At 42.2% G+C, this 43,443-nt stretch carries 43 protein-coding genes, 1 tRNA gene and 1 pseudogene; 36 read left to right on the top strand and 9 right to left on the bottom strand.

The features are described from left to right. Positions 1–100 precede the first annotated feature (100 nt). On the bottom strand, positions 101–2,413 hold the full coding sequence (locus PVE40_RS05375) for a helix-turn-helix domain-containing protein (protein ID WP_274730859.1): 2,313 nt from the start codon (positions 2,411–2,413) through the stop codon (positions 101–103). Between the two features lie 264 nt (positions 2,414–2,677). Between PVE40_RS05375 and PVE40_RS05370 the strand changes: the two genes are divergently transcribed. From PVE40_RS05370 to PVE40_RS05260, 23 genes and pseudogenes are all read left to right on the top strand, one after another. After that, the gene (locus tag PVE40_RS05370; RefSeq protein ID WP_274730862.1) at positions 2,678–4,015 is read left to right on the top strand and encodes a glycoside hydrolase family 28 protein; all 1,338 of its coding nucleotides are present in this window, start codon (positions 2,678–2,680) and stop codon (positions 4,013–4,015) included. Between the two features lie 16 nt (positions 4,016–4,031). Then, a complete protein-coding gene (locus PVE40_RS05365; RefSeq protein WP_274730858.1) occupies positions 4,032–4,946 on the top strand; it encodes a dienelactone hydrolase family protein in 915 nt (304 codons plus the stop codon). After that, positions 4,943–5,899 carry a pectinesterase family protein gene (locus tag PVE40_RS05360; RefSeq protein WP_274730857.1) on the top strand — a complete coding sequence of 319 codons (957 nt, stop codon included), beginning with the start codon at positions 4,943–4,945 and terminating at the stop codon, positions 5,897–5,899. Before PVE40_RS05365 ends, PVE40_RS05360 begins: the two co-directional genes overlap by 4 nt. A gap of 15 nt (positions 5,900–5,914) precedes the next feature. Further along, positions 5,915–7,495, top strand: coding sequence for a glycoside hydrolase family 43 protein (locus tag PVE40_RS05355; RefSeq protein WP_274730856.1), 1,581 nt, complete (start codon positions 5,915–5,917; stop codon positions 7,493–7,495). A 321-nt stretch (positions 7,496–7,816) separates the two neighbouring features. Continuing rightward, positions 7,817–8,503, top strand: a complete 687-nt coding sequence (locus PVE40_RS05350) for a GntR family transcriptional regulator (protein WP_274730855.1) — start codon at positions 7,817–7,819, stop codon at positions 8,501–8,503. A 199-nt stretch (positions 8,504–8,702) separates the two neighbouring features. Further along, on the top strand, positions 8,703–8,879 hold the full coding sequence (locus tag PVE40_RS05345) for a hypothetical protein (protein ID WP_274730854.1): 177 nt from the start codon (positions 8,703–8,705) through the stop codon (positions 8,877–8,879). Between the two features lie 3 nt (positions 8,880–8,882). After that, a complete protein-coding gene (gene tnpB / locus PVE40_RS05340; protein WP_274730853.1) occupies positions 8,883–9,239 on the top strand; it encodes an IS66 family insertion sequence element accessory protein TnpB in 357 nt (118 codons plus the stop codon). 74 nt (positions 9,240–9,313) lie between these two features. After that, positions 9,314–9,616 carry a transposase gene (locus PVE40_RS05335; RefSeq protein WP_274730852.1) on the top strand — a complete coding sequence of 101 codons (303 nt, stop codon included), beginning with the start codon at positions 9,314–9,316 and terminating at the stop codon, positions 9,614–9,616. An 18-nt stretch (positions 9,617–9,634) separates the two neighbouring features. Next, a complete protein-coding gene (gene tnpC, locus PVE40_RS05330) occupies positions 9,635–10,882 on the top strand; it encodes an IS66 family transposase (RefSeq protein ID WP_274730851.1) in 1,248 nt (415 codons plus the stop codon). 88 nt (positions 10,883–10,970) lie between these two features. Beyond that, positions 10,971–11,360, top strand: a pseudogene (locus PVE40_RS05325) (ATP-binding cassette domain-containing protein); the annotation flags it as partial. Next, the gene (locus tag PVE40_RS05320; RefSeq protein ID WP_338033469.1) at positions 11,337–12,380 is read left to right on the top strand and encodes a sugar ABC transporter ATP-binding protein; all 1,044 of its coding nucleotides are present in this window, start codon (positions 11,337–11,339) and stop codon (positions 12,378–12,380) included. The pseudogene PVE40_RS05325 and the gene PVE40_RS05320, both read left to right, overlap by 24 nt. Positions 12,381–12,410: 30 nt before the next feature. Further along, positions 12,411–13,424 (top strand): ABC transporter permease, encoded by a 1,014-nt coding sequence (locus PVE40_RS05315; RefSeq protein WP_274730850.1) that lies wholly within the window; start codon positions 12,411–12,413, stop codon positions 13,422–13,424. Positions 13,425–13,447: 23 nt separating this feature from the next. Next, the gene (locus tag PVE40_RS05310) at positions 13,448–14,485 is read left to right on the top strand and encodes an ABC transporter substrate-binding protein (protein WP_274730849.1); all 1,038 of its coding nucleotides are present in this window, start codon (positions 13,448–13,450) and stop codon (positions 14,483–14,485) included. Between the two features lie 64 nt (positions 14,486–14,549). Next, on the top strand, positions 14,550–14,912 hold the full coding sequence (locus PVE40_RS05305; RefSeq protein WP_274730848.1) for a hypothetical protein: 363 nt from the start codon (positions 14,550–14,552) through the stop codon (positions 14,910–14,912). Positions 14,913–14,938: 26 nt separating this feature from the next. After that, positions 14,939–15,781, top strand: a complete 843-nt coding sequence (locus PVE40_RS05300) for an aldo/keto reductase (RefSeq protein WP_274730847.1) — start codon at positions 14,939–14,941, stop codon at positions 15,779–15,781. A 245-nt stretch (positions 15,782–16,026) separates the two neighbouring features. Further along, positions 16,027–17,526: a tagaturonate epimerase family protein gene (locus tag PVE40_RS05295; protein ID WP_274730846.1), complete on the top strand. Its 1,500-nt coding sequence runs from the start codon at positions 16,027–16,029 to the stop codon at positions 17,524–17,526. An 18-nt stretch (positions 17,527–17,544) separates the two neighbouring features. Further along, a complete protein-coding gene (gene uxaC / locus PVE40_RS05290; protein WP_274730845.1) occupies positions 17,545–18,951 on the top strand; it encodes a glucuronate isomerase in 1,407 nt (468 codons plus the stop codon). A 139-nt stretch (positions 18,952–19,090) separates the two neighbouring features. After that, positions 19,091–20,866 carry a cache domain-containing sensor histidine kinase gene (locus PVE40_RS05285; RefSeq protein ID WP_274730844.1) on the top strand — a complete coding sequence of 592 codons (1,776 nt, stop codon included), beginning with the start codon at positions 19,091–19,093 and terminating at the stop codon, positions 20,864–20,866. After that, entirely contained in the window at positions 20,859–22,346 is a 1,488-nt protein-coding gene (locus tag PVE40_RS05280) for a response regulator transcription factor (protein WP_274730843.1), read from the top strand. Before PVE40_RS05285 ends, PVE40_RS05280 begins: the two co-directional genes overlap by 8 nt. Before the next feature lie 300 nt (positions 22,347–22,646). Beyond that, the gene (locus PVE40_RS05275; RefSeq protein WP_274730842.1) at positions 22,647–23,579 is read left to right on the top strand and encodes a carbohydrate ABC transporter permease; all 933 of its coding nucleotides are present in this window, start codon (positions 22,647–22,649) and stop codon (positions 23,577–23,579) included. Positions 23,580–23,581: 2 nt separating this feature from the next. After that, entirely contained in the window at positions 23,582–24,418 is an 837-nt protein-coding gene (locus PVE40_RS05270) for a carbohydrate ABC transporter permease (protein ID WP_274730841.1), read from the top strand. 23 nt (positions 24,419–24,441) lie between these two features. Then, positions 24,442–25,806, top strand: a complete 1,365-nt coding sequence (locus tag PVE40_RS05265) for an ABC transporter substrate-binding protein (protein WP_274730840.1) — start codon at positions 24,442–24,444, stop codon at positions 25,804–25,806. 70 nt (positions 25,807–25,876) lie between these two features. Further along, positions 25,877–26,983 (top strand): glycoside hydrolase family 88/105 protein, encoded by a 1,107-nt coding sequence (locus PVE40_RS05260; RefSeq protein WP_274730839.1) that lies wholly within the window; start codon positions 25,877–25,879, stop codon positions 26,981–26,983. A 158-nt stretch (positions 26,984–27,141) separates the two neighbouring features. Here the strand turns inward: PVE40_RS05260 and PVE40_RS05255 are convergent, their stop codons facing one another. Together PVE40_RS05255 and PVE40_RS05250 are read right to left on the bottom strand one after the other, a co-directional pair. After that, the gene (locus PVE40_RS05255) at positions 27,142–27,630 is read right to left on the bottom strand and encodes an LURP-one-related/scramblase family protein (RefSeq protein ID WP_274730838.1); all 489 of its coding nucleotides are present in this window, start codon (positions 27,628–27,630) and stop codon (positions 27,142–27,144) included. Between the two features lie 33 nt (positions 27,631–27,663). Further along, the gene (locus PVE40_RS05250) at positions 27,664–28,353 is read right to left on the bottom strand and encodes a YjjG family noncanonical pyrimidine nucleotidase (protein WP_274730837.1); all 690 of its coding nucleotides are present in this window, start codon (positions 28,351–28,353) and stop codon (positions 27,664–27,666) included. A gap of 77 nt (positions 28,354–28,430) precedes the next feature. On the opposite strand from PVE40_RS05250, the gene PVE40_RS05245 reads away from it, so the two are divergent. Together PVE40_RS05245 and PVE40_RS05240 are read left to right on the top strand one after the other, a co-directional pair. Then, positions 28,431–28,889 (top strand): S-ribosylhomocysteine lyase, encoded by a 459-nt coding sequence (locus PVE40_RS05245; RefSeq protein WP_274730836.1) that lies wholly within the window; start codon positions 28,431–28,433, stop codon positions 28,887–28,889. 52 nt (positions 28,890–28,941) lie between these two features. Next, a tRNA-Leu gene (locus PVE40_RS05240) sits at positions 28,942–29,025 on the top strand. A gap of 57 nt (positions 29,026–29,082) precedes the next feature. On the opposite strand, the gene PVE40_RS05235 is transcribed toward PVE40_RS05240, so the two are convergent. Together PVE40_RS05235 and PVE40_RS05230 are read right to left on the bottom strand one after the other, a co-directional pair. After that, on the bottom strand, positions 29,083–29,628 hold the full coding sequence (locus tag PVE40_RS05235; protein ID WP_274730835.1) for a DUF6512 family protein: 546 nt from the start codon (positions 29,626–29,628) through the stop codon (positions 29,083–29,085). A gap of 64 nt (positions 29,629–29,692) precedes the next feature. Continuing rightward, complete coding sequence (locus tag PVE40_RS05230) at positions 29,693–30,136, bottom strand: VanZ family protein (protein ID WP_274730834.1); 444 nt, start codon at positions 30,134–30,136, stop codon at positions 29,693–29,695. Positions 30,137–30,207: 71 nt separating this feature from the next. Here PVE40_RS05230 and PVE40_RS05225 point away from each other — a divergent pair, with 71 nt between their 5' ends. Genes PVE40_RS05225 through PVE40_RS05215 form a run of 3 tightly spaced genes read left to right on the top strand, consistent with a single transcriptional unit; the run spans position 30,208 to position 31,414 of the window. Then, a complete protein-coding gene (locus PVE40_RS05225; protein ID WP_274730833.1) occupies positions 30,208–30,549 on the top strand; it encodes a thioredoxin family protein in 342 nt (113 codons plus the stop codon). Further along, a complete protein-coding gene (locus tag PVE40_RS05220; protein WP_274730832.1) occupies positions 30,546–30,809 on the top strand; it encodes a DUF6718 family protein in 264 nt (87 codons plus the stop codon). Before PVE40_RS05225 ends, PVE40_RS05220 begins: the two co-directional genes overlap by 4 nt. Further along, complete coding sequence (locus PVE40_RS05215) at positions 30,809–31,414, top strand: Maf family protein (protein ID WP_274730831.1); 606 nt, start codon at positions 30,809–30,811, stop codon at positions 31,412–31,414. The genes PVE40_RS05220 and PVE40_RS05215 overlap by 1 nt, the downstream gene beginning before the upstream one ends. A 66-nt stretch (positions 31,415–31,480) precedes the next feature. Here the strand turns inward: PVE40_RS05215 and PVE40_RS05210 are convergent, their stop codons facing one another. Both PVE40_RS05210 and PVE40_RS05205 read right to left on the bottom strand, forming a co-directional pair. After that, complete coding sequence (locus PVE40_RS05210; protein ID WP_274730830.1) at positions 31,481–32,665, bottom strand: MFS transporter; 1,185 nt, start codon at positions 32,663–32,665, stop codon at positions 31,481–31,483. A 102-nt stretch (positions 32,666–32,767) separates the two neighbouring features. Then, positions 32,768–33,388: a histidine phosphatase family protein gene (locus PVE40_RS05205; protein WP_274730829.1), complete on the bottom strand. Its 621-nt coding sequence runs from the start codon at positions 33,386–33,388 to the stop codon at positions 32,768–32,770. 153 nt (positions 33,389–33,541) lie between these two features. Between PVE40_RS05205 and PVE40_RS05200 the strand changes: the two genes are divergently transcribed. From PVE40_RS05200 to PVE40_RS05185, 4 genes are read left to right on the top strand one after another with little or no spacing between them, the layout of a single operon-like run. Next, positions 33,542–34,615 (top strand): DUF871 domain-containing protein, encoded by a 1,074-nt coding sequence (locus PVE40_RS05200; protein ID WP_274730828.1) that lies wholly within the window; start codon positions 33,542–33,544, stop codon positions 34,613–34,615. Next, the gene (gene murQ, locus PVE40_RS05195) at positions 34,616–35,509 is read left to right on the top strand and encodes an N-acetylmuramic acid 6-phosphate etherase (protein ID WP_274730827.1); all 894 of its coding nucleotides are present in this window, start codon (positions 34,616–34,618) and stop codon (positions 35,507–35,509) included. A 17-nt stretch (positions 35,510–35,526) separates the two neighbouring features. Then, the gene (locus PVE40_RS05190; protein ID WP_274730826.1) at positions 35,527–37,020 is read left to right on the top strand and encodes a PTS transporter subunit EIIC; all 1,494 of its coding nucleotides are present in this window, start codon (positions 35,527–35,529) and stop codon (positions 37,018–37,020) included. 30 nt (positions 37,021–37,050) lie between these two features. Beyond that, entirely contained in the window at positions 37,051–37,983 is a 933-nt protein-coding gene (locus tag PVE40_RS05185; RefSeq protein WP_274730825.1) for a MurR/RpiR family transcriptional regulator, read from the top strand. Positions 37,984–38,159: 176 nt separating this feature from the next. Here PVE40_RS05185 and PVE40_RS05180 read toward each other — a convergent pair whose 3' ends face one another. Together PVE40_RS05180 and PVE40_RS05175 are read right to left on the bottom strand one after the other, a co-directional pair. Then, positions 38,160–38,639 carry a LapA family protein gene (locus PVE40_RS05180; RefSeq protein ID WP_274730824.1) on the bottom strand — a complete coding sequence of 160 codons (480 nt, stop codon included), beginning with the start codon at positions 38,637–38,639 and terminating at the stop codon, positions 38,160–38,162. A 28-nt stretch (positions 38,640–38,667) separates the two neighbouring features. After that, positions 38,668–39,012: a YtxH domain-containing protein gene (locus PVE40_RS05175; protein WP_274730823.1), complete on the bottom strand. Its 345-nt coding sequence runs from the start codon at positions 39,010–39,012 to the stop codon at positions 38,668–38,670. Between the two features lie 169 nt (positions 39,013–39,181). On the opposite strand from PVE40_RS05175, the gene PVE40_RS05170 reads away from it, so the two are divergent. The 4 genes from PVE40_RS05170 (at position 39,182) to PVE40_RS05155 (ending at position 43,250) form a co-directional block, all read left to right on the top strand. Next, a complete protein-coding gene (locus PVE40_RS05170) occupies positions 39,182–39,685 on the top strand; it encodes a pyridoxamine 5'-phosphate oxidase family protein (RefSeq protein WP_274730822.1) in 504 nt (167 codons plus the stop codon). 312 nt (positions 39,686–39,997) lie between these two features. After that, complete coding sequence (locus tag PVE40_RS05165; RefSeq protein WP_274730821.1) at positions 39,998–41,362, top strand: ABC transporter substrate-binding protein; 1,365 nt, start codon at positions 39,998–40,000, stop codon at positions 41,360–41,362. Between the two features lie 158 nt (positions 41,363–41,520). Beyond that, the gene (locus PVE40_RS05160) at positions 41,521–42,375 is read left to right on the top strand and encodes a carbohydrate ABC transporter permease (RefSeq protein WP_274730860.1); all 855 of its coding nucleotides are present in this window, start codon (positions 41,521–41,523) and stop codon (positions 42,373–42,375) included. Beyond that, positions 42,375–43,250, top strand: coding sequence for a carbohydrate ABC transporter permease (locus PVE40_RS05155; protein WP_274730820.1), 876 nt, complete (start codon positions 42,375–42,377; stop codon positions 43,248–43,250). The genes PVE40_RS05160 and PVE40_RS05155 overlap by 1 nt, the downstream gene beginning before the upstream one ends. The last annotated feature ends 193 nt before the right edge of the window (positions 43,251–43,443 follow it).

The raw sequence follows: 43,443 nt of genomic DNA, 5'->3' as shown, positions 1-43,443 counted from the left end.
CAATCCCCTCTGGAATACAGAGGATTAGCAGCCTAAGAAGGTGTTTTATGTTTGTCTCAAATCAGTATGTCAGTCTACCTACCTCGTTGTTTTTTTAAATTTATTCTGCTCGGTGCATCTTCCGGTACTCTCCCGGTGTCATGCTTTCCTTTTTCTTGAACGATCGAATGAAATTCTGCGGATTCCGATATTGCAGCCGTTCCGAAATTTCTTTGATTGTAACTTCAGTATCACGTAACCATTCTTTGGCAATCGTGAAACGGTAGCTCGTCAAGTAATCGCTGAAGGTTACTCCTGTTTCCTTTTTGAAAATGTTACTCAAATAGTTCGGATTGTAATGAAGCTCGCTTCCGATTGTTTCTAAGTTAATATCTTCCATGAAGTCCGCTTCAATGATCTGAATAATTTGCTCAGAGAGGCGGTGGAATTGTTGTGCATTCTTCTCGCTCATTTCCTGCGCAAAAGGAAGAATAATCTCTTGTAAGAACTGATACTTCAGCCTGTTGAAGTCTTTCGCTTGTAGAGTTGCCTCGTACAAGTCATTACCTCGTTCTTGAGACAAAACCTGTGAATTCAGTGTCTGCGAGAGCTGAACCAAATTCAAAGCTAGACGTAAGAGAGCCACTTGAACGTTAATGGGTAAGTTACTGGAACTGATAATTGTATCCAATAGTTCGGAGGCAATGGTTTCTACTTTTTCCACTTCACCTAAGCGAATTGCTTGGAAGAGTTCCGCTTCCACACCTTCTGGATACTCAGAAATCTCAGACGTAGACAACGTTTGTTCGATGTCTTCATAAAAAATAATCGCTTGATGATCCAAAATCAAATGATAGGCGAGTGTTTCTTTACCGAAATCAAGATTTTCCTTCGCTGCTAGTAAATCCGTGAAAAATGGTGAGAAAGCAATGCTGACGGATAAATTCATATACATTTGTAATGCTTCCATCATTTGGTTCGCGTAGTCGATCGCTAACCGCTTATTCTCGAAAACATCGTCTGTAGGGAATGCCAGTAAAGTAACTTGAATCTGATCGTTTAAGACAATCGGAGTCAGTCGATGTTCTAGCGGAATGATTTCTTTTACCATTTCGTTAATTCCCACTAGGAAAATATCCTTATTCTGGATTTCCCGTGAGCCAGAATCATCCATCTGAATCAGCATAACCGCGAAGTTGGTTGCATGCTTAGCAGGATAGCGGAATTGGGTTAATCGCTGTTCTAATTCAAGTGGAAGTAAGCGATTACGATAAAGGTTTTGCATAAACTGTTTCTTTAACTCCGGTTCTTCCCGCTGATAGAGATTCTCCAGCGTTTTATTTTTGGTAACAATCGTGTCAATTCGTTGGGAGATGAAGTCCCAATCATCCGTGCTCGTACCTTCACCGTCGGATGCAACTGCCAAGCTCTTCTTCAACGTTTCGATTGGACGGGTTACTCTTCCGGCCACAAGGTAAGCAATGGTGATACTCGCTATAATTAAAACAACAGCTAGTAGGAGGAGTCCATATTTCGTTCCAGACAACGCCTCTTGAATCTCTGAATGATCCAAGTAGGTAATGTACAGCCAATTGTTATAATCTGATTTTGCATAGATTAAGCTGAATCCTTGATCCATTCCGGTAAATTCATCCAACACCCCAACTGGACGATCTGCTGAAATAGCACGAATTTCCGCAATCGTTTCGGGAATAGGTCCCGCTTCCTCTTTGTCTAGGTTTGCCGAGTAGAGTACTTCATCGTTTCGATTCACAATGAAAAAGGGCGTGGTCGCACTAGTGACTTCCAGTAGAGAATGAATGCTCCGATTAGGAATGTTGGCCAGACCAACCGCTAACTTATCTCGAGAGAAGAAGGGGAGCAAGTTGACCGAAACAATACTATTGTTCCCTTTAACCCAGTAAAGATTTTCATTTCGATTGTTGATGTAGAAATCTTCGAATTCCTTCATTTCATCTTCAGTCATTTGCTGTAAACTGCCGTTGTCAAAGCGCCAGTTTTGCGCGACGCTGACGATCGAATAAGAAGTTCCACTCAAACTAAACGTAGAGAAATAGTTAAGCAAGGAGTTGATCTCTCGATACTTTTGGAAATCGCTAATTCCAAATGGCTCTTGGACCACCTCATAGAAATCATTCGTCGTACTGTACGTATTGAAGGACTTTTCAATGGTTTGAATTTCCCGTTCGAACGTATTTTTAATTTGATTCGTCGTCATCAACCTTGTATCTTGGACATTGTTCGTCACAGAGTCACGTGTTGACGTATAAATCGATGTAAGAGAAAGAATAGAAAACAAAATACCAATAAGGGCAAGAAACAAAAAGATACGGTTAAAAGATGTACCATGTTTTTTTAGAAATTGTAATTTCGATTTTCCCTCTTTTTCCTTAGATAAGGAAAGAGCTTTCATAAAAATAGTACCTCCTTTATAAGAACTTAAAATATCAAAATAACCTGCATAAGATTCCTGATAGCGTTTTACTAATTTTCAGTATAACATAGATTTATTCTGTATTTGTCCAATTTTTTGTTAAAGAGGTAATCATTATTTAAGATATTGATACTTCCTGTATAGAACAAAGGACTAGCAACTAAAAGATTATAGACGGAATGCAGAACTTTATCTAAGATGAACAAGACAAGAACCAGAAAAGGAGAAGATACATTCATGACAATCTTTAATGTACTTGATTATGGTGCGGTGGGAGACGGGATTACAGATGATTCCCATAGCTTCGCGCAAGCAGTAGAAGCGGCAGTGACAGCAGGTGGAGGAACCATTTATGTTCCAAGTGGAACGTATCGTACAACCAGTATCCGTCTGGCTAGTAATCTTACTCTAGAAGTCAGCCCAGGTGCAACCCTTTCTTTCGTAACAGAACAAGAAGCGTATCCGGTTGTACACTCACGCTGGGAAGGTTGGACGCAAGATGTGTACCAATCTTGTATTTACGCTGAAGAGGCAGAAAATATTACCATTTGTGGTGGTGGAGTAATTGATGGAAATGGAGCAGCTTGGTGGGATCTATTCCGGAATCGCCGTGAAGAATTAGCTTATCCAAGACCAAAATTAATTAGTTTCGAAAAATGTAACCGCATTACTATTAAGGATGTGGAATTACGCAATTCACCATCGTGGACCGTGAACCCGATTCTGAGCCACAATATTACGGTCGACAATGTATCGATTTTGAATCCAGCCGACTCACCAAACACGGACGGAATTGATCCAGAGTCTTGTTCAAATGTACGCATCTCAAACTGTAACATCGATGTGGGTGACGACTGTATCGCCATCAAAGCAGGGACCGAAGATGCTCGAGAAAAAGTAGCTTGCGAAAACATTACCATTACCAATTGTACAATGATTCATGGACATGGCGGCGTGGTAATCGGGAGTGAAATGAGTGGAGATGTACGAAATGTCACCATCTCGAATTGTATTTTCAAACAAACCGACCGCGGAATTCGCTTGAAATCACGCCGAGGTAGAGGCGGTACGATTGAAGATATTCGCGTGGACAATATTATTATGGACGAAGTGATTTGTCCGTTCATTCTAAACTTGTACTATTTCTGCGGCCCGCGTGGGAAAGAAAAATATGTTTGGGACAAGAATCCATATCCTGTTACAGAAGAAACACCAACATTCAGACGCATTCATTTCAACCATATTACCGCCCGCAATGTTCAAGGCGCTGCTGGATTCATCTATGGCTTGGCAGAGAACTTTGTCAAAGAAATTACCTTCAACAACATTGATATTTCAATGGCGGAAGGAGCAGAGCCAGGTCAAGTAGCCATGATGACAGGATTGGATTACATGAACAACCGCGGCTTTTACTTAGGGAACGCAGAAGACATCCTCTTCCACCGCGTATCCGTAGAAAATCATGAAGGACCAATGATTTATGCCGAAAATTCACGTAACGTTGAAACGGCTCATTGTACGTCTAAGAATACAAAGAAACCAGAAAAAATTCTCGAAGAAAAAGTCGTTCATTTCGCCTAATGAAAGGGGTAACCCAATGACAACTGATTCCTTATGGCAATTACTCGGTGATTTACCTGAAAACCCATCCCTGGAAGCTCGTTTACTGTCCAAAGTGGAGCATCCAGATGGCTACTACTTAGAGAGCTGGAGTTTGGACTTGAACGGAGAAGAGCGGGTGCCTGCCTACATAGCAACCCCGCTTACGCCAAGTGAAACACCACGGCCACTTGTTCTCGTGAATCATTCACACGGGGGGATGTATCATATCGGGAAGACCGAATTTATCACCCCATCCCATTACTTGCAAGGACCTTCTTATGCTAAAACACTGACTGATATGGGTTGCGTAGCAGCCTGCATCGACATGTGGGGATTCGGAGACCGGATGCGCAAGGAAAGTGAAATGGTCAAGGAAATGCTGTGGCGCGGCAAAGTGGTCTGGGGCATGATGGTCTATGACAACATGCGTTTTTTGGATGTATTACTAAAGAGACAAGATGTCGATTCACAAAAAGTAGCAACAATCGGCATGTCGATGGGAGCCCTACAAGCATGGTGGCTGGGAGCCTTGGATGAACGTGTCCACGTAATCGTCGACATGGGCGGACAAGTAGATGCAGAAACCTTGCTTCGACAAGGATACCTAGATAAGCACGGATTCTATTCCTATGTTCCGGGACTCTTGAAGCACTTTACCACGCTTGAGATTCAATCACGTATCGTACCTCGTAAGCGGCTCTGCTTAGTCGGAAGCCATGATCGGAACTGTCCACTCGAAGGGGTGACCATCCTTGATGAAGGCTTGAAGAAGGCATATGAAGCTGCTGGCGTTCCAGAGAATTGGCAAACCATCTTATACGGGTGTGGTCATCAGGAAACAGCTGAAATGCGTGCCGACTGGATTGCATTCTTGCAGAAAGAACTCTTTGAAACGGAGCAACCAGCATGATTCTAGTAGGGAAAGAAACTTTTTGTGATTTTCAAACCATTCAAGGGGCGGTTGATTATGCAGAGAAGGCCTTCTCTCATAAAACTGTTTTGATTACCGTTTTGAGTGGAACGTATGAAGAGCGGGTCACGATAAACCGTTCCGATTTGACTCTAAAAGGAGTAGGCTCAGTTACGATAACGAATCAATTAGGTGCACGAGAAGTCGATGAAACAGGAAAAGAACTGGGAACATTTCGTACCGCTACTCTTTATGTTGGTGGAAGCCGTAACTGGATTGAGAATATAACCGTTGTCAATACAGCAGGGTACGGCGAAGTGGCTGGGCAAGCCTTGGCGGTATATGCAGACACAGACGAAACCAATTTCAAGCGTTGCCGATTCATCGCCTATCAAGACACCCTCTTTACAGGTTTACTTCCGCCTGCACAAAAAGACGGCACCGCTTTTGTAACGCAAGCAAGCGAACCAGAGAAGAAAAAGTACCGACAATATTATGAAGAATGCTTCATCGCTGGATCCATTGATTTTATCTTCGGCGGAGCGACCGCGTGGTTTCACCGCTGTGAAATCAGGAGCCGGAAAGAAGGTGTGCGTCATGGTGGTTATGTGACTGCTGCCAGCACTCCCAAGGATCAAGCAGTTGGCTTTGTCTTTACTGATTGTTGGCTAACAGCGGAACCAGATGTGCAGGAAGTTTACTTAGGCAGACCATGGAGGCCGTATGCAAAAACATGGTTTATCGGTGGTCGCTACGGGGAGCACATCCATCCGGCTGGTTGGCACGACTGGTCCAAGAAAGAAAATCAAACGACTGCAGATTATCGAGTTCAGGCAGAGCAACACGTGATCGATACTCGCTTTCCTGAAAAAGTTTCTTGGGCGAAATGGAAAACCAGCCCGATTGATCCAACGGCTATTTTTCCTGATACTGACTTTTATAAAAAACAATAGAAAGTAGCGAATAAAATGGAATGGACCATTAAGAATCCGATTCTCCCTGGATTTAACCCGGACCCTTGCATGATTCGAGTAGAGGACACCTACTATATTGCTGTTTCCTCTTTTGAATGGATGCCGGGGATTCGGATTTACACTTCAACTGATTTAGTAAACTGGGAGTATCGTACCGATATTTTAACCGATCAAGTAAATCTTCAAGGTAATGGCATCAACTGTAGCATTTGGGCGCCACAACTTAGTTATGCAGATGGGCAGTTCCATTTGTTGTATACCGATGTGAAAAGTTCCGTGCGACCCTTTAAGGACACACACAACTTCTTGATCTCAGCGCCATCCATTAAAGGTCCTTGGTCTGAACCCATTTACCTAAACAGCAGCGGTTTTGATCCGTCCTTGTTCCATGATGAAAATGGCCGTAAATGGCTATCGAACGCCTTATGGGATTACCGCATGGATACGCCAAACAAATCGTCAGGGATTGTGATTCAAGAATACGATTCGGAAAAGAAAGCGTTAATCGGCAATCCAGTGAAAATTTTTGACTGCACCGAATTAGGAAAGACAGAAGCACCGCATCTTTATCAGCGTGGCGGCTACTATTACTTAGTGATGGCAGAAGGGGGAACCAGTTCAGGACATTCGGTTACGATTGCTCGTTCAAGAGAAGTTACTGGTCCTTATGAAGTGGATCCACATTACCCAATGATGACTTCGAGCCAGAACCCTGAAGCAGCTCTACAATGTGCTGGACATGCCAGTTTAGTGGAGACACCAGAAGGAGAATGGTACATTGCTCATCTGATGAGCCGTCCATTGAAAGGGCAGCATGCGATTCTTGGTAGAGAAACTTCCTTGCAAAAAGTAGAGTGGGATGAAGAAGGCTGGCTGCGCCTTGCTCATGGCGGTGTTGTTCCAGCAGTGGAAGTTCCTGCTCCTAAAGGTTTCAAAGGGCCGGTGAAGGAAAGAAACACAGATTTCCGCGATGACTTCGATGGTCCAGAACTGGAAAAGAACTGGAATAGCTTACGAATGATGCCCGATGAATCATGGTGCTCTCTCAAAGAAAAACCAGGCAAGCTGCGTTTATACGGTGGAGAGTCCCTGCACAGTTTCTTCCGCCATCATTTAGTGGGAATCCGTCAAACTGATTTTTCTTTCCGGGCAGAAACCAGTGTTTCTTTCGCGCCAACGAGTTACTTGCAAATGGCAGGACTGCTTCTTTTTCTTAACCCAGAAAATTATCTCTATGCCTATCTGACAGATGAGGATGGACAGACCGTGCTGCGTTTGATGGAAGCAAGAAACGGAGAATTCCAAATTCTCGAACCAAAAGTGATACTGTCTTCGAGTGAACTTGAATTGGCGGTAAGTGGAGAAGCAGAAACAGGTAGTTTCTATTACCGGCTTCCTGGTGAAACAGATTGGAACGTGCTGGCAGAGAATTTTGATTTGACCTTCTTGTCAGGAGGATTCACGGGTAATTTCATTGCGCTAGCATGTCATGACATGAATCAATACAGAGGATGTCATGCTGATTTCGATTTCTTCTCGTACAAAGGAAATGATAATCGCAAAAATTTAGATTGACAAAAAATAAAGCGGTTGATTCTAGCTTTCTAGCTAAATCAACTGCTATTTGTGTGCAAAAAAATGCAAGGTGGGAAGAAATGCAAACGAATTCTTGAACAAATTATGTCGAAGGAATATTAATTTGAAATATCTATTCCAAGATGAAATTGACATACTTGTATACTAGTGTTAAATTTAGTCTTGTTCTTTTACGAACCCTTTTTGAGAGCGGCTACATCCTTGCTATAAAAGGTTTCATAGAGAACAGTAAGGAAATGTATCAAGATGCAAGAATTGTATGCGCTTTTGTATCAAAGGAGAGGGTGAGAACTTTACGCTGTGAATATTATTAAAGAACCAATCGGTGGAAGTGCACGAGAGTTTTCTTTACGTGTGATCAAAGAGAAGCTCATTTCTTTAGAGATTAAACCTAATACCATGATGAGTGAAAAAGAAATAGCAAGTGAACTGAATTTGTCGCGTACACCGATTAGAGAAGCAATGATTGAACTAAGTAAATCGCAAATTATTCAAATTATTCCCCAGAAGGGATGCTACGTTCCAAAAATTGATTATAACTTGGTCAATGAGTCAAGGTTTATCCGGCTCCAGCTCGAAAAAGGAATCATTGAGGAACTGTGTAACAGGAATCAAGAGATTGACTTTAGTGAATTGGAAGAAAACCTAAAACTGCAAGCGTTTTTTGTAGAACAAGAAGACATCGATCGCTTTTTCGAAATGGATAATTTGTTCCATAAACAATTTTTTATCCTAACTGGAAAATTGCAAACGTATCAATTAACCGAAACCATGCAGATTCATTTTGACCGCGTCAGACGAATGAAACTGGAGAATGTAAAAGAAAGTAAAGAACTTCTTCAGGATCATGAAGAGCTATTGGAAGCAATAAAAGAGAAAAATGTAGAGCGTGCTCTATCATTGATCGAACTACATCTTTCTAGGTACCAAATCGATAAACAAAAAATTCAAGAAAAATACGGTTCATACTTTGAGTTGGATAATTAAGAAAGTGGTGAAAGAATGCCAGAAGAATTATTTCGTATGGAAGGAATCTCCAAGTCCTTCCCTGGTGTAAGAGCTTTGGATAATGTTTCATTTTCAGTGAACAAAGGAGAAGTACAGTAAGCGCCAAATAATCAGGTAGATTTTCGGGCGGAGTTTTTCCATTTATACTTCAGTTATCATAGATAACGGAGGTACCCAAATGGAAAAACAGCCGGACATTGTCCCTATTCAGTTAGATAATCAAAATGATTTTGATCCAATGACACACGAGCGACAACTTGCTTTTGAAATAAAGGACACAGATCGAAACCGAACGGTTTCAGTATATCAAGGCATTGAGAAATACATCCTATACGCTTTGTTGAAGGAGCTGTGACGGATGATTGTTGATTATACCAAGGTTAAGCACATTTACCTTGTTTGCGGAAAAACCGATATGCGTAAGTCGATCGATGGTCTGGCTGCTCTTGTTCAGAATCAATTTGATATGGATGTATTCGATGATTGCCTCTTCCTATTCTGTGGAGGTGGCAGGAATAAATACAAAGCACTCCATTGGGATGGGGACGGGTTTATATTACTGTACAAGCGTTTAGAGAACGGCGTCATTCAATGGCCGCGATCAAGCTCAGAGGCGAGAAATATTTCTCAGCAAGAGCTGCGGTGGTTATTGGAGGGATTATCCATAGAACAGCTGAAGGCAATTAAAAAGGTAACCCCTGGATATTTTCATTAAAAACAGCCACAACTGTTGATTAGACAACATTTGTGGCTGTTTTCAGTGTCATTTCTTGGTATAATAAGGAGGCTATGAATCGGAATGGAGGTGTGTTGGGAATGACTGAGATGGAAAAAATGTTACTTGAGCAAAATAAGCAGTTGGTCACGCAAATTGCTCTGTTGACTGAACAAGTCCAAGTACTAACGCAGAAACTGTATGGTCGTTCCAGCGAAAAAAGCACGCCTGCCGATGAAAATCAAATCAATCTATTCAACACTGAAGAACTCAATGTTTTCAATGAGGCGGAAGTTGTAGCCGACAAGTCTGCAGTAGAGCCAAAAAAAACGGAACAATTTGAGCGTAAAAGAAGAACTCCCGGGCATAAAGCGTGATTAATCAAAGATCTGCCTGTGATAGAGGTCGACTGTCTTCTCCCTAAGGATGATTCCAAGTGCGAATGGTGCAATACCGACTTGCGACCAATTGGTCGCGAATACATCCGCGAAGAGGTAGAATTTATCCCGGCACACCTAAAAGTGAGAAAAATCTATCGCCATGCCTACGAATGCCCTTGTTGTAAAAAGGATGGTGCAGACGCCATCGTGAAGGCAGAGTTACCGAGACCAGTCATTCCTAAAAGTTTGGCCTCCGCTAGTTCGGTGGCTTGGCTATTACATCAAAAATATGAAATGTCTTTGCCGTTCCATCGTCAAGAAAAAGAATGGCAAAATTACGGTATTGCCTTGAGCCGAACTACAATGGCCAATTGGGTAATCAAAGCTGCCGAACTTTGGCTGAAGCCACTTTATAACCTGCTTCACCAGAAATTGTTGACAGCCAACTGCCTGTTTGTTGATGAAACAACCACGCAAGTGCTCCGTGAACCGGATAGAAAAGCCACTTCAAATTCGTATATGTGGCTCTATCGGAATAGCACGGATGTCGATCAACAAATCATTCTTTACCAGTATTCGCCTACGCGTGCAGGGGAAAATGCTGAGAAGTTTTTATCAGGGTATACGGGTTATATCCATTGCGATGGCTATGAGGGGTATAACAAGGTAAAGAATGTGACGCGTGTAGGTTGCCTTGCGCATATTCGGCGAAAATTCCACGAAGGAGTTCCTAAAAACAGTAACGGCAAAAAGTCACAATGTGAAATTGGACTGGATTATTGCAATGCTCTTTTTAATATTGAAAAAGAGATTGCACATCTGCCACCTGAGGAACGCTTGAAGAAAAGGAAAAAGAAGGCGATTCCGGTACTTAAGGCATTCTGGGGATGGGTTGAAACGACCAACGCGCTGCCAAGTTCCGTTCTTGGAAAAGCTCTTAGCTATGCCAAGAAACAGAAACCGTACCTGATGAATTACCTTTTGGACGGTGAATGCCAAATTTCGAACAATTTGGCGGAACGCAGCATCAGACCATTCGTGGTCGGCCGTAAAGCCTGGAACTTTTATGCCAGCCCTAAGGGCGCTGAATCAAGCAGCATTGCCTACAGCATCATTGAGACTGCCAAAGCAAATAATCTGAATGTATTCAAATACCTGACGTATTTGTTCAAGGAACTTCCGAACACTCCCTTCAAAGAGGAGCCCGAACTTCTTGAGGATTATTTGCCATGGAATGAAAATGTCCAGGAAAACTGCAAATAACCCTACTACGATATGATATCCATATTGTAGCAGGGTTATTCGTGTTGCAGTATCTACCTGATTATTTGGCGCTTACGAAGTACACGGCCTTGTTGGAGAAAACGGAGCAGGTAAATCAACGTTGATGAAAGTGATGAGTGGGGTTTACCAACCAGAAGAAGGAAGAATCTTCATCGAAGGTGAAGAAGTCCAAATGACAAGCATTAGCAAGGCACATGAATTAGGGGTTGCCATTATTTTCCAAGAGTTAAACCTTCTTCCCCATATGAGTGTAGCAGACAACATTTATGTTGGCAGACAACCGAAAAAAGGATTCTTCATTGACGATGCAAGAATGCACCGCGAAGCGAAGCAAATCTTGACTGAATTAGGAATCAACATCAATACTCATGCAACCGTAGCCAACTTGAGTGTAGCGCAACAACAAATGGTTGAAATTGCGAAAGCAATCTCTATGGATTCTAAAATCTTGGTATTGGATGAACCATCTGCTGCCTTGACTGATAAGGAAATCCAGCAATTATTTGAAATTATCCGTAACCTGCAAAAGAAAGGCGTAGGGATGGTATACATTTCTCACCGGATGGAAGAACTCGAAGAGATTTGTGAAAGAGTTACCGTTCTACGTGACGGAAAATACATTGGAACAAGAAACTATAAAGAAATGACTGTTGACGAGTTAGTAAACATGATCGTTGGTCGTTCTTTAGAAGACAAGTATCCGGTATACGATCGTAAGATTGGTGATGTGAAATTAGAAGTACGCAACTTGAAACGCGGAAATGTTTTGAACGTGGAGCATTTACAAGTCCGAGCTGGTGAGATTTTAGGAATTGCTGGTTTGATGGGTTCAGGTCGTACGGAAATTGCTAGATGTATTTTCGGAGCCGACAAGGCAGACACCATGGAAATGTTTATTGATGGCAAGCCCGTGAAGATTAATTCAGTTCGTCAAGCGATGGCGTACGGAATGGGTTATGCAACCGAAGACCGTAAACATGACGGGTTGGCTTTGAACCTGGATGTAAACTACAACATTAACATGGCACATTTGGAACAACTTTCAAAAGGCGGCGTCTTAAACGACAAAGAAGCTCGTCGTAACTCGCTAGAATACAAAAATCTTCTCCGCATCAAGACACCAAATATCGAACAAACTGTAGGAAACCTAAGTGGTGGGAACCAACAAAAAATCGTTCTCTCAAAATGGTTGTGCAATAATGTTGAAATTTTGATTGTGGATGAACCAACACGAGGAATTGACGTTGGAGCTAAATTTGAAATTTATGAGTTATTTAACCGCTTAAGTGATCAAGGTGTTGCAATCATCATGATTTCTTCTGAGTTACCGGAAGTTCTTGGAATGAGTGACCGTGTCTTGGTCGTTCACGAAGGTGAGATCAATGGAGAACTCGATGCAAAGAAAACAACTCAAGAAGAGATTCTGTATTTAGCTGCTGGCTATAATAAGTTGGAGAAAAAAGTAGGCACTGCCTAGAAAATATATGAATTTTTTGGAGGAACCAACATGTTAGTAGAAGAAGTAAAAGTAAAAGAAGAAAAGAGATCTGGATTCCAGACACTCGATCCAAGTACAAAGAAAGCAATTTATTCCGGTATTGCTTTGATTTTATTGGTTATCGTTTTTTCAATCGCAAGACCAACTTTCTTGACACCTGGTAACTTGATCAATATCGCTCAACAAGTAGTTACTTACGCCATCTTAGGATTTGGGTTAACGTTCTGTTTGGTCTGTGGTGGTACGGACCTGTCTGCTGGTGCTTCAATGGCACTTTCTGGAATCATTGTAACAACGTTATTGATTTCTGGTGTACCACTTTGGATTTCCATTATCGTATCAATGGTATTCGGTATTTTGATGGGAGTGCTGAACGGGTTCACGATTGAAGTACTGGGAGTTGTTCCCTTTATCGCAACGCTCGGTACACAATGGGTGTTCCGTGGACTAGCGAACGTATTGGTAGAAGGGAAACCAATTTATACAAACGTTATTCCTGATACAGGCATTCAAGAAGCCTTCTATGCAATTGGTGGCGGACGTTTGCCAGGCGGCCTACCGTACTCCGTTATTATCGTTGCCGTTTATGGTTTGATTTTAGCTTTCTTATTGGCAAAAACAAGAATTGGTCGTCAAATCTATGCATGCGGAAGTAACTTAGAAGCTGCAAAACTATCGGGTATCAACGCTGTTGGAACAAGAATGTTCGCTTACTGTGTCAGCGAATTCTCTGCTGCAATCGCAGGAATCATCGTAACATCCCGTATTTCTTCTGCTCAACCAATGGCAGGGAACGGATTGGAAATGGAAGCAATTGCTGCAGCTGTTATTGGAGGAGTATCCAATAGTGGTGGACAAGGTGCCATTATTAATACCGTGATCGGTGCGTTAATCATGGGTGTTTTAAGAAACGGTTTGAACTTACTAGGAGTAAGCTCATTCTGGCAACAAGTAATTATCGGGATCATCATCGTTGCCGTAATTGCTCTAGATGTAAAGAGAAATAAAAAAGGTAAAAAATAAGAATAAATAGGAGCTCACAAACAATGAAAAGCAAATTTTTGAAGTCACTTTTATTAGGTACGATGGCATTAGTAACAGTAGCATGTGGATCAGGAGAAGCAGCTGGTGAAGGAACAGAATCTGGCGCAGCAGCAAGTGGCGACCAACAAACGGGTTACTTCCTAACAAAAATTTTAGGAAACCAATACTGGTCTGTTGTTGAAGAAGGAGCTAAAAAAGCTGCTGAAGAATTAGACGTAAACCTAGTTGTTACAGGTCTTGCTAACGAAGCTGAAGTTGAAAAACAAGTACAACAATTGCAAGATGCTGTATCTAGTGGTGCAGATGCAATCGTTATTGGACCAACAGACTCCACAGCGATGGCAAACCCTGTTACAGATGCATACAACTCAGGAATTCCAATTGTTGTTGTTGATACAATGATCAACTCTGAAAACTACAGCGTTGATTTGATGACAGATAACGTTGAAGCTGGCCGTATCGCAGCTGAACAAATGATTAACCGCTTGAAAGAACAAGGCGTAAAAGAAGACGAAGAAGCACAAGTTGCTGTTCAAATTGGTAACTCTGGTTCTCAAACCATCATCGACCGTATGAGCGGATTCAATGAATTCTGGGATGCAAACGCTCCTGAAAAATGGGTAGTATTGAACAATGACATCAAAGTTAATGATGGCGACATTTCTAAAGCGGTTGGATTCGCTCAAGACTTCTTGACTGCTTATCCAAATCTAAAAGGTGTATTTGGTCCTAACAACGGTTCAACAGTTGGTTTCGTAACAGGAATCCAAGAATCAGGTAGAAAAGACGTTGTATTGGTTGGATTCGACTTCTCAACTGAAATGGAACAAATGATCCGTAAAGACGAATATCCAGTAGTAACCATCGTACAAAAACAATACGAAATGGGTTATGAAGGCGTGAAACAAGCAATCGCTATCGCAAACGGTGAAGAACCAGCAGAAAAAATGGTAGATACCGGTACATTGGTAGTAGATATGGAAAACATTGACGACGAAGATATTCAAAGCATCATCAACCCAGCTGCAGCAGCTCAATAGCAAAAGTTATAGGTAGGGGTGGGATTCTTTCCACTCCTTTTCTTATCGGAAAGGACCTTAAAAAATGAATATCGTAAAAAGATTGTTTGATTCTCGTACGAAAGAAGAAAAAGAACGAGATTTTGAAATGTACGCTTCACAAATATTTCCTTATGGAGATGAACAAAAAAACACGGTCAAGAATCTCTTAAAAGAAGCTTTTCCGGGCGTGAAAATTCAATATTTGATGATGCATTATATTTTAATCAAACAAGAATTTTTAGATGGCACGGGTAAAACCGTTGAAGAGGCATGCGCAAGTGTGGAAAAGAAAAAAGTCGTGAAAATCACGCCTGAATTAAAGCAGGCGATTCGTCGCTTATTGTCGATTGACTTGAATATCACAGAAGAACTTTCTTATCCAACTAGTGAGGCACTGAAAAACTAAAACAGATACATAACGGAGGATAAAAAATGACGATTTCAACTGTTTCTTTACATAATGGCTTGTCCGTACCTCAAGTAGGTTTAGGCGTATTTTTGATTACAGATGAACAGGACTTGAGCAAGACAGTGATGAGTGCGATTGAAAGTGGCTATCGCCATTTCGATACCGCTACTGCATACGGAAACGAAGAAGCGCTAGGGGAAGCTCTGAAGCAATCAGGAGTTCCACGCGATGAGTTATTTTTAACAACCAAAGTTTGGAATAACATGCAAGGATATGAAAAAACAAAAGAAGCTCTTGAAATCAGCTTAGAAAAATTGGGCACAGACTACATCGATCTATACTTGATCCACTGGTTTGGTAAAGACGTAACTGGAACATGGAAAGCCATGGAAGAGTTATACAAAGCAGGTAAGATTAAATCCATAGGTGTATGCAACTTTGACATCGACCACTTGAAAGAATTATTGGCTGTTGCCGAAATCAAACCAATGATTAACCAAGTAGAAACTCATCCATACTTCCCGCAAGACGAACTAAGAGCCTTCATGGACGAGCATGACATCAAACATGAAGCGTGGGGTCCATTGAGTCAAGGAAAGAGCGATTTGTTAGTGAACCCTGTTATTGAAGAGCTAGCGGCAAAATACGAAAAAACTTCTGCTCAAATTGTATTGCGTTGGCACTTGGAGAGAGGAACCATTATCATTCCAAAATCCACCAATGCAGGTAGAATTCTGGAAAACATCTCTTTATTCGATTTTTCTCTAACCGAAGAAGACATGGCAGCGATGAAAGGAATCAACACTGAAACCAGATATGGCCGTGAACCAAGAGATTTAGAATTTATTGAAAAAACTTCTATTTAAAATATTGAACAAAAGAACATAAATTTGATGATGGCGTTTACCTGTCTTTCTCGATAACATAGGATTATAAGGCGAGAAAGCGTTTTTTCGCCCTCATAATCTTTATTACAGGGAGTATCATTTCCTTTGTTTTGTCATAAAAGACAAAGTTCAAATCAAAGGTTTATAGATGTTTTCCTCTTTCTTTCTTATTATGAAAGGGGTAACACAAGTGGCGGTTAATAAAAAACAAAGGGGTAGAAAACATGCAAGAGACACAAAGCAATCCATTATTACAAGAAGAGTTTTTCCAAAATAACGATGTGAAAGTATATCCACGTTCTTATACACAAGAAGGGGACACTTCACTTGTTATGTTTAAGCAAGATGGCAAGAAATATCTATACGTAAAAGGTACAGGTTCGTTCTTCGAAGAATTGAGCGGAGAAGCAGCAGGAGAAGACAGCAAGATTGTTCCTTGTGATCACGCAAACCGTCTTATCTTGAACCGTTACTTGGACTACACCAAACCACGTGCATTCGGTAATAAAGTGACCACTATGGGAGTGGGCGATCGTTTAGGTTTGGCATCTCCTGGACACATTGCCATCATGCGCCAATATGAAGTAAAACCAATCTTGGCACAACAAAGTATTCGTGAATTAAGCCTGACCGAACGTGACATCAATGATGTATTGGATTCTGCAAGTTACGCAACGATTCAAGAAGGATACACCGGTGGGTTTGGGGCAGATGGCGACCACTTGAAGTTGGAAGCAGATATTAAATTAGCATTGGATTCAGGAATGTCCATGTTGACACTAGACTGCTCCGACTACATTCGTAATGAAGTTCCAGAAATGACACCAGCAGAACTAGAAAAAGCATACATGGAACTATCAGAAGAAATCCGCAGCCATTACGAAGCAGCTTACCTAGACCGCACATTTGAAGCAGCAGGGATGAGCATTCATTTTGACCGTGAAGAATTAATGTACAATGTGATGTTGTATCATGATGCATTGAACTACATGGTACATATTTATCATGAGTTCATCAAAAAAGCAGACCATGAAATTGACTTTGAAATTTCAATTGATGAAACAGCAACGGTTACAAAACCAGAATCTCACTTCTTTGTAGCACAAGAATTAATCAACGAAGGCGTACAAGTGAACAGCTTGGCACCACGCTTCATTGGTGAGTTCCAAAAAGGTGTAGACTACATGGGTGATTTGGCTGATTTTGAAGTGGACTTGGCGAAGCATGCGAATATCGCAAAATACTTCGATTACAAGTTGAGCATCCACTCCGGAAGTGACAAGTTCTCTGCTTTCCCAATTATTGCCAAGCATACAGAAGGTTTGTTCCACTTGAAGACAGCTGGAACCAACTGGTTGGAAGCAGTACGCGTATTGGCTAAACATAATCCAGAGCTATTCCGTAAAATGCATACCTATGCATTCGAGCACTTCCCAGAAGCGCAAGCATACTATCACATCACTCCAGACTTGACTACCATCAAGCCGTTGGATGAAGTAGCAGACAGCGAATTACCAGAATACATGAATGATCGCAATGCACGTCAAGTATGGCACGTAACCTACGGCGTTTTATTAACAGCTGTTGATGAAGCTGGCGACCGTTTATTCAAGAACGATTTCTTTGCGAACATGGATGAATTCGAAGAAGAGTACCGTGAGTCTTTGGTAAACCATATTGGCAAACACTTAGAAACTTTACAACTTAAAAAAGTAGCAGAATAACAAGGAGGCCACACGTTCATGGCGTTTATTCACGATGATTTTATGTTAACGAATGAAACAGCAAAAAACTTGTATCATACTTATGCGGAGAAGATGCCGATCTTCGACTACCACTGCCATTTGATTCCTGCTTGGATTGCAGAAGATCATGAGTTTTCTGATATCACAGAAGTTTGGTTGGCAGGCGATCACTACAAATGGCGGGCAATGCGCGCAAACGGAATTCCTGAAGAGAAGATTACCGGTAATGCCTCTCCAGAAGAAAAGTTTGCAGCATGGGCAGAAACAGCAGAAGCAACCATTGGTAATCCGTTATTCCACTGGACACAATTAGAATTGAAACGGTACTTTGACATCGATGATTTGTTAACCAAAGATAATTGGAAAGAAATCTACGACAAAGCAAACCGTGTCATTAAAGAAAAGAAATTAACTGGACGTAAGCTGATTGAAATGTCCAATGTAACTTTTGTCGGAACAACGGATAACCCAACCGATTCCTTGGAACACCATGATGTTTTGTTGGCAGATGATTCCTTCAAAACAACTGTTGCACCATCGTTTCGTCCAGATGAAGCATTCCATATCGATGATTCTCGTTTTGTTGGTTTCTTGGACCGAATGGAAGCTATTTTTGGCAGCCGTTTGACTTCTTACCAAGAATTGGTAGAGCAGTTGGAACAACGGGTTGACTTCTTCGACCAACGCGGTACCGTAGCGTCTGACCATGCGTTAGAGCAAATGGTTTACAGCGAAGCAACAGATGAAGAAATCGAAGCTATTTTCCAAAAAGCATTGAATCAAGAAGCAATTTCTGCTGGCGAAAAAGAACAATACTTGACTCGCATCTTGATTGATTTAGGAAAAATGTATGCGGAACGCGGCTGGGCGATGCAAATTCACTTCGGCGCATTACGTAACAACAATGAATACTGGTATGACAAGTTAGGTCCAGACGTTGGTTTTGACTCCATCCATGATTCCGTGAATGACGGACGCAACTTGAACCGTCTGTTGAACGCAATGGAACGCAAACAACAATTACCGAAGATGGTCATTTATAACTTGAACCCAACGCAAAATCATGTGGTTGCAAGTGCTGTTGCCAACTTCCAAGTGAACGACCAAGGAATCAAGAGCAAGGTTCAATTTGGGGCTGGCTGGTGGTTCAATGATACAGAGCAAGGAATGCTACGCCAAATGGAAACGTTAGCGGATCATGGCTTGTTAATGAACTTCGTAGGGATGTTAACCGACTCCCGCAGTTTCGTGTCCTACCCACGTCATGAATACTTCCGCCGTATCCTCTGCAACTATGTTGGGGAACAAGTAGAAGTAGGGAAATTCCCGAATGAAGAAGCGTTGCTGAAACGTTTGATTGAAAATGTCTGCTACAACAATGCGGTTGCATTCTTTAAAAAATAATTTCAAAAGAGACGGAAAGAACACCCTTTAAGGGCTGTTCCTTCCGTCTCTTTTTTTATAATTTCCTCTAAAATATTACAAAAATTGTGGTACAATAAATAAGCATGAGAGCGCACACAACCAAAGAGGAGGAAAAAGGTTGAACTTGCGTAAAAAATTATTTCGTTCCCTAAGTTCCACGATAAACACATTCTATGTCTTGTTTATCACGTCGTTCTTGTTACTTGCCGGATCTATCATTTATCTCGTTGCCAATAATCAAGTCAATCAAAACACAGCAGAAACGATGGACAGCGTCTTGAATCAAAAGATGGAATATTTATCTTTTCTTTATAAGGACATTTTTGAACAGTTCTATCGACTTTCACAAAATCTGACTGTGCAGCGCCTAGCTGATTCGACTAATCCATCGCCGCAACTTTATCTACAGTTGTCAGAAGAAGTGGAATATGTATATCAGCGCAATGCTTCTTTTGTTGATTCCATTTACATTAATATTAACGATACATATGAAATCGCTCATAGCGAGCAACAAGAAATGAGACCATCCTTTGAAGCAGAGGCTTTTTATCCGCCGCCTACAACGTCTAGAGAAGGATATTATTGGAGGAATAATCACATCGATCCTATTTTTAACCGAGATCAACCTGTGCAATCCATCGTACATCTTCTTGAAACCACAAACGGCGAACCAGCGGGTGTGTTTGTCATGAATCTGAAGACCTCCTTTATTGAACGGACGTTAACGGATTTGGCAAGTCAAGGCAGTTATATGATGCTGCTTTCGGAAGAGGGCTACTTTGTTTCGCCAGATGCGCCACACCATCCAGCGCTCGATGCTGTGATCTATGAACAGTATCAAGCTGGGGAACTAACGAGGGAAGCGGAAGAAATAAACTTGAGGAATTTGAGCCCGTATTTGGTTCGATATTCGCAGTTAGGCACGAATAAATGGGGCGTAGTTTTAGTAACGCCGAAGCAGAGCTTATTCGATTTGAATGCTTGGATGCTGTTGCTATTTGTGATTCTTTCCTTTTTATTAGCGTTTCTGATCGCCATCATGATTCGTACCATTCGCCGTTATATCTCGATCCCAATTGAACAATTAGCAGACAGCATGATGACCACAGAAAGTTACCATGAAAAATTGCAGTGGCCGGAAGACATGCCAGAGGAGCTGGCCGTCCTCTATACAACGTATAACTCCCTGACCGATCGAAATGTTTATCTGATCGAGCAGATGACCGCTCAACAAAATGAGAAACTGGAGTTAGAGGTAGCTTTGCTTCATGCGCAGATTAGTCCGCATTTCCTATACAATACTTTATTTTCCATTAAAGGCTTGTGTGATATGGGCATGAATAAAGAAGCCAGCCAGATGATCAGTAAGTTGTCTGATTTTTTCAGAACAAGTTTGAGCCGGGGGAAAGAAATTATTCCAATAAGAGAAGAACTAAAAAACATCGAAAGCTACTTGTACATGATGGAGATGCGTTATGGCGACTTCTTCCAATATGAAATTAATATTCCGGAAGAGTGGCACGATTACCTAGTTGTGAAGTTGACCTTGCAGCCGTTAGTTGAAAACGCTATTTATCATGGGGTAATGAATGACCGCGAACAAGGACTGATTCGAGTTGGTTGCGAAGAAATACCAGAAGGCCTCTTACTTTATGTAGAAGACAACGGCCAAGGAATCGAATCAGAGAAACTAGCTCGTATTCAAGCAGAGATTCATACCCCTTATTTAGGTAGTAATAATGAAGAAACAGGAGTGGGATTGCGTAGCGTGGACATTCGTTTGAAAAACCGTTATGGTAATCAATATGGATTGCGTATGGAAAGTGAAGTAGGGAAGTATACCCGTGTTTCCGTGAAGATTCCGAAGTTAAAAGGAGGAGATTACGTTGTATAGAGTCGTGGTAGTAGAAGATGACCGAATCATCCGTCGCGCAATCGTCCAGTCGGAATGGCATAAAATTGGTGCGGAAGTAGTGGGAGAAGCTGCTGATGGCCAACAAGCCCTTGAAGTGATTAAAGAGACAAGGCCACATTTAGTGGTAACAGATATCAATATGCCGTTTATGGATGGAATCACATTTGCAAAAGAATTGCGTGCCTTTGACAACCATGTCCGTCTTATCTTTTTAACGGGGTATGATGATTTTGAGTACGTCCGGGAAGCGATGTTGCTGAAATCCGATGATTATTTGTTGAAACCTGTTCAACAGGAAGAACTGTTTGAAAAAGCTGAAAAGGCGCTGGCTTTCTGGAGCCAAGAGTTTGAGAAGAACGAGCGCTTGCTTGAATCGATCCCATTGTTGCAGCAACGGTTCGTGACGCAAGTCCTGTTCCATCCACATCCAGAAATGCAGATTGATATTCAACAAGAATTATTTCATTTGAATGTTTTCTTGTCTGGACCGAATTTCCGTGTGGTGCATGTAGCGGTTCCGGATTATCGGGGACAGAAACCTTTGTATACTTATCTATCGAAGTGGCAGCGTTCAAACGAGATAGAAGTGCTAGCCTATCAAAACAATGAAGCCTTTGTGCTGCTGTCTGTCGATCCTATCGATCAAGGGTGGGTTGAGGAGTTAGCCGAAGAGATGCTTACTGAATTGTCTCAAGAACTAACGGATACCGTATATCTCTCCTCTTCTACAGTCTATAGTGAGATGCAGGACTTGGAAACTGCATTCCTAGAGGCAAAAATAAAGATGGAGAAGAAGAAAATTGAAGGCTATCAAAGTGGGGAGACAGAGGAGCCACGTGGATTCGCTGAGTCACAGAGCGACTATGATGTACTGGAGCGAACGAAAGCATTTCTAGGAATGTTGCGCACTCAGCCACTCCTAGTTGCAGAAGCGAAGCGATTATCCTTTAACCTGGTCATGTATCTTTCTTCCGTGCTGAATCGCACGGTCAAAGAAGAGGCTGATCAAGTTAATATATATGAAGTCAGCCAACAAGTTCTGCAAGCCAATCAAACTTCTACCATTTTTTCCGTTATTGAACCATTAGTGGAACGGTGGGAAGAAGAATTAAAGAAACAGCAATGGCACACGCAATCCAATTCCCTGGTTCAACAGGCGATTGCTTATATGAGGGAACATTACCATGAACCCGACCTTTCACTTGTTACATTAGCCAATCAAATTCACATTACCTCTCCTTACTTGAGTAACTTATTTAAGTCTGAAACAGGAAGGAACTTCACCGAGTATCTGCTCGAAATGCGTATGGAAGAAGCAAAAGAACTCTTGCGCACAACCATGTCAAAGACATATGAAATTGCAGAACGGGTAGGGTATTTAAACCCGCATTACTTCAGTAGTTCTTTCAAAAAGTACACAGGCGAAACGCCGATTGAATATCGCAAGAAAAATCAATAATAATGAAGAAACGTGCAAGTGAGCATTAAAAAATCGCTCACTTATACCAAAATCGTCAAAAGCGTGCAAGTGAGCTTCAAAAAAATTTTCACTCATACCAAAATGGCTAGGAACGTGCAAGTGGGGTGGCTTTTTAGCCCCCACTTGCACGTTCTGTCTTTTTTTTGCATCCGCTACCTTTGTTTATCTTGCAATATTGGTACCGATTCCAAACAACTTAAATTTTTAGAGTATAATCGAAAAATAATGAATATCTCAAGGAAACGCTTTCTGGTATCCTTTTCATTAGGAGGGGAAATTATGGAACAAACTATTAATACATCTAAAAAAGTAAATGTAGGAACTCAATCGAAGAAAAAGAAAAAAATGAATTGGGTCCCTTATGCACTTATCGCACCAACGCTTATTATGATTGCTGCTTTTCTATTTTACCCAATGTTAACCGTTTTCTATTACAGCTTCCAACACTATGACATATCAGCACCTTTTTATGATGGCTTTGCTGGGTTGGACAACTATATTCAAATTTTTACAAATGACAAGATGTTCTTGCCAGCTCTAGCAAATAGTGCGAAATGGGTACTTTCCCAAGTTTCCTTGCAATTGATTTTTGGATTAGGGTTTGCTTTGTTACTAAACCAAACGTTTAAGTTAAGAGGACTTGTTCGTGCCGTAGCATTTATCCCGTGGGCAATTTCCGGGGTACTAACATCTGTAATGTGGATGTTGATGTACAACGAACATATGGGTGTCTTCAATGATATTCTGATGCGACTTGGCATTATCGATCGTCCGGTAGCGTTCTTAGCAAGCACAACCAGTGCCTTCATCGCAGTGGTTATTGCGGAATTATGGCGTGGAATTCCGTTCTTTGCGGTAACACTCCTTGCATCATTACAAAGTATTCCAGAAGATTTATATGAAGCTGCTCGTGTTGACGGTGCTTCTCGTAGTCAACAGTTATTCTATATTACACTTCCTCAATTGAAACGTACGATTGTTCTAACAACTTTGTTACGTTCCGTATGGGAATTCAACAACGTAGACTTGCTGTATAACTTGACTGGGGGCGGCCCAGCAGACTCCACCATGACATACGCGATGTATATTGCCAATACAGCCGTTCACGGAACGAACTTTGGTTATGGATCTGCATTGACCATCGTGGCATTTGTCATCCTAACGGTGATCGCAGCGATTTACTTGAAGATTTCGAAATTTGAGGAGGCATAAGAATGTTTACAGCAAATAAAAAACTCGATCGTTTTCTAACATTCCAACTTCCAATGGCCTTGATGCTTTTATGGACGGTCTTCCCGATTTACTGGACCTTAAATACAGCGTTGAAACCGGAAGGGGATATTATTAAAACTCCGGTCCAATATTTCCCTGGTAACTTTACCTTAGACAACTTCGTAAGTGCTTGGTCAGATGTTGGTTTTGAATCGTATTTTGGAAACAGTATCAATGTTGGTTTCTGGACAGTGGTTGTAACGGTAACCCTATCCATCTTATCTGGATATGCACTTGGACGTTATGAATTCAAAGGAAAACGTGTCTTCATGCTTGTTCTTTTGATGACACAATTCATTCCTCGTTCTATGTTGGTTATTCCATTGTTCATTATTTTCAGTAACTTAGGTTTGATTAGTAACCCACTATCACTTGTTTTGATTTATTCAGCTGCACAAGTGCCGTTTAACGCAATCTTGATGAGTGGTTTTATCGCGAATATCCCACGCGAGTTAGAAGAAGCGGCTTCGATCGATGGAGCGACCCGCTTCCAAACATTGGTAAAAGTTATTTTCCCATTGCTATTACCAGGGATTGTCGCAACGAGTGTGAATATCTTCGTATACTCTTGGAATGAGTTCTTGCTAGCTTTGATGCTAACTAACAATCAAGCGAAATTCACATTACCAGTTGGATTAAGCTTCATGATGGGCGAATTTAACGTCAACTATGGTGCTTTAGCAGCAGGAAGTATTATTGCATTAATTCCATCCATTATCTTGTTCTCAATCGCCCAAAAACACCTAGTTAATGGGATGGGCGGAGCCGTAAAAGGCTAATATAAATAGGAGGTAAGAAAAATATGTTGTTCAGTAAAAAAAGATTTCTAGCTCTCTCCTTATCCAGTGCTTTCCTTTTAGCTGCATGTGGAAATTCCGCTGCAGATACAGAGAGTGAGAACAGTGGCAGTACTGCGCAGTCCGAAACAGGATCTGCTACATCGCAAGAAGCGTCCGGTGAACAAGTAACCATCTCTTTCTGGGATGAAAATGCTGGTCCGCAAAGAACACCGATTTGGGAAGAAATTATTGAACGTTTTGAAGAAGAAAATCCAGACGTCAATGTTGAGTACTTTGGTCTGCCAAAAGACGATGCAAAATCAAAATTTGATGCTGCAATCGCAGCAAACGATGTACCAGACATAGCATCCTTGCAAACAAGCTGGTTGCCTGAGTATTCCATCCGCGAGGCATTATTACCGCTTGATGAGTACTTCGCTGATTCTGAATTAAACGGAAAAATCAATGAAGGCGCAATTGAATTTAACAAAAAAATCGTTAACGACGGTCAACTATACGGAATTCCTTACACACAAAACTTGGATATCATTTGGATTCGGGAAGACTTGTTTAAGGAAGCTGGCGTAGAAGCACCAAAAACATGGGATGACTTCTTCAGTGCAGTTGATACGATGACAACAGATGACCTATACGGATTTACGATTCGTGGCGGTGCAGGCGGAGCCTTGCAATTGCAACGTTTGATGTATGCATACTCAGGAATTACTGAATATGTAACAGAAGATGGAGAAGCAACTGTTGACGATCCAGCACACAAAGAGTTCTTGGAAAAATACTTTGCTATGTACCAAAAGAATACACCACAAAGTGACATCACGAACGGTTACAAAGAAATGGTAGCAACTTTTGACACAGGTAAAGCAGCAATGGTTCACCACAACATCGGTTCATACGGTGAACATAGTGAAGCATTAGAAGAAGATCAATTTGAAGCAATTCCACTACCAATATCTAAAGAAGGAAACTACGTAGCAGAAGGTGGAAACACAATCGGCGTATCCATCTTTGCTGGTTCAGAAAACCCAGATGAAGCATTCCGCTTTGTTGAATTTGCAAACAATGCAGAGAGCCAAAGCTTATGGAACCAAGAAGTTGGTCAAATTCCAACAAATAGCGATGTAATGGAAGAAGAATGGCTAAAAAATTCACAACACTTGAACGTAGCGTTCTCTGTGTATGATGATGAAAATACAGCTTTGTATGAGCCACCATTCTACCTACCAGACTACCGCTCTATTCTAGACAACCAAGTAGACTCAGGAATCCAATCCGTAATGGCTGGAGACACTACAGTTGAAGAGTTCTTAGCTGAATGGGCAGAATCAATTGAAGCATCAGCTGCTAAGTACGCTGAAGCGTTTAACTAAGATTTTTAACAAAATAACAGCGGCTGGGGCATTCGTTCCAGCCTTCTGTTTTATATAGGAGAGAAGATTGATGGAGACAAATATCACAGTAACAAAGGAACAAATTCTAGCGATTGCCGAGAAATCATGCCGCACATTGATGAAGAAATTCACACCGCGCGAACTTCCGCCTGCCATGACTTTCCATTATCACCAAAGTGTTTTTCTATTAGGAATGCTACGTGTGTGGGAAGAGACTGGGAATGAAGAGTACTTTACCTATATTAAAGGCTACTACGACGCGTTGATTGATGATGAAGGAAACTTTGTCTATGAACGCGACCAATTGGATTCTATTCAAGTTGGTATCTTACTGTTTAAATTGCATGAAGTGACGGGACATAAAAAATACATGATTGCTGCCCGTAAACTACGTTCCATCATTGATACCATTAACCGCACATCTGAGAATGGTTTCTGGCATAAAGATAAATATCCATACCAAATGTGGTTGGATGGCTTATTCATGGCTGGACCGTTTTTGGTGAAATATGCGAACCAATTCCATGAAAAAGACTTGATTCAAACCGTCTTGTACCAAGAGCGTTTGATGAGAAAGAACATGACAGATTCAAATACGGGATTGTTATTCCATGCATGGGATGAGAAGAAAGTTCAACCATGGGCAGACAAAGAAACAGGCTGCTCACCAGAATTCTGGGGACGTTCAGTTGGCTGGTATGGAACTGCTTTGATTGATATTATCGAAGCAATTGGCGATGAATATCAAGGGCAAAATGAATTGCCAGGAGAAGTAGCGAAGTATGTAGAGAATGTTGTGAAGTTCCAAGATGAGAAAACCGGACTATGGCATCAAATCGTTGATAAGGGAGATCGCGAAGATAACTGGCTCGAGTCATCCAGCTCGTCACTCTATCTGTATACCATTGCGAAAGCATTGCATTATGGGTTCGTTGGTGAAGAATATAAAGAGAACCTATTGCGCGGTTATGCTGGATTAATCGAGCATATGACAGAAGAAGCAGGCAATGACTTGCATCTGCATGGTATTTGTATCGGTACGTCAGCAGGCAGCTATGAATATTATGTAGACCGTCCAACTTCAACTGATGATTTACATGGCGTAGGAGCATTCTTGCTGGGCGCAATGGCTGTATATGAGTATTTAGAAGACTAGAATAAAGCAGCGTGCAAGTGAGGGTCTAGAAAAGGCCTCACTTGAACGCTTTCGACGATTTTGGTATGAGTGAGGCTTTTTTTTACGCTCACTTGCACGTTTTTGACGATTTTGGTATGAGTGGGAGTTTTTTAGAGCCTCACTCATACCATTTTTTTTTAAGAGCTAGAATTAGCAGCTTGTTGGGCTGCAATTACGCAGTCGATGGTAATAATCACTCCCAAAGCCAATAAGGTGTTGCTGTCGTCGGCGATATCCAGTTGGTAAGAGTCGCCCCAAGTAAACCATTCCTTGTTAATAGAAGCAACAAGGTCACCATCTTCCAATATTTCGTAATCATGTTCCCAAACATTACCTGATACTTCCCAATCCGGCCCAAGAATAGAATAACGTGGGCGCAAGAAAGTCAGCTCTTTTTTCACAGTCGCAACTTCTTGTCCGTGCATGAATAGCGTGTAATTTGGCATCCAATTCCAGATATTTTGTTGAATGTAGAGTACTTCGTTGCCACTTCTATCTCTCACGTATAACTTTTTACCCCAGGACAAGAGCTCTCCTTCGATAAAATACACGTCATTTCCTGCTTCGTCTTTCACTGTAAACTGATCACGCCATGAAAAAACTTTTTGCTTGATATAGTATTTCATCTTTTCTCCTCCGAATGATGATTTATTAGGGACTTATGCTTGAAACAATAGAGCGGGTAAATCGGCGAGTTGCTCAATCTCGTAGGTCGGTTGAATCGACAGTGGATTTGGTTTCTTCAAAGGGTTGAACCAGCAGGAATCAATTCCCGCCAACACACCACCAGTGATATCCGAGGTAAGCGAGTCGCCAATGATCAGTGTTTCTTCTTTTTGAAAAGAGGCGATGCGCGCAAAAACATAATCAAAGTATTCCGGCATTGGTTTCTGATAACCGGTATCTTCCGAAACGAATACTTTTTTAAAGTAAGGTCTCAAGCCAGAGTCTGCCATCCGACGTTGTTGGGTCTTTGAAACGCCATTGGTTACCGCATAAAGGTCATGGGTTTGTTTCAAGGATTCAAGCAGTTCCAAACTCCCTTCCATTAAGTAGTTTCCTTCTTCCAAGCGGGCACGAAATGTTCGGTCCATCTCTTGTCCATCTACTTTTTTGCCATAAAGAGCAAAAAAATCTTCGAACCGTTTCCCCAATAACACTTCACGTTGGATGAGGCCTTTCTCAAATTGTTCCCATAGGACTTGATTGATGGCAGCGTATTGGGCAATCCTTTCCTCAGTTATTGCGATTCCCATTTCTTCAAGTAGATGGGAAATCGCATGGGTTTCGGCAGCCTTGAAGTCGAGCAGAGTATCATCGATATCAAATAACAATGTTTTATAGTTCATTTTTCTCCCCATAGCTTTTCTTTTTGATAGTTCTATTTTATAGTAGAAAGGCAGCAATTAGAAGGAGGAAGTTATTTTTGGCAAAAGTAGAAAGTTTTGAATTAGATCATAATATAGTAAAGGCTCCCTATGTGCGGGTAGCCGGAGTAGAGCACCATAACGGCGCAACCGTGCAAAAAATCGACTTGCGGTTCTTGCAGCCGAACCAAGATACCTTTCCAACTGGAGCAGTCCACACATTAGAACATTTACTAGCAACCTATATGCGCGACCATCTACCAGGAATCATTGACATCTCGCCGATGGGATGCCGGACTGGTTTCTATTGTATTAAATGGGAAGAATCCACAGCGGAAGAAATTGCTCAAGCATTGGAAAAGACCTTGCAACAAGTTCTGGAGACAGAAGTGATCCCAGCGGTCACCGCAAAAGAGTGCGGAAACTACCGCGACCATAGCCTATTTTCAGCCAAGGAGTATGCCCGTGAAGTACTAGAAAAAGGGATCAGCCGCGACGCATTCGAGCGAATTGTTTGATAAAAAACTGCTTGTCATGTTGAAAGAAGAAGCGTAAAATCTTTCTTGTCAGGGCTTGGTGGTGGAATTGGCAGACACGCTGTCTTCAGGTGGCAGTGCTCATGCGGGCGTGCGGGTTCGAGTCCCGCCCAGGTCATTAGACAAGAAAAAAACTGCAGTATCTCATTTCCAGAGAGACTGCAGTTTTTTATTTCTATCCTTCTTCCGGCACAATAAAAATAGGCAGCTCGGGTGGATTGTACGTCAATAAGGTCAACATAGCCCCAAATCCTACAACAAGGAGGAGTAATACGCCAAAAATGAACTTGTTTGGTCGTGTCGTGTAGCGATATACATGAAGAGCCAATAATTGCCCAACCAAAAAGCCAACAAACAAGGACACAATATTTAAAGTTGGGGAAACGATATCCAGTCCAGCCGTAAACGTGTAGTAGTATGACACGATAATCAACGGGGCGGCGACAAGAGAAAAGAGACTCGCATAGAACCATGGCCCAGCTTGTAAATTCTTGCGCTCTCTAAATACAAAATACCCAATGACCCACCACAGGACGGTCGGCCAGAAAGCCAACTTCAAATGTTCCCAGATACTTTCGTTGATAGGCGCAAAGTAACCAACAAATGTATTTTTACCGAGCCATTCATAGAAGAAATGCATCGGAACCGAAACAACGCATAATACGATGAAGCCGACTAAGTGGTAGATGCGAGCGAATCGATAAGACGGTACCTCATTCATCACCATCCTCCTTTCAAGGAATAGTTGTTACTTCCTTTATACAGAAACGGCACAGGGAATGCAATTAATAACCATCTTGTCGTATCCAACCAAAGAACCCACTACCAACAGCAGCACCCGCACTATCAATTAAAACATCCCATGCACTTGGCCCTCGACCCGGCACAAACGACTGATGCCATTCGTCGCTCGCTGCATAAAGGGCACACAATAAGAGCGCGTATCCAAACCGTTTCTTTCCCTTCAGGCCGCTCTGATTCAGCGCATTGGCAGAAAACAAACCAAGAATAAGGTAAACGGAAAAGTGGGCACCTTTCCTAATGAAGAGATGAACGGTTTCCCGTTCTAATTCAATAGTAGGAAATAGAAATTCCCATACCGATAAAACCGCATCGACAATCGAACCGCTTAGAGAGCCAGATGCGCTTCCTTGTTGGGCAGAAAATGAAAAAATTAAAAACATCCAAGCCAGAACCAACGCCCAGCTCAACCATTTTTTAACATGCATCTTGTAGGCTCCTTTTTTATTTTACGTGTAGTATATCATGTTATAATAAGAGAAATGAAGGAAGTGATGGAATGAGAACGTACCAGGAAGCAGGAACCATGGAGGAAGCAAAGACATTTATCGGGACGAATCGATTTGCCTTTATTTATATTTCGCGAGTAGATTGCAGTGTGTGTCATGCAGTGTTGCCGCAAGTGCAAGAATTGTTGGAAGATTTCCCTGAAATTCAATTAATGAAGGTGGACGCTGACCAGATTCCGACGGTAGCAGCCGAATTCAGTGTCTTCACCGTTCCGGCGCTGCTCCTTTTTGTGGATGGGAAGGAAATGATCCGCAAAGCACGCTTTGTCGTGATGGCAGAACTCGAACATCAACTCCAACAAATCACAACCCATTACGTGGAGGAATTATGATAAATAAATACTTGATTGCCAAAACATTTAAGAAGAAGGGCAGTGCCGCTATTTCGTTGACGCATGTGCCTGATTTTCTCAGTTATATCCCGCATCTGGAAGATATTTTTAAGCGCAATGCGGAATTCTTGATTCTCAGTGCGGATGCTGAAAAGGAACTGGACGAAGCATGGCCTGAGTATGCACCATTTCAGTTAGAAGAAACGAAAGCGGCGTTTGAAGCTGCAGTGAAAGAGAAAACGACACGGGAGAAGAAATAATGATTGTACTAGCCAGTCAGTCACCGCGCAGAAAAGAGTTGCTCCAACAAGTAACCGAGGATTTTCTGATTCATGCGAGTGAGATTGATGAAAAAGCAATAGAAGCGAGAGTGCTAGAAGAAGGGATGGAAGACCCTTTTCAAAAAACAGCGAGTCAATTAGTAGAAACGTTGGCGGCTGAAAAAGCTCGCGTTGTCCTCAAACAGCATCCAGAAGATATCATTATTGGCGCCGATACAGTGGTGGTTCATGAAGACCAGGTATTGGGGAAGCCGATTGACGAAGCAGATGCGTTTCGCATGTTACGCTCCTATGCTGGCAAAACCCATTTCGTTATTACGGGAGTAAGTGTTCAGAGCAGGCAAAAAGAAGTGACCTTCTCGGTAAAAACAGAGGTCACTTTTTGGGAATGGTCAAAGCAAATGGAGAAGGAAGTGCGCGCCTATATAGAGAGCGGCAGCCCCATGGATAAAGCCGGGGCATACGGTATTCAGGAGCAACCGAGTTTATGGGTTAAAGAAATTCATGGCGACTATCTAAATGTGATTGGCCTTCCGGTTGCGTATCTGCATCGTGCTTTGCAAGAATTCTCTATCTATTCATAAGTAAAAGAAGCGTCCCTCAAAAGTTTATCCACTTTTGAGGGACGCTTCTTTATTATTCTATTGCAATCAAACTTTCACTTTTTGATCTTGGTCATACAAGAATACACATAGAATCATCAGTGCCAATGCAACGCCAATCGCGGCCATTCCGTAGAAGATACCGAATTGATCAGATAGAGCACCTGTAATGGTTGGCATCAAGATGGAACCAATTCCACCGAGCACCAACAGGACACCCATTGCCATCGGGTATTCTTTGATGAAGCCACCGGTTGAAGCAATCGTAGTTGGGTAAATACCTGCCATGGAGAGCCCCAGACCTAAGATAGTAAAGGTAATGACGGTTTGGTCTCTGGAGGACAGCAACACGATAAATAATGCGGTGGTGATAAAGGTCAATAGGTACAGCAAGCGAATGCGCGGGAAGCGATCGCCGACTGCCGCTACGGTCAAGCGTCCAACTAGAACACCAATCCATAACAAGGAAGCAAGAAACTGCGAATACCCAATCGTTAAGATTCCTGAGTCGACAAAATATTTCACTAACCAGCCATTGATTGTAGATTCACCGCATAAGTAGAAGAACAGCATTCCAGCCAGAATCCAAAAAGTCTTCTTCTTCATGAATTCGTAAGAAGTAACTTTCGCTTTGCGGTTCACATGTTCTTCCGGCATCCGCATCCGGGTGAAGAAGAAGATGGAAAGTGCCGTCAAAAGAACAATCACGAATCCAGCCAATCGCCAACCGTTTTCTCCAACCAATCGAACCGCACCAATCACTAAGTACGGTGCTAACAAGGCACCAATCGCGAAAATACTGTGCAGGAAGCTCAGTGCAGCAGAACTGCTGTTGGAAACTTCATTCATGATGGTGTTGTTGAAGTTAGAAATACTGCCTCGGCTCAACCCGGTAAAGAAGAACGAAAGGATTAATAAGAACGGGTTACCAGTGAAAATCATCAGCAAGAATCCAGCTGTTACAAAACTGCTGAGGAAAATAATAGCACGTTTTCGTCCCATATAAATCGGCAAGATCCCGGCAATAAAACTTGCCAGTAAATTTCCCACATAATGGGAGGATAATAACGAACCGCTGACTGTGTCACTCAAGTTGTATGCTTCACTTATATAAGGAAGCAGCGAACCCATAATCATTCCATACAAACCGTTCACGGCAAAAACATAATAACAAGCCTTCACGATATACTTTTCATCTTTATTTAATCGCGTATAAAAAGAGTCATTTGCCACTACGAAACCTCCATCTTTTATAAATGAGAAATAAAATTTCTAAATAAGAAACAACCCTTATTATACGCCATTTATATCAATATTTCAATATTCAAACAGTTTCTATTTCAAATGATCCACGTGATTCCAGAAGTCAATCGTAAAGGTGTTTCCGTCTCTTTGTAAGCATGTCACACTTGTGTTCCCAAGTGGTGGGTAAGAGCGGATGTCCTTTAATGGATGACCGGTCAAGGTAAGAAGTGTGGACATGAAATGGATGCTGTGTCCGACAAATAATAAATCCATTTCAGGATGAGCCTCCGCATGCTCGATGATACATTCGGAACCTCTTTGAATTAAATCTTGGTAGCTCTCTCCGCCAAAGGAAGCAGGATCGTAAAGATGGGGCTCCTGACGCAAATGATGGAAGAGTTCTGGATGCGTCTGTGCCAATTCAGGAATGAATAAGCCTTCCCACTCCCCGTAACCCATTTCCTTTAGACGGTCATCTACTTCGAGAATCACTTCCCGTCCTAGATGATCTTGAATGTGTTGAGCAGTTTCCCAAGCGCGTAGCTGTGGGCTGCTGATGATGTGCTGAATATTTGTTTCAGCGAGGAACGTTCCCGTTTTCTTCGCTTCCACTCTGCTTTGATCTAACAATGGCGAATCAATGGCACCTTGAACCCGTTTGCCTAAGTTTAGTTCCGTTTGTCCGTGTCGTACAAAATAAAGTCGTTGCATAATCTCCCTCTTTTCTATGAAATACTAACATGGCTATGAAATGAAATTTTACATTCTCATGTATTTTTCAAAATGATAGCGAAAACACTTGAAATAAAATTTTAAGAAGTTATAATAAGGGTGTATAAAAAACGATTGCAGGAGGGGTTGTCAATGTATGGATTTTCTGTGTTCGTGAATGAAGAACTGACACAAGAAACCCTCGCTTATATGGAAGCAATGGCCAAGAGTGGTTTCCGCGGTATCTTTACTTCCATCCACATCCCTGAAGATGATGATAGCAAATATTTAAACGGTTTACAAAAGCTAGGGACATTTGCCCGCGAAAATGAAATGGAACTAGTAGTCGATATCTCAGGAACCGCCTTAGAACGGTTGGGGTATTCTCTGGGAAACGTGAAGCCTCTGGTGGAAATGGGTTTGACAGGAATTCGGATTGACTACGGAATTTCAATGGAAACAGTAGCCGATTTGAGCCATCAGATGAATGTAGCGCTGAATGCAAGTACAATTTCAGCGAGAGATCTGGATGAATTGAAATCGTATGGCGCTGACTTTTCGCGAATGGAAGCATGGCATAACTATTATCCCCGCCCAGAAACAGGACTGGATGAAATACCATTTCAGAAGCAAAACCAAGTGCTGAAGGCTGCCGGATTTCAGGTGATGGCCTTTGTACCAAGTGATGAGAAGAAGAGAGGCCCGTTACATATGGGGCTTCCGACTCTAGAAAAACATCGTGATATGAATCCATTGGGAGCGGCACTTGAACTAGTGAAAGCTTATGACGTTGACAAAGTTTATATCGGTGATCCGGAAATTTCGGAGCGTTTAAGAGAGCAATTCCACCTGTATATGGAAGAAAATACGATTTTATTCCATGCAACATCTCTGTTAAGTGAGTGGGATCAACATGCGGACCGTGTAGCAGGTCGCCATCGGAATCGGATGGACAGTGCGCGAGATGTGGTTCGCAGTGAAGAATCGCGTCTACAAGCGAAAGGGCCGATTGAACAAGGATTGACCATGAAGCGATCCATTGGTTCGATTACCATGGATAATGACGGATACGGCCGTTATGCCGGAGAGATTCAAATTACCAAACGAAGCTTGCCAGAAGACGAACGAGTGAATGTGATCGGTCGGATTGATGAGCAGGAGTTATCGTTATTAGAGTTTTGCGGACCAGGACAGCTGTTTGAAATCCGCTGGGAGGAGAGAGAATAAATGGATTTAGGAAAGTTAACGACAGAAACAAGAAACCCGAATACCATGCGTTTGGATGAAATGAGCGTTCAAGAAATGCTTCGCCAAATGAATGAAGAGGATGCAAAAGTACCCGCAGCAATCAAGGAGGCTTTGCCAGAAATTGAAGAAGCGGTTAAGACCATTATCGATTCTTTCAATCAAGGAGGACGCTTGATTTACATGGGAGCTGGTACAAGCGGCCGCTTGGGTGTTTTGGACGCAGCGGAATGTGTACCGACATTTGGTGTTTCGCCTGAGATGGTCGTTGGTTTGATTGCCGGTGGAGAACGGGCAATGACCCAAGCAGTTGAAGGCGCAGAAGATTCTGTTGCACTAGGAAAAGAAGATTTAGAAAACTTAACCCTTTCGAATAAAGATACGGTTGTTGGAATTGCAGCGAGTGGACGGACTCCTTATGTCATCGGGGGATTGGAATACGCCAAAACAGTCGGCGCCAAAACCGTGACGATTGCCTGCAACAAGAATTCCGAAATCAGCAAGTACAGTGAAATTCAGATTGAAGTGGATGCAGGACCAGAAGTTTTGACTGGTTCGACTCGCTTGAAGGCTGGAACCGCACAGAAGCTGATCTTAAATATGTTATCGACTTGCTCCATGATTGGGATTGGAAAGGTGTACCAAAATTTAATGGTAGACGTCCAACCAACGAATGAAAAACTGGAAGAACGTTCCAAACGGATTATTATGCAAGCTACCGAATGCAGCTACGAAGAGGCAGCGGCAGCTTTCCAAGAATCCGGTAAGCAAGTAAAACTTGCGATTGTGATGCTGTTGACGGACAGTGACCGAGAGGAGGCAGCTAATAAACTAACAAGATCCAAAGGCTTCATTCATCAAGCAGCAACAGAATAAAAAGGAGGAATATAATCATGGCTGAAACAAAAGAACAACAACTGGCAAGAGATATTTACAAAAATATCGGCGGAGCCGGCAATGCAGACAAAGTCTATAACTGTATGACCCGTGTGCGGATTGATATTCGCGATGATTCCCGCGTCAACCTGGAGGACCTAAAGAAAATAAACGGTGTAATGGGTGTCGTTGAAGATGGCAATACCCTGCAAGTTGTCGTAGGACCGGGTACTGCTGCAAAAGTTGCAAACGAAATGGCGAAATCCTCTAACGTTCAACAAGGTGAACAAATGAACGTGAACATGGATAAAGAACTTACTTCTGGACGCGAAGAAGCAGAAAGAAAAGCAGCTGCTACCAAGAGCGAGCAACAAAAGAAAAATAACACACCATTCAAACGTGCATTAAAATCAATTGCAAGTATTTTTGTTCCCTTAATTCCAGCATTCGTTGGAGCCGGTATTATTGGCGGAATTGCATCGATTATTCAAAACTTGATGACCGCAGGAAGCATTGACCCAGAATTCTGGGGAAACATCTTCCAAGTACTTAAAATTTTACAAAACGGACTTTTTGCTTACTTAAATATTTATATCGGGATTAATGCAGCTCGTGTTTTTGGCGCAACGCCAGGTCTTGGTGGGGTAATCGCTGGGGTAACCTATCTGAACGCACCAGAACTTTCGTTAACGAATATCTTTACCGGAGATCCACTAACACCAGGTCAAGGTGGGGTAATCGGCGTTATCATCGCAGTATACCTTCTTTCCATTATGGAAAAGAACCTGCGTAAAGTTATTCCAGATTCCATTGATATTATTGTTACACCAACTGTTTCCTTGTTAGTTGTCGGATTGCTTACCATTTTCTTCATTATGCCAGTAGCCGGATTTATTTCTACCAGCTTAGTGGGAGCAGTGAACTGGGTACTTGAAGTAGGTGGAGCAATTTCTGGTTTCATTCTCGGAGCAACGTTCTTGCCGCTGGTTATGTTTGGATTACACCAAATCTTGACACCTGTTCATATCACCATGATCGAGTCAGCAGCAGGAAAAACACTACTGTTACCAATTCTAGCAATGGCTGGAGCTGGACAAGTGGGAGCTTCGATTGCACTATGGGTAAAATGTCGTCGTAACAAACAATTGACAAATATTATCAAAGGTTCCTTACCAGTAGGTATTTTAGGAATTGGGGAGCCGTTAATCTATGCTGTTACCTTGCCACTAGGCCGTCCATTTATTACCGCATGTATCGGGGGCGGAATTGGTGGAGCTGTAATCGGTGGAATTGGAAACATCGGTGCTACTGCAATTGGGCCAAGTGGGGTTGCTTTGATTCCATTGATTCCAGATGGCATGTGGTGGGGCTATGTACTTGGTTTGCTAGCTGCTTACCTAGGCGGATTCTTGGCTACTTACTTCTTTGGAGTTCCAAAAGAAGCAATGGAACCAACTGAATTAGATGGAGCAGGTTCTCAACCTTCTAACCCATTGGCAGACTTCCAATAAACGACTATAATAAAAAGGCATGTGAATCGAATGGTTCACTGCCTTTTTTCTCAAATTCATCTTTACTCTAACCGAAAGGAGGCGAACCCCATCCAACAAAATATTGTACTTTCCATCAAGGAAAAACTACCGGCGCTGCCTGAATCCGAGCGCAAGATTGGCGAACTGGTTACAGAGAAGCCATTAGAAATAATCCAAATGAATGCTTCCCAATTGGCTGAAGCAGCGGGATCCAGCGCCGCAGCAGTGATCCGCTTTTGCCGGTCTATGGGACTAAATGGCTACACGGAATTGAAGCTGCAGTTATCTGCCGAGTCAAACCTTATCCAAGAAGACCTCTATACAGATATCCTTCCCGATGAAGGATTGGACCAAATCAAGAAGAAGTTGCTCGTTCATACGAACTTTACTTTGGAGAAAACAAACAGTGCTCTTGATAACGAGCGGATGGAACAAGCAGCGACTTGGCTCGTTGATTGCCCAACCCTGTATGTGTATGGGTTAGGTGCTTCCTATCTGGTTGCGCTAGATATCAAGCAAAAATTATCACGTATTGGGAAGCAAGTTCTCTGCACACAAGACCAACATGAACTTGCTGCATCCATGGCAATCGCCCAACCTGGTTCCGTTTATATCGGCATATCGAATAGCGGGGAGAAAAAGGAAGGGTTAGTGCTGATGGAAGTGGCTAACAAATGGGGATTACACACCGTTTCCTTAACCAAGGATACGGATAACTCGCTCAGCAAATTAGCGGAAGTAGCCTTAAAGACTGCTGACACAAAAGAAGCACCTCTACGAAGCGGCGCCACCATTTCCTTGCTGAACCAATTGTACGCAGTGGATGTGTTGTTTCTTCATTTCATGACCAAACGCTATACAGACAACATCCATCATCTAGAACGTTCCAGAAAAGCAACCGACGACCTAAACGAGTTTTTCAAGCAATACAACAATGCGTAAGAAGTGTGCAAGTGAGCCTTTAAAATTTCTCCACTCGTACCAAAAATGCTAAAAACGTGCAAGTGAGCGTTAAAAAAAGGCTCACTCATACCAAAACGGTAAAAAACGTGCAAGTGAGGCTAAAAAAACACCCTCACTTGCACACAAAGAAAGAGGCTGGTGAACCAGCCTCTTTTTTATTGTTTTGAATCTGGCTCAATGACGATGTCGTTGGGATAGCCATTTGATTCCTCAACGACAGGAGGATCACTCGTGTAACGATCACGTTGGGCACTTTCTTCCATTAAAGCCATTCGTTTCCGTAAGTCTTCAACTTCCTGTTCTTTTTGCTGCATCTGCAAGGCCATTTCAGTTTCGCGTCTCGTTCGATTCGCGACTTCATTTGTTTCTCGCCGAGCTGCTTGTAGTTCCTCGTCTTTTGCCTCTAATTTTTCTTGGAAATCCTGTTTCCGCCTGCGTTGCTCGTCACGGGCATTTGCATTCCTCGCACCGACAAACATCAATGCAGCAACCATTCCCAAAAGGGTGGCGCCGATCATGATGAGCCACAAAGGAATCGATACATCCATGAAATAAAGGCTAAGACTAACGATTTCCATATTCAGAAAAGCTAGTACAGCAATCAGCAATAAAATGAGTACGGCAAGGATCGTCATCACTATGCTCCTTTCCTAATAGGAACGATTAAGGAGTTGTCATTTTGTCGTCTTCAAGTTCTTCAGCCATTTCATCTTTTGAATCTTCTACCTTATCCGCGGTATCGTTTGCTAATTCTTCCATATTTTCCATGTTTTCTTGCGCAGTTGCTTTTACATCTTCGGAAATATCATGAGCCGTCTCTTTGACGTTCTCCATTACGATGTTTCCCTTTTCCGCTAAATCATTGCCATATGATTTTGCGCGGTCAGCAGCATCATCTGCTTTATTCATTAAGTCTTTCCGTAAGTCCTTACCTGGTTTTGGCGCATATAATAATGCCAAACCGCCACCAATTACCAAACCTTTGACAAAGCTTTTAAATTTACCCATCGTATCTTTCTCCTTTCCAAATTGTAACCATTTTCTATCTATCTGTAGTATAGGTCATTTTTTGAAAGATAGAAAATAAAAACACTTTTGAAAAGGAAAAAAGTCAAAGGGTTATATTTTGAAAGCGATATCCAATCGTGTTACCATACTCGTAAAAGGGGGAATAAATATGGCAAAAGATCAAGAATTAACCCATGAAGAAAAGTTGGAAAAGGTTAAGGCAATGATGAAAGACATTAAGATTGGTTCCCTAACGACCATTGCAGAACGAGGCCTTGTTTCTCGTCCAATGGCGATGCAGGAAACCGAGTTTGACGGAGATTTGTGGTTCCTGACATTTCGTGATACGCCAAAAATAAAGGAAATAACAGCCGATCCACGTGTCAATGTATCATTCAGTGATGACGACGAGAACTATGTTTCCATCAGTGGTCGTGCAGAAGTTTTAGAAGATCCTGAAAAGAAAAAAGACCTCTGGAACAAAGCGTTCGAAACCATCTTCAATACAGAGTATGATGACCCAAACTTAGTTTTAATAAAAGTTCATGCCCACGGTGCAGAATATTGGGAATCTGGTAGCAAGGTAAAAGCCGCGTATCAGTTTGTCGCAAACCTAGTGGGAGACAAGGAACACGACTTAGGAAAAAATGAATCCGTAAACCTAGACCAATAAAATCTCACTGAAAAGCACGCTCTTTGGAGCGTGTTTTTCATGTTTAAAGCAGAATAAAAAGAATACCTTAAAATTGTTCTTCTCCATCTGTCAAAAATAATTATTTTCAATTTTGTTATGGAAAACTGCACTTTTTTGAAAAGGGATGAGACTAAAAATGCGGTATAGTGCCACTTTTTTTATCAATGAGAAAGCTATCTCATCCTTGCTCTTCTACCCGCCCATTACTAGAGGGTTTTCATTTGCCCGTAAAAGAAAAAATGAGTATGATACATTTAAAGACTGTATTTTAATAAAGAGGAGGATTTTTCCATGAAAATGAGAAAATGGCTTGGGCTGTTTGCATCATTCACTTTGTTATCTGCTTGTGCAGCTTTTACGCCAAATAATACGGATACCGAAGATACAGAGAACACGACGGATACCGATGCGGGGACAGAAACAGGAACCGATACAACTGCGAATAGTGGCGAGAAGATTGAATTAGATTTTTGGACCTTTTGGGGGTCCGAAATCAGACGCCCGATTATAGAAGAAATTATTAATGATTTTAACGAATCGCAAGATGAAATCTTTGTGAAGCATACCTACAACCCCTTTGGCGATATTTGGACGAAAGAATTAGCTCAAATCGCTGCTGGAAATCCTCCTGATGTGGTCATCAACGATATCAATGCTACAGCGCTGCGCGGTCAAAAACAACAAGCTGAAAGTCTCCAACCATTCCTAGAAGAAGATGATATTTCCGATTGGTTCTACCCAGAATTATGGGAAGCCACTTTATATGAAGGAGAGTCTTACGGGATTCCATTTACAACAGACACTCGTGTACTTTACTACAACAAAGACTTGTTTGAAGCAGCTGGTCTAGACCCGGAAGCACCACCAACCACGTGGGATGAGCTGGAAGAATATGCGCGACAGCTAGATGTGGAAGAAGGCGGCGAACTCACCCAAATGGGCTTCTACCCATTGTATGGAGTCGGAATGGACGTTTGGATGCTGAACTCGGCTGGTCAGAACTTCTTTGACGAAGAGGGCAATCCGCAAGTGGACACACCAGAAAATGCAGCTGCATTGGAATGGATTCTGGAATGGCGTGAACATTACGGAGTCGATACGGTCAACCGTTATCAAGCTCAAATCGATTCTGGACAAGCGAACCCATTCTTTACCGGCGAGCTGGCGATGATTGCCCAAACGGGTACGTTCTATACGCAAATCAAACAATACGCGCCAGATATGAATATCGGCGTGGCGTTCTTACCTGAACGCGAAGAAGGTAGCGGTCATACGAGCTGGGGTGGCGGATTCGTTGCGGAGATTCCAAAGGGAGCGAAGAACCCAGAAGCTTCATGGAAATTCTTGAAGTACTTGGGTGACGTTCATGCACAGGAAATTTGGGCAAGCAAGAACTTCGACAGCGTAGCGAATATGGAAGCTGCAGAAACAGCCATCGACAATGAAATTTTTGATGAACAAGACAGCATGGTCTACCAATTAACCGTAGAGAATATGGACCATACGATTTTGACACCTGTTCCGCTTACCGCATCTGATTTTGGGAATACGCTCAACCCAATCCTAGATAATATTCTTCTCGGAGAAACTTCGGTTGAGGACGGGCTACAAGAAGCACAAGAATCGTTGGAACGTTTGGTGGAAAGCAATCAATAAACCATTACAGAAAAAGGGGCTGGGCTGTTGTCCCGGCCCTTTCTTTCATGAAGAAGGGAGTTTTCAGATTGAAAAGAAAGGATGAGCAAGTTAAAAAGTCCGGTCGAAAACGACTAAGCAGGAAAGACCGCGCAGAAGAACGGCAAGGCTATCTATTTATTTTACCTTGGATAATCGGCTTCATTATTTTTACTGCCGGACCGTTATTGTTCTCGCTCTATGGTAGTTTTACGAACTATGACATCACCTCGAGAATGGATTTTATTGGCTTCGATAATTATGAACGGCTCTTCAGTTTTGACCAATTATTCAAAACTTCCTTATATAATACGCTTTACTATGTGGCCTTTACCGTACCAATTACAACGGCAGGAGCCATTTTTGTTTCAGTTTTATTAAATCAAGACATTCCAGGAATGCGTTTCTTCCGAACGGCTTACTATTTGCCAGCTGTCCTTTCCGGGGTGGGGGTTTATATTTTATGGATGCAGCTCCTTGATCCAGGAACAGGTTTGGTTAACTTGGTGCTTGGTTGGTTTGGTATCCCGGGTCCTAACTGGCTAACGGATCCGGATTGGACGAAGAACGCGCTTATTTTAATGAAAGTCTGGGGAGTCGGCGGTGGAATGCTGATGTACTTGTCCAGTATGCAGGGAATCAGTAAAACGCTCTACGAGGCGGCTGATATTGACGGCGCAACGGCGATGCAGAAATTCTTTAAGATTACCTTGCCGATGATTAGTCCGGTTATTTTCTTTGACGTCATCACCAGTACGATTGGCGGTTTCCAAATCTTCCAGGAAGCGTATGTCATGTCTGTTGGAGGCGGCGGGGGTCCCGCTAACTCGATGCTCTTCTACAACTTGTACATGTGGAACCAAGCTTTTGAAAGTTTCAATATGGGCTACGCGATGGCGATGTCTTGGATCCTCTTTGCCATTATCATGGTCTTGACGGTGATCAATCTTAAATTAGGACCAAGATGGGTACACTACACAGGAGGTGAAGATTGATGGCTCAGCTTACTGCGCGTAAGAGAAACCATAAACCCAATCAAACACCGCTTGCTTTACGTTTGATTAACTTGGTCTTGCTTCTGGCAGGATCCTTGATGTTGCTGTCTCCACTGTGGTGGATGATTTCCACCTCTTTGAAATCGATGGTAGAAATTATGGCAGGGGAACCAAGCTTTTTCCCAAAAGAATGGCATTTTGAGAACTATATCAATACGTGGAATGCAGCTCCCTTTGACCGTTACACGGCCAATACCTTACTCCTGACTGTCCTTTCTGTAATCGGAAATGTATTGGTCAATTCCTTTGTGGCATATGGATTTGCCCGTATTCGCTTCAGGGGGAAAGGGTTCTTATTCGGATTGGTATTATCTACCATGATGATTCCAGGATTCGTAACCTTGATTCCACAGTACATCTTGTTCGCCCGGATTGGATGGGTGAATACATATCTACCTCTCGTCGTGCCGCAATTTTTCGGGAACGCCTTTAATATATTCTTGTTGCGTCAATTCTACCGCGGCATACCAGAAGAATTATTAGAAGCAGCGAAAATGGAAGGTGCGAGCCACTTTTACATTTGGCGGAAGATTGGAATCCCAATGGTGCGTCCCGCTCTAGCAACCGTTGCGATTGGAGCCTTTAACGGAGCGTGGAATGATTTCTTAGGACCTTTGCTCTATGTAAATTCAGAAGAATTCTATACCATTCAAATTGGGTTGCAATCCTTCAAAGAACAAAGTAGCAGTCAATGGAACTACTTGATGGCGGGCTCACTCTTGTCGATGCTGCCCGTACTGTTGTTATTCTTCTTCTTCCAGAAATACTTTATTCAAGGTGCCAATATTACAGGAACAAGCCAAATGGATAAATAACATGAAACTGTTCCAAAACATGCTGATAATTGACAAGATTTGGGAGCGTCAATAATTTTGTGTAAATGGTTCTTCCCTACTGTAGATTGTTTCTAATTCTCCATCGGTTGACTCAGCATTTGTTCGAGCTCGCCTTCGGCCTGTTGGAAACCTTTATGACTGCGACCTAGGAATTTTTGGTTGTAAGTATCAA

The sequence above is a fragment of the Jeotgalibaca caeni genome, from assembly GCF_028863945.1.
Taxonomy (GTDB): domain Bacteria; phylum Bacillota; class Bacilli; order Lactobacillales; family Aerococcaceae; genus Jeotgalibaca; species Jeotgalibaca caeni.
Note: the sequence above shows the minus strand (reverse complement) of the source record. Positions and strands in the feature narration are given on the sequence as shown.

Excerpts from the sequence above, each read along its gene's own strand:
- PVE40_RS05310 (WP_274730849.1), top strand. The coding sequence starts at position 13,448 with ATGAAAAGCAAATTTTTGAAGTCACTTTTATTAGGTACGATGGCATTA.
- PVE40_RS05295 (WP_274730846.1), top strand. The coding sequence starts at position 16,027 with ATGCAAGAGACACAAAGCAATCCATTATTACAAGAAGAGTTTTTCCAA.
- PVE40_RS05375 (WP_274730859.1), bottom strand. The coding sequence starts at position 2,413 with ATGAAAGCTCTTTCCTTATCTAAGGAAAAAGAGGGAAAATCGAAATTA.
- PVE40_RS05345 (WP_274730854.1), top strand. The coding sequence starts at position 8,703 with ATGGAAAAACAGCCGGACATTGTCCCTATTCAGTTAGATAATCAAAAT.
- PVE40_RS05190 (WP_274730826.1), top strand. The coding sequence starts at position 35,527 with ATGGCTGAAACAAAAGAACAACAACTGGCAAGAGATATTTACAAAAAT.
- PVE40_RS05315 (WP_274730850.1), top strand. The coding sequence starts at position 12,411 with ATGTTAGTAGAAGAAGTAAAAGTAAAAGAAGAAAAGAGATCTGGATTC.
- PVE40_RS05165 (WP_274730821.1), top strand. The coding sequence starts at position 39,998 with ATGAAAATGAGAAAATGGCTTGGGCTGTTTGCATCATTCACTTTGTTA.
- PVE40_RS05360 (WP_274730857.1), top strand. The coding sequence starts at position 4,943 with ATGATTCTAGTAGGGAAAGAAACTTTTTGTGATTTTCAAACCATTCAA.
- tnpB (WP_274730853.1), top strand. The coding sequence starts at position 8,883 with ATGATTGTTGATTATACCAAGGTTAAGCACATTTACCTTGTTTGCGGA.
- PVE40_RS05335 (WP_274730852.1), top strand. The coding sequence starts at position 9,314 with ATGAATCGGAATGGAGGTGTGTTGGGAATGACTGAGATGGAAAAAATG.
- PVE40_RS05230 (WP_274730834.1), bottom strand. The coding sequence starts at position 30,136 with ATGCATGTTAAAAAATGGTTGAGCTGGGCGTTGGTTCTGGCTTGGATG.
- PVE40_RS05225 (WP_274730833.1), top strand. The coding sequence starts at position 30,208 with ATGAGAACGTACCAGGAAGCAGGAACCATGGAGGAAGCAAAGACATTT.
- PVE40_RS05270 (WP_274730841.1), top strand. The coding sequence starts at position 23,582 with ATGTTTACAGCAAATAAAAAACTCGATCGTTTTCTAACATTCCAACTT.
- uxaC (WP_274730845.1), top strand. The coding sequence starts at position 17,545 with ATGGCGTTTATTCACGATGATTTTATGTTAACGAATGAAACAGCAAAA.
- PVE40_RS05235 (WP_274730835.1), bottom strand. The coding sequence starts at position 29,628 with ATGAATGAGGTACCGTCTTATCGATTCGCTCGCATCTACCACTTAGTC.
- PVE40_RS05300 (WP_274730847.1), top strand. The coding sequence starts at position 14,939 with ATGACGATTTCAACTGTTTCTTTACATAATGGCTTGTCCGTACCTCAA.
- murQ (WP_274730827.1), top strand. The coding sequence starts at position 34,616 with ATGGATTTAGGAAAGTTAACGACAGAAACAAGAAACCCGAATACCATG.
- PVE40_RS05355 (WP_274730856.1), top strand. The coding sequence starts at position 5,915 with ATGGAATGGACCATTAAGAATCCGATTCTCCCTGGATTTAACCCGGAC.
- PVE40_RS05265 (WP_274730840.1), top strand. The coding sequence starts at position 24,442 with ATGTTGTTCAGTAAAAAAAGATTTCTAGCTCTCTCCTTATCCAGTGCT.
- PVE40_RS05220 (WP_274730832.1), top strand. The coding sequence starts at position 30,546 with ATGATAAATAAATACTTGATTGCCAAAACATTTAAGAAGAAGGGCAGT.
- PVE40_RS05185 (WP_274730825.1), top strand. The coding sequence starts at position 37,051 with ATGGTTCACTGCCTTTTTTCTCAAATTCATCTTTACTCTAACCGAAAG.
- PVE40_RS05205 (WP_274730829.1), bottom strand. The coding sequence starts at position 33,388 with ATGCAACGACTTTATTTTGTACGACACGGACAAACGGAACTAAACTTA.
- PVE40_RS05275 (WP_274730842.1), top strand. The coding sequence starts at position 22,647 with ATGGAACAAACTATTAATACATCTAAAAAAGTAAATGTAGGAACTCAA.
- PVE40_RS05260 (WP_274730839.1), top strand. The coding sequence starts at position 25,877 with ATGGAGACAAATATCACAGTAACAAAGGAACAAATTCTAGCGATTGCC.
- PVE40_RS05215 (WP_274730831.1), top strand. The coding sequence starts at position 30,809 with ATGATTGTACTAGCCAGTCAGTCACCGCGCAGAAAAGAGTTGCTCCAA.
- PVE40_RS05200 (WP_274730828.1), top strand. The coding sequence starts at position 33,542 with ATGTATGGATTTTCTGTGTTCGTGAATGAAGAACTGACACAAGAAACC.
- PVE40_RS05180 (WP_274730824.1), bottom strand. The coding sequence starts at position 38,639 with ATGACGATCCTTGCCGTACTCATTTTATTGCTGATTGCTGTACTAGCT.
- PVE40_RS05175 (WP_274730823.1), bottom strand. The coding sequence starts at position 39,012 with ATGGGTAAATTTAAAAGCTTTGTCAAAGGTTTGGTAATTGGTGGCGGT.
- PVE40_RS05170 (WP_274730822.1), top strand. The coding sequence starts at position 39,182 with ATGGCAAAAGATCAAGAATTAACCCATGAAGAAAAGTTGGAAAAGGTT.
- PVE40_RS05320 (WP_338033469.1), top strand. The coding sequence starts at position 11,337 with ATGGATTCTAAAATCTTGGTATTGGATGAACCATCTGCTGCCTTGACT.
- PVE40_RS05305 (WP_274730848.1), top strand. The coding sequence starts at position 14,550 with ATGAATATCGTAAAAAGATTGTTTGATTCTCGTACGAAAGAAGAAAAA.
- PVE40_RS05365 (WP_274730858.1), top strand. The coding sequence starts at position 4,032 with ATGACAACTGATTCCTTATGGCAATTACTCGGTGATTTACCTGAAAAC.
- PVE40_RS05155 (WP_274730820.1), top strand. The coding sequence starts at position 42,375 with ATGGCTCAGCTTACTGCGCGTAAGAGAAACCATAAACCCAATCAAACA.
- PVE40_RS05255 (WP_274730838.1), bottom strand. The coding sequence starts at position 27,630 with ATGAAATACTATATCAAGCAAAAAGTTTTTTCATGGCGTGATCAGTTT.
- PVE40_RS05250 (WP_274730837.1), bottom strand. The coding sequence starts at position 28,353 with ATGAACTATAAAACATTGTTATTTGATATCGATGATACTCTGCTCGAC.